Raw genomic sequence first — 56,168 nt, 5'->3', positions numbered from 1 at the left:
TCAGCCCGCTGGAGCGTCGTGTGCTGCGCGGCCGTGGTCTCCTGGTGAAGAGCTGATCCCATGCACGACACGCACCGCGCGCATCACGCGCACCACAGGTACTCCAGGTATTCCATGGCCCACCCGCACCATCCCGTCCTGCTGGTCATCGCCCACGGCAGCCGCGACCCCCGGCATGCCGCGACCGTGCACGCCCTCGCCGGGCGGCTGCGGTCGCTGCGGCCGGGGCTGCGCGTGGAGACCGGCTTCCTGGACTTCAACGCGCCGTACGTCCCCCAGCTGCTCGACCGGCTGGCGCTGGAGGACGTACGGGACGTGATCGCGCTGCCCCTGCTGCTGACGCGCGCCTTCCACGCCAAGTCCGACATCCCCGCGGTGCTGCGCGAGGCGTCGGCGCGCCACCCGCTGCTGCGGATCCGGCAGGCCGAGGTGCTCGGCCCCTCGCCGCTGCTGACGGACGCGCTGGAGCGGCGGCTGTACGAGGCGGGGCTCACCCCCGCCGACAAGGGCTCGACCGGGGTCGTCCTGGCCTCGGCGGGCTCCTCCGACCCGGAGGCGATCGCGGTGATCGCTGAAATCGCGCGGGAGTGGCGGCACACCGGTTGGTGCGCCGTGCGGCCCGCGTTCGCCTCCGCATCACTGCCCCGCACCGAGGACGCGGTGCGCGCGCTGCGCGCCGAGGGCGTACGGCGGGTCGCCGTGGCCCCGTACGTCATCGCCCCCGGCCGCCTGCCCGACCGCATCGCGGCGGGCGCCCGGGAGGGCGGCGCGGAGGTGCTGGCCGGGGTGCTGGGCGCCGCCCCCGAGCTGGCGCGGCTGCTGCTGCGCCGGTACGACGAGCGGGCCTCGGCCCCGGAACGCCTCACCGCGCCGGAACACCGCACGGCGCTGGCCCGCCCCGCGTAGCGGTACCGTTCGGCCCTATTCATTCCGCTCGTCCGTACGGAGACTCGGAGGAGCGGAAGGTGGTAACCATGGAATCCAAGGAATGGACCGTGCGGATCCACATCACGGAAGAGGGTGACGAGACCACGGCCGATGCCGTTCTGACCAGCCGCGACACCTCACGCATCGCGGGCAGGGGCCTGGCCCGGCGCAATCCGATCGACCGGACCGTACCCGAGATCGGCGACGAGCTGGCCGCCAGCCGCGCGCTGGAGGATCTGGCCATCCGCCTGCATGACGTCGCCTCCGACGACATCGTCGACCTCGCGGGCCCCGCGGAGGCCTCCCGCAGGTAACGGCGCCCGGCAGCCCTGGACCGCGCGGTGAGCGGGCCGACACCGTGGCCGTGCTGCGGCGGCCCGTCGAGCGCGGGGACGCTCATCGACACGGCGGACGCTTACGGGCCCGGTCTCGCGGAGGAACCGGTGGCCGAGGCGCCGCATCCGTATCCGGCCGTACCAGCCGCACCGGCCGGCTCCCGGCGTACCGCTCGCGGAGCAGCCGGGGGCTCTGGCCGAGTCGCGGCAGGAGGGTAAGATCCGGTACATCGGTCTGGACACCATCACCGCCGACCAGCTGGAGCGGGCGCTCTCCCTGACCGGGATCGCGTCGGTGCAGAACCGCTTCCCTCTCCTCGACCGGACCTCGGCCGCGGTGTCGCGTCTGTGCGAGGACCGCGGTCTCGCGCTCCTGCCCTGGTTCCCGCTGTCCAACGGCGCGTTGACCGGCGCGGCGGCGACGGCGCTCGGCTCCGTCGCGGCGCGCCATGGAGCGGTCCGAGGGCAGATCGACCTGGCCTGGCCGCCGCACCGCTCCCCCGTGCTGTGCCCCACCCCCGGCACCGGCTCACCCGCCCGCCTGGACGAGAATCTGGCCGCCGCGGAGGTCCGGCTGTCCGCCGAGGACATGAGCGGGCGGAGACACTCGCGGCGGCCGTCCGGCCTGACGTGCCTGCCCGGCCTGCCCGGCCTGACACACCTGCCCTGCCTGCCCTGCCTGCCCCGCCTGACCCACCTGACCCACCTGACCCACCTGCCACCGACTGACGGAACCGAGGAGCACATGCGCAGGAACACCGCGGCCACCGTGGTTCGCGCGGAGGACGTCGATGTCGTCCGCGACGGAAAGCTGCTGCTGGACTCGGTCTCACTGACCGTACGCGGCGGGGAGCACTGGGCGCTGCTCGGTGCCAACGGCGCGGGCAAGAGCACCCTGCTGGGGATGGTGGGCGCGGTCACGCACCCCACCCGAGGCACGGTCGAGATCCTCGGGGAGTCCCTCGGCCGGGTCGATCTGCGGCAGCTGCGCGCCCGGCTCGGCCATGTCAACCCCCGCCATCCGCTGCGTTCGCCCCTGCGGGTGCGTGATGTCGTACTGACCGGGCTGACGAACTCGGTCGAGCCGGTGCCCCGTTGGTCTCCCACCCCGCGCGAGCGCGAGCGCGCGGGCGAGCTGCTGGCCATGCTGGGAATGGACGGCAAGGGCGAGGCGCGCTGGCCGACGCTCTCGCAGGGCGAGCGCGGGCGAACGCTCATCGCCCGCGCGCTGATGCCCCGGCCGGGGCTGCTCCTGCTCGACGAGCCGGCCACCGGTCTCGATCTCGCCGCGCGCGAGCAGCTGCTGAGCAGTCTGGACGCGCTGCGGCGGGAGCATACCGAGCTGGCGACGGTGCTGGTCACCCACCATCTGGAGGAGCTGCCCGCCTCCACCACGCACGCGATGCTGCTGCGCGCGGGGCGGTGTGTGGGGGCGGGGCCGGCGGACGAGGTGCTCACCACGGAGCGGGTCAGCAGCTGCTTCGACCATCCGGTGCGGATCTCCCGTACGGACGGCCGGTGGACGGCGCGTGCCGAGCGGGTGGGTCCGGCCGCGGCGCGTGGACGGGAACAGGCACAGGGACAGGGACAGGCGTCCGGTCTAGTCGAACAGCGTGCCCTGGTGGAAGAAGAGCAGCCAGCGGTCGTCGGTCAGCCGCCACAGTGAACTGCGGTGCGCGCGGCGGCCGTTGGAGTCGCTGTCGTAGGTCAGCTGCACCACATCGGGAGCGAGCCGCACCCCCCGCATCTTGGAGGTGGTGATCGGCCGGCGCACCGGCGCGCCGCCCTGCTCCATGAGCATCGCGATGACCGAGGCGCGGTCCCACTCCCGGCCGGAGGCGCCGAACTCCCTGAAGTCCGGGTGGAGCAGCTCCGCGAGCAGGGCCGGCGAGGACCGTACCGTCCGGTCGAGCAGCCGCAGTTCGGCCCGGATGGCGGCGGAGATCGCGGAGGTTCGGTCAGTCACGGGTGAGCTCCACCAGTTTGAGTACGGTGTTCCAGTTGCGGGTGGTGGCGGTGACGCCCTTGAACAGAGCCGGCCTGGCCAGCGCCGCGGCGAGCTTGGAGCGGCCGAGGCCGTCCGGCACGTACAGATACAGCGCGCGGTCGCCCAGCCGGAACTCCTCGGGGAGGTACGCGGCCGGATCGAGTGAGGCGAGCCGCTCGGGGCCCACCGGCTCGGAGAAGCAGGTGAGATGGAGCTGCCTGCCCTCCAGCGACCGCGCGGGGAAGGGGCAGGCTTCGGTGACGGCCCGCAGATACGGACCGCCGCGCACCAGGCAGTCGACGGTGAATCCGAAGCGCCGTTCGATGGCGTGCTCCAGAGCGGCGCCGAGGGCGCTCTCGTCGTCCGATTCGCTGGTGAAGACGGCGTTGCCGCTCTGGAGGTGGGTACGGACATCGCCGTGGCCCAGCTCCGTGAGCAGTTCGCGGAGGTCGGCCATCGGGACCCGTCTGTGGCCGCTCACATTGATCCCGCGCAGGAGGGCGGCGTACGTCGTGGTCATGAGCACACGATAGGACGGGAGGCCGCGCGCGGGGCCCCCGGCGCGGGCGGGTCGCGGCGGGTACGAGCGACGGGCACACGCGGCGCGGCGGGCACATCCGGCGGGCCCGCGCGGCGCGGCGGCCGCCGCACTCCGTGGGGGAGAGCGCGACGGCCGCCGGATGTGCCGGGCCTGCCGGGCGTACCGGGGCTACTCGACGATCTTGAGCAGCTTGTTCGGGGTGCCCGGGGACGGGTTGGTGATGACGTCCGGGATGGCGCCGTCGGTCAGGGCCGTGGCGACCTGGTCCGGGGTGGCGTCCGGGTGACCGGCGAGGTAGATCGCGGCGGCGCCGACCACATGGGGCGTCGCCATCGAGGTGCCGGAGATGGTGTTGACGCCGGTGTCGCTGTCGTTCCAGTCCGAGGTGATGGCGGAGCCGGGTGCGTAGAGGTCCACCAGCGCGCCGTAGTTGGAGAAGCTCGACTGGCTGTCGGTCTCGGTGGACGAGGCGACCGTGATGGCCTCCTCGACCCGCGCGGGCGAGGTCGTGCTCGCGTCGCTGGAGTCGTTTCCGGCCGCGACGCCGAAGGTGACACCGGAGGCGATGGCGTTACGGACGGCCTCGTCGAGCGCGGGGTCGGCGCCGCCGCCGAGGCTCATGTTGGCGACGGAGGGGCCCTGGTGGTTGGCGGCGACCCAGTCGATCCCGGCGACGACCTGCTCGGTGGTGCCCGAGCCGTTGTCGTCGAGCACCCGGACGGAGACGATCTTCGCCTTCTTGGCGACGCCGTGCGCGGCGCCCGCGATCGTACCGGCCACGTGCGTGCCGTGGCCGTAGCCGTCGTCGGCGGAGTTGTCACCGTCGATGGCGTCGTAGCCATAGCCGGCGCGGCCCTCGAAGTCCTGGTGGCTGATCCGGACGCCGGTGTCGAGGACGTACGCGGTCACGCCCTCGCCCGCGCCGTCCGGGTAGGTGTAGGCGCTGTCACCGGCGGTCGCGGTCTGGTCGATCCGGTCGAGACCCCAGGACGGCGGGTTGGCCTGGGTGGCGCTGACGGTGAACGTCCTGTTCTGGACGACCTTGTCGACGGCCGGGTCGGCCGCGAGGCTCCTGGCCTCCTCCGCGCTGAGCCCGCCGGCGGAGAAGCCGTTGAGAGCGGTGCTGTAGTCGCGCTTCAGCTGACCGCCGTACTCCTTGGCCAGGTCCTTCTTGTCGGTCTTCCTGGCGGTCTTCCGGTCCAGCAGCACGATGTAGCTGCCGGCGACCGCGTCCTTGGCGTCGGCGCCGTACACCATGCCCTGTGCCGGAGCCGCGCCCGCTGTGGGGGAGGTGAGCGCGGTGATTCCGGCCGCGGCGGCCACGGCGGTGATGGCGGCGGTGAGCTTGATCCTTCTCGCGCGCTTCTGTATGGCCATGAAGAGGGGACTCCTCGTCACTATCTGTGGGGGGATCGCCCGCCGGACGGAAGATCTCCGACGGACTGATGCGAAACCCTGGCCGATTGACGCGCTCAGATCAAGAGCTTCACGCAGCCGTGACGCGGTAAACAACTTTTCGTCATAAGAAATCGGCCAGTCCGGAACACATCGGTCCCGACCGCCAATCCCCTTGCGGTGCGAGGGGCTTCGGTCCTCTTTCATGAGAGATGTCCGCACGGCCCCGGGAGGAGGGAATCCCCCTCCCGGACCGCGGGGGCGCGGGACGACGCGGCTTGAATCCGCCCCTGCCCCAACCCGGGCGACCGGGAGGTCCGTTCGGTCAGCTCACGCCGCTCCGTGAGCATCCGCCGCTCACGCCCCACCCGCCGTTCACACCCCGCCCGCCGTTGCGACCGTGCCCGCCGTCCGGACCGTGCCCTCGGGCAGCGCCTCCTCGATCAGGTCCGCGGCCCGTCGCGTACCGCCCTCCTTCGCCATCTCACGCGCGATCTCCCCGAGCCGCCTGGCCACTTCGGAGTCCGAGGTCAGGGCGAGGACCGCCTCGCGCAGGGCGTCGGGGGTGGCCGCTTCCGTGTCGAGACGGCGGGCCACGCCCAGCCCGACCAGCATGTCGGCGTTGCCGAACTGGTCGACGGCCTGCGGGACCGCGACCATCGGCGTGCCCGTCGCCAGCCCTTCCTGGCTGCCGCCGGCGCCCGCGTGCGTGATGAACGCGTCGGCTCGCTTGAGAACGGCGAGCTGCGGCACCCAGCGGTGGACCTCCACATTGGCCGGCACGTCGCCCAGCTCCGCCTCGTCGACATACGCGCCGATCTGCAGGACGACATGCCAGCCCGGCAGCCCCCCGAAGGCCTCGACGCACGCCCGGTAGAAGGCGGGCCGCTTGGTGAAGGCCGAACCGAGCGACACCAGCAGCACCCGCTCCGCCCCGGCGGGCCGCTCCCACTCCCCCTGGTCCGCGCGGTCCCCCTGACAGGAGCCGACGAAGGTGAACACCGACTCGTCCACGGACTCGGCCCGGTACTGGAGCGCCTTGGGGATCAGTACGAGGGAACGGGCGGGCCTGGCGATCAGCCGGTCCGGGTCGGTGTGGTCCATATGGTGCTCGTCCAGCCACTCCTGGAACCTCGCGCGGTACGCCCGGCCGCGCGCGGAGCCGTCGAGCTCCGCGGTCATCGACTCGGCGACCTCCTTCTCGTACCCCTCCCAGGCGACCATGTGCGTCGAGAACTGGACATACGGAACGCCCCAGCGGTGCGCGAGCAGAGGCGCCGGATAGGACGTGGTGTCGCCGAGGACCAGATCGGGGCGGTCGCCCTCGAACGCCTCGGCCAGTTGCGGCAGTGCCTGGACGGCGTCGTCGAGGAACGGCTCCAGATTGTCGATCAGCTCCGTGCCCCAGTCGTCGGGGTCGTCGTCGGAGCCGGGCAGTACGGAGGTGTAGATCACCGGTTCCGCGCCGGTGGCCGCGACCTTCGCGGCGAAGGAGGCGGGGATCGCGTAACTGACGCGGTGCCCGCGGGCGACCAGTTCCCGGATGACCTCCAGGCTCGGGTTCACATGCCCGTGGGCGGCGATGGAGAACATGGCGATATGGGCGCGCTTCGATGGGGTCATGGCCCGACCGTAGACGAGACGAGACGTCTCGTACAACTTAATTTGGGCCCAGGGACAGGCTCGCGAGCGCGAATGCGAGACTTTGCCGGACGGGTGCGGCCACGAAAGCAGGAGAGAGCCATCGATGGACGAGACGCGGGCGCGGGAGATCCTGGCCGCGACGGGGCTGCCGCGCGACGCGGAGCTGCTGGCCCTGGGCGAGAACGCGGTGTTCGCGACAGCCGGACTGGTCGTCAAGGTCGGCCGTGACGCGACGGACCACACCGAGCTGCTGGAGCGGGCGCGGCGCGAGGTCGCCCTCGCGTCCTGGCTCGCGGAGTGCGGGATTCCGGCCGTACGGGCGGCTGAGCCGGAGGCGCGCTCGGTGGACGGTCATCCGGTGACGCTCTGGCACCGGCTGCCGGCCGCCGTACGGCCCGCCGGGCCCGGCGATCTGGCGTCCCTGCTACGGCTCGTGCACGCGCTGCCCGCCCCGGACCCGTCGCTGTTCACGCTCCCCCGCCGGGAGTTGCTCGGTGGCGTCGAGCGCTGGCTGCGGATCGCCGGGGACGCGATCGACCCGGCCGACGCCGACTATCTGCGCGGCCGCCGCGACGGCTTCGCCGAGGCCGCCGCCACGCTCGTCCCCCGGCTGCCGAGAGGCCCGATCCACGGCGACGCGCTGCCGCGCAACGTCCATGTCGGCCCGGACGGCCCCGTCCTGGTCGATCTGGAGACCTTCTCCTCGGACCTGCGGGAACACGATCTGGTCGTCATGGCGCTGTCCCGCGACCGGTACGGTCTGCCCGCCGAGGAGTACGACACCTTCACGGCGGTCTACGGCTGGGACGTACGCGAGTGGGCGGGCTGCCCGGTCCTGCGCGGCGCCCGCGAGACGGCCAGCTGCGCCTGGGTGGCGCAGCACGCCCCGGCGAACCCCAAGGCCCTCGACGAGTTCCGCCGCCGGGTCGCCTCGCTGCGCGACGACGATCCCGAGGTCCGCTGGTACCCGTTCTGACCAGTCGTCGCCGTTCCGCCCGGCTCCGCCGGGCCCCGGACGAGCGCCTGAGGTCGCGTCAGGGCGCCACCTGTGACGAGGGCTCGACCGCCGGCTCGCGCAGCGGCCAGACCCCGTCGATCACCGCGTCCGCGTTGCCCTTCTTCCGCAGGAATTTCTGGAAGTCGGCCGCCCATTCGGCGTACCAGCCGATCTGGCGCTCATGCAGCAGAGCCGGGGTCAGCCCGGCCACCGAGGCATGCCGCTCCGCTATCGCCGTGGCCACCCGGACCGCCGCCAGCGCGTCCGCGCCCGCTTCGTGCGCGGCGTCCAGCACCACGCCGTACTCCGCGCAGACCGCCTCCAGCGTGCGCTTGCCTCGGCGGTAGCGGTCGACGGCGCGGTCGATCGTATACGGGTCGATCACCGGCCCGACCGGCTCCAGCGGCGGCAGTCCGTACCGCCGCAACTCGGCGGAGAGCAGCGTCAGATCGAACGGCGCGTTGTACGCCACGACGGGCACCCCGCGCGTCCAGTAGTCGCCGAGGACCCCGGCGATCTCCGCGGCCACCTCGGGCGCCGGACGCCCTTCCGCTGCGGCCCGTTCACTGCTGATGCCATGCACGGCGGACGCCTGGGCGGGGATCCGGACGCCCGGGTCGGCCAGCCAGGTCCGCTGCCGTATCACCTCGCCGCCCCGCACCTCGACGACCGCGGCCGTGACGATCCGCGCCTCCAGCGGCTCCGTACCGGTGGTCTCCAGATCGAAACCGACCAGTGATTCCCCATGCCAAGTCATCGTGGCCCTCCCTCATGGTGCGGTGGTGCTTCCCCCGTTGGACATTCACCCTGCCACGCGCCACTGACAGTGCCCCGGCACGGGCCCCGGCTCGCGGCTCCCGGCAGATGGCTCAGGAGACCGGCCGGGAGTCGGTCCAGACCGACTCGAACTCCTCGCGGTAGGTCTGGAAGAGACCGTGCTCGGAGTCCTGCCCCGACCGCACCACCTCACGCCCGCCGCCCCGCAGCACCAGTACCGGCGCCTCCATGCCCCGGGCCCTGCGCAGATAGGACTGGACGACGGCCAGCCCGTCGGGGCCGTCCCCGTCGACGAGATACGCGGTGAAGCGCGGGGTCTCGTCGAAGACATGGATCTCGAACGCGCCCGGATCGCGCAGTTTCGAGCGCACCCGGCGCATATGAAGGATGTTCATCTCCACCGAGCGGCTCAGCTCGCCCTTCTTGAGCCCCAGCTCGCGCTCCCTGCGCTTGACCGCGCTGCTCGCCGGGTTGAGGAAGACAAGCCGTATCCGGCAGCCCGACTCGGCGAGCCGCACCAGCCGCCGTCCGGAGAAGTTCTGTACGAGCAGGTTCAGCCCGATCCCGATGGCGTCGACACGCCGGGCGCCGCCGAAGAGGTCCTCCGCGGGGATCTGCCGTTGCAGCCGCACCCGGTCGGGGTGGACGGAGACCACGTCCGCGTACCGGTCACCGACCAGATCCTCCACCGCGTCGACCCGGAGCCGCACCGCCGAGGGCACCCCGCTGCCGCCGCCCAGGATCTCCAGGAGCCGGGCCGAGGCCCGCTCGGCCTGGGCCAGGACCGTCTCGGAGAGCGCGCGGTTGCGGGAGACGACGTTGCGCGCGACCTCCAGCTCGTCCAGCGCCAGCTCCACATCCCGGCGGTCGTCGAAGTACGGCTCGAAGCAGGGCCAGTGCTGGACCATCAGCTCCCGCAGCTGCGGGAGGGTGAGAAAGCTCAGGACGTTGTCGTCGGCCGGGTCGAGCAGATACCCCTTGCGCCGCGACACCTCCCGGACGGCGACGGCGCGCTGCACCCACTCCTGCCCGGCGGGTCCCGCGGCGGCGACCACCCACTCCTCGCCGTGCACGGGCTCGTAGATGGGCCGCAGCACCGCGGCGACCACCGCGCGCAGCCGCTGTTCCACGAGATTCAGCCAGATATAGGCGCGTCCTGCCCGCTGTGCGCGCGTACGCACTTCACTCCACGCGTCCGCGCCCCACTCCAGTTCCGCCCCGATCTCCATCGGTCGCGCGAGGGAGACCGCTCCGGGCGGGATCTCGCCGGATTCCCCCGCATGACCTGCGTCACCAGGGGGCAACTCCAGCCCTCCCGAGCTCACCCGCGCACCGCCTTCTCTCCCCTTCAACGATCAAGGAAGGGTACTCCGCATCCCGGAGGCAGTGCAGCAGGATGCACAGGCTCCTTTCCCAACTCCCTTAATCGTGAGGCTTGTTCCCGGCGCCGAGATCAGCCGGAGTGAGGTGATTCATAGCGGTTGGACCTGGTACGCGCCCGAGTCCACGGGGACACCGGGAGACGCGCGGGACGGCCGGGGCCGTCGCGGCGATCCCGGCGACGGCCCGTCACGCGAGGTTGACGCCGGGCCCCGTCCTTCGCGCCACCCCTCGCATCGCCCCTCGCGCGCCCCGGCCGAGAACCGGCAAGAAGAGGCAAGAACCCATCGGGTTCCTAGGTGGTTGCCCTTCTTTCGGGGAAGATCTGGCTCAAGAGCCCCGCAGCACCCGGATCAGAAATGGAAGAGTCTTATCTATGCAGGTCTGGCCGGGACAGACGTATCCCCTCGGCGCCACGTACGACGGCGCCGGCACCAACTTCGCGGTCTACTCAGAGGCCGCCAACCGAATCGAGTTGTGCCTGCTGCACGACGACGGTTCAGAAACGGCGGTGGAGCTGCGCGAGACGGACGCCTTCGTACGGCACGCCTATCTGCCGGGCATCATGCCAGGTCAGCGCTATGGCTTCCGGGTCCATGGCCCCTATGAGCCGGAGCGCGGACACCGCTGCAACTCCGCCAAGCTGCTTCTCGATCCGTACGCGCGTGCGATCAGCGGCAGCATCGACTGGGGTGAGTCGGTGTACGGCTACCACTTCGGCAGGCCGGACTCGCGCAATGACATGGACTCGGCCCCCCACACGATGTCCTCCGTCGTCGTCAACCCCTACTTCGACTGGGGCGACGACCGGCTGCCCCGTACGGACTATCACCGCACGGTGCTCTACGAGGCCCATGTCAAGGGCCTGACGATGCTCCATCCGGAGCTGCCCGAGGAGCTGCGCGGCACCTACGCCGGACTCGCCCATCCCGCGGTGATCGAACATCTGACGGAGCTGGGCGTGACCGCGCTGGAGCTGATGCCGGTCCACCAGTTCGTCAACGACCACCGGCTGGTCGACGCGGGCCTCGGCAATTACTGGGGCTACAACACCATCGGCTTCTTCGCCCCGCACAACGCGTACGCCTCCTGGGGCGACCGGGGCGAACAGGTCCTGGAGTTCAAACAGGCCGTACGGGCGCTGCACCGCGCCGGGATCGAGGTCATCCTCGATGTCGTCTACAACCACACGGCGGAGGGCAACCACCTTGGCCCGACGCTCTCCTTCCGGGGTCTCGACAACTCGCAGTACTACCGGCTCGCCGACAATCCCCGGTACTACACGGACACCACGGGGACCGGCAACTCCCTGCTGATGCGCAGCCCGCACGTGCTCCAGCTGATCATGGACTCGCTGCGGTACTGGGTGACCGAGATGCACGTCGACGGCTTCCGCTTCGACCTCGCGGCGACGCTCGCCCGTCAGTTCCACGAGGTGGACCGCCTCTCGTCGTTCTTCGACCTCGTCCAGCAGGACCCGGTGGTCAGTCAGGTCAAGCTGATCGCCGAGCCGTGGGACGTGGGCGAGGGCGGCTACCAGGTGGGGAACTTCCCGCCGCTGTGGACGGAGTGGAACGGCAAGTACCGCGACACCGTACGGGACCTGTGGCGGGGTGAGCCCAGGACGCTGGCGGAGTTCGCGTCCCGGCTGACCGGCTCGTCCGATCTCTACCAGGATGACGGGCGCCGGCCGCTCGCCTCCATCAACTTCACCACCTGCCACGACGGCTTCACGCTGCACGATCTCGTCTCGTACAACGAGAAGCACAACGAGGCCAACGGCGAGTCCAACCGGGACGGCGAGAGCCACAACCGCTCCTGGAACTGCGGGGCGGAGGGCGACACCGACGACCCGGAGATCCTGGAGCTGCGCAACCGCCAGATGCGGAACTTCATCGCGACGCTGATGCTCTCGCAGGGCGTCCCGATGCTCAGCCACGGCGACGAGTTCGCCCGTACGCAGGGCGGCAACAACAACGCGTACTGCCAGGACAACGAGGTCTCCTGGGTCCGCTGGCCGGAGAAGGGCGCCGAGACCGGCACCACCATGCTGGAGTTCACCCAGGCGATGGTGTGGCTGCGGCGCGACCATCCGGTCTTCCGGCGGCGGCGCTTCTTCCACGGGCGTCCGGTGGAGGGCACGCACGACGATCTGTCGGACATCTCGTGGTTCACGCCGGAGGGCGAGGAGATGACCCAGCAGGACTGGCAGGCCGCGCACGCCAAGGCCATGACGGTCTTTCTGAACGGTGGCGCGATCTCCGAGCCGGGGCCGCGCGGCGAGCGGATCTCGGACGACTCGTTCCTGCTGATGTTCAACGCGAGCGCCGAGAAGCTGGAGTTCGTGGTGCCGGTGATCCACGGCGAGCACTGGAAGATCATGGTGGACACGGCCCGGCCGGAGGGAGTGACTCCGGGGCAGGGCGAGAAGGTCGACGGCGGTGAGCGGATCACGATGATCGGCCGCAGCATGACGGTCCTGATGCGTCCGGCCTAGAAAAGCGGCCGGCGCGGAGAAGCGAGGTGGGGCGGAGAAGCGAGGTGGGGCGGAGAAGCGAGGTGGGGCGGAGAAGCGAGGTGGGGCGGGGCCCGGAAGCCCGGTCGCCGCGCCGCCCCTCCCGTGTTCCCCGTGGCGGACCCCCGGGCGGGGATCTTGTACGGATCCCGCATGACACAGATGACGCGAAGCGGGGTACGTACGATCGTATGACTCCCACCGCGACCTATCGGCTCCAGCTCCAGCCGGACTTCCCGTTCACGTCCGCCGCCAAGGCCGTCCCTTATCTTGCCGCGCTCGGGGTCTCGCATCTGCATCTGTCACCCGTCCTGGAGGCCGTACCGGGCTCGACACACGGCTATGACGTGGTCGACCACTCCGCCGTACGGGCCGAGCTGGGCGGCGAGGAAGGGCTGCGGCGGCTGGCCGACCGGGCCCGTGAGCACGGCCTCGGGATCATCCTCGACATCGTGCCCAACCACATGGCCGCCGCGCCCCTGCACAACAAGGCGCTCTGGGAAGTGCTGCGCGAGGGCCGCGACTCGCCGTACGCCCGCTGGTTCGACATCGACTGGGCGGCGGGCGACGGCAAGCTGCTGCTGCCGGTGCTGGCCGGGCCGATCGGGGAGGAGCTGGACGCGGGCGGCCTGAGCGTCGAGGACGGAGTGCTGCACCACGGTGACCAGCGCTTCCCGCTCGCGCCCGGCACCGAGCACCTGGGGCTGCCCGAGCTGCTCGACGCGCAGCACTACCGGCTCGCCTGGTGGCGGCTGGCCCGTACCGAGCTGAACTACCGCCGCTTCTTCACCATCTCCGAGCTGATCGGCCTCCGGGTGGAGGACCCGGAGGTGTTCGCCGCCACCCACGCCAAGATCATCGAGCTGGTACGGGACGGAGTCGTCCAGGGGCTGCGCGTCGACCACCCGGACGGACTCGCCGACCCGGAGGAGTATCTGCGCCGGCTGCACGAGGCGACGGCCGGGCAGTGCTGGACGGTCGTGGAGAAGATCCTCGCCGACGACGAGGTGCTTCCCGCGGGGTGGCCGGTCGCCGGCACCACCGGCTATGACGCCCTGCGCCATATCGACGGGGTGTTCACGGACCCGGTGGGCGCCGAGGTGCTGGAGACGCGCTACCGCGATATCGCCGCGCCCGTCGGGGACCGGGGCGGCTACTGGGAGGGGACCGTGCGCCGGGCCGCGTACAAGGTCGTCTTCCATGAACTGGCCGCCGAGATCTCCACTCTGGTCCGTACGGCGCAGCGCGTCTGCGCCGCCGATCCCGCGCTGCGCGACCACGCGCCCTGGGCGCTGCGCACCGCGATCCGGGAGCTGCTGGTACGCGTCCCCGTCTACCGCCCCTATACGACGGCGGGCGGCCCCTGCCCCGAGGCGGCCGAGGCGGCGGTCCCGGCGGAGGCGGCGCGGCAGGCGAAGACCGTGTTCCCGGTGGAGCGGGAAGCGGCGGCCGTGGACGTGGTGCGGGAGCTGGCGCTCGGCAGGCTCGGTACGGGCCCGGACCATACGGCCTTCTGCGCGCGCTTCGCCCAGACGGCGTCCGCGCTGCGCGCCAAGTCGGTGGAGGACACGGCGTTCTACCGCTATGTGCCGCTGATCTCCGCGAACGAGGTGGGCGGCGATCCCGGCCGTCCCGCGGTGACCCCGGAGCGGTTCCACGCGTACTGCGCCCGGCTGGCGCGCGACTGGCCGGCCACCGGCACCGTACTGACCACGCACGACACCAAACGCAGCGCGGACGTACGGGCCGGGATCGCCGTCCTGTCCGAGTGCCCCGAGCGCTGGGACGAGCTGCTGGAGCAGGTGGCGGAGGCCGTGCCCGCGCCCGCGCCGGATCCTCAGGTGGCCTGGCAGGCGTGGCAGACGGCGGTGGGCTTCACCCCGGCGGCCGACGGCATTCTCCCGGAGGGCTCGCGGATGGTGCCCGCGCTGCTGAAGTCCGTACGGGAAGCCGGGCTGCACACCAGCTGGACGGAGGCGGAGCCGCTGTACGAGCAGGCGGTGGCCGCGTTCGTGGAGGCAGGTCCCGCCGGTCCCGCGCGGCGTACGGTCGCGGCGCTCAGCCGCGCGCTGGCGCCGTACGCGCGGGCCAGCGCGCTGGGCGCGGCGCTGGTGCAGCTGACCATGCCGGGGGTGCCCGACCTCTACCAGGGCACGGAGCGCGCGTACTTCGCGCTGGTGGACCCGGACAACAGGGGGCCGTTCAGGACCGGGCCACCGGACGACAAGACGGTGATCACGACGGCGGCGCTCCGGCTGCGCGCCGAACGGCCCGAGCTGTTCGGCGAGTCGGGGACGTACGCCCCGCTGCCCGCGGCCGGTCCCGCCTCGTCGCACTGCCTGGCGTTCGTCAGGTCGGGGCGCGTGATCACCGTAACCACCCGGCTGCCGTACGGACTTGAGCGCTCGGGAGGGTGGCGCTCGACCGAGCTGGCGCTGCCGCCGGGCCGCTGGCGCGACGTACTGACGGGGCGTGAGGTGGCGGGCGCGCCGCGGCTCGCGGAACTGCTCGACCAGTTCCCGGTGGCGCTGCTGACGAGCGGCTGACGGGGGCCGGCCGACAACCGGCGGACGGAGGCCATCGGACGACCGGCGGGCGGAGGCGACCGGCGACCGGCGGACGGAGGCGGCTGGCGACCGGCGGACGGGCCGGGGCGTCCTTGTCCGAAGCCTTTCGCACACGAAGCGTTTACAGAGTGGGCGGGCCGCGCTACGTTCCGAAATGGGAGCGCTCCCATTCATTATCCACTTGTCATGATCACGACGAAGGGACTCGCGTGATGAAGCACCCCCCACGACGGCCGCGGTGGCTGTCGCATCCCCAAAGAGCCGTCCTCCTCGCCCTGCTCGCCGTACTCCCCGCGCTGCTGCTGGTCGTCGGCACCAGCGGGACCTCGTCCGCCCACGGCACCCCCATGCGGCCGGCCAGCCGTACGTTCATGTGCTGGAAGGACGGCCTGAGCAGCACCGGTGAGATCAAACCCATCAACCCCGCCTGCAAGGCGGCCGTCGCCGCCGGCGGCACGACCCCGCTCTACAACTGGTTCTCCGTGCTGCGCTCCGACGGCGCGGGCCGGACCCAGGGCTTCATCCCCGACGGGCAGTTGTGCAGCGGCGGCAACACCACGTTCTCCGGCTTCGACCTGGCCAGGAACGACTGGCCGCTGACCCATCTGACCTCGGGCGCGTCACTCGACTTCTCGTACAACGCCTGGGCGGCGCACCCCGGTTGGTTCCGTGTCTATGTCACCAAGGACGGGTTCGACCCCACCAAGACCTCCAGCTGGGCCGACCTGGAGTCACAGCCCTTCCTGACCGTCGACCACCCGCAGGTCACCGGGCCCGTCGGCACGGTGGAGGGCGCCTACAAGTGGACCGGCACCCTGCCCACCGGGAAGTCCGGCCGGCACATCATCTACATGGTGTGGGAGCGGTCGGACAGCAAGGAGACCTTCTACAGCTGCTCCGACGTGGTCTTCGACGGCGGCAAGGGCGAGGTGACCGGAGTCGGCGACCCCGGGAACCCGACCGACCCGACCGACCCGCCCACCGACCCCACGGCCACCTGCACCGCCACCCGCACGGCCACCGGCACCTGGTCGGGCGGCTACCAGGCGGAGGTCACGGTGAAGAACACCGGCGCCCACCCGATCCTCGGCTGGATGGTGGAGTTCACCCTGCCGGGCGGCCAGCGGGTCGACAGCCTCTGGAACGGCAACGCCACCTATGGCGGCCAGGAGGTGATGGTCCATAACGCCGACTGGAACGGCTCGCTGGCGGCCGGGGCCTCCACCACCTTCAGTTACGTGGCGACGGGAGGCCCGCCGGACACCACGTCGGCGTCGCCCTGTTCCGTGCACTGACCCCGCGGTCGTGTGCGCCGACCCGTGCGGTCGTATGCGCTGAGCCCGTGGTCGCGTGGACCGACCCGTGCGGTCGTATGCGCTGAGCCCCCGGGCGGGTGCGCCGGCCCGTGAACCGCCCGGCCCGCCGTTCCCTCACCCCACCCGGGACGGCGGGCCGGGTCCCGCCGTGCCCGCTTCCCCGTCAGTGCGAGGCGAGCCGGAAGCCCATCGTCCCGAAGCTCACCAGATCGCCGTCCCGCACCTCGGCCGTCGTGGTCACCCGCCGGCCGTTGACCGTCGTGCCGTTGGTCGAGCCGAGATCGCGCAGGATCCACCGCCCGCCCTGCATGCTCAGTTCGGCGTGCAGCCGCGAGACGGTGTCATGGCTGAGCCGCAGGCCGTTGACCGGATCCCGGCCTATCCGCAGCGGATACGGGCCGGGATGGGGCAGCAGCAGCTTCGGCAGCCGCTCCGCCTGCCAGGCCCTGCGCAGCCGCTGCGAGAACGCGGACACCCGGCTCACCGTGCCGAACACCCGCCGGGACCACGGGCCTTCGGATTCCAGATCCGCGGTGAGCAGCTTCAGCTCATCGGCCCTGCGCGCTGCCAGCGCCAGATCCATCCGGCGCAGGAAGGTGTCGTGCGACAGCTTGCCCTGCGCGGCGCCTTCCCTGAGTACCGCGAGGACACGGTCGCGCTCGGCGTCGGAGAGCCGCGCGGGATACGTGTGGAACTCGAAGGAGGACGTCACAGACGTGATTGTCCTTCCGACGCACCTGAGGTGTCCAGACGGTCAGGCGTTCCCGCCGCTGCGGTCACCGCACCGGACAACCCCCGCCCCTTTCGCCGCCGTCGCCGCGCCTCGCGCCGTCTCGCTTGTCACGATGGAATTTGTCACCGTGTGGCGGAGACGAGTGGACGGTACCGACGACGAGGGGGAACCGGCGTGCGGTTCGAGGTGTGGGCGCCGCAGGCGCAGGACGGGGTCGTACTCCGGCTGGCGGACGCCGGAGACGACGGGGCCGACCGGGACGTCGGGGACGACGCGAACGACGCGGACGACCGGACGGGAACGAGCGGCGCGACCAGCCGGAGCAGCGGGAACGGCACGGGCGGCGCGGGCGCCGGACCGACCGTGGAGCGCGATATGGAGCCCGATCCGGAGCGGGCGGGCTGGTGGACCGCCGAGGCGCCCGCCGCCGACGGCACGCGGTACGGCTTCGCACTCGACGGCGGGCCCGTACTGCCCGATCCGCGCTCCCGCCGCCAGCCGGACGGCCCCGACGGCCCGAGCGCCGTCGTCGACCAGTCGGCGTACGCCTGGCACACGCCGTGGCCGGGCCGCGAGCTGCCCGGCGCGGTCCTGTACGAGCTGCACATCGGCACGTTCACCCGCGAGGGCACCTTCGACGCGGCGGCCGAACGGCTCGCTCCGCTGGCCGGACTGGGCATCACCCATGTCGAGCTGATGCCGGTGTGCCCGTTCCCCGGGACCCACGGGTGGGGGTACGAGGGCGTCTCGCTGTGGGCGGTCCACGAGCCGTACGGCGGTCCCGAGGGGCTCAAGCGCTTCGTCGACACCGCGCACGGTCTCGGCCTGGGCGTGGTGCTCGATGTGGTGCACAACCATCTCGGTCCCGCCGGGAATTATCTGCCGCGCTTCGGCCCGTACTTCACCGACACCCACCACACCCCGTGGGGGGCCGCCGTCAATCTGGACGCTCCCGGCTCGGACGAGGTGCGCGCGTATCTGCTGGGCAGCGCCCTGGCCTGGCTGCGGGACTTCCGGCTCGACGGGCTGCGGCTCGACGCCGTGCACGCGCTCGCCGACCAGCGCGCGCTGACGTTCCTCGAAGAGCTGTCGACGGCCGTCGACGCGCTCTCCGCCGAGCTGGGGCGGCCGCTCTTCCTGATCGCCGAGTCCGACCTCGGCGACCCGCGCACCACCACTGCGCGCGGGGCGGGCGGCCTCGGGCTGCACGCCCAGTGGAACGACGACTTCCATCACGCGCTGCACGCGGCGCTCACCGGTGAATCCCAGGGCTACTACGCCGACTTCGCGCGCGAGCCGCTCGCCGCGCTGGCCAAGACGCTCACCCGTGTCTTCTTCCACGACGGTACGTATTCGAGCTTCCGGGGCCGGACGCACGGCCGCCCCGTCGACCGTACGCGCACGCCCGCGCACCGCTTCCTCGGCTACGCCCAGACCCATGACCAGATCGGCAACCGCGCGCTCGGCGACCGGCTCTCCGCCACCCTCTCCCCCGGACTGCTCGCCTGCGCGGCCACGCTCGTCCTGACGGGGCCGCACACCCCGATGCTCTTCATGGGCGAGGAGTGGGGCGCGACCACCCCCTGGCAGTTCTTCACCGACCACCCGGACCCGGTGCTCGCCGCGGCCGTACGCACCGGCAGGCGCCGGGAGTTCGCGGCGCACGGCTGGGCGGCGGAGGACATCCCCGATCCGCAGGACCCGGCGACGCGGGAGCGCTCCTGTCTGGACCGCTCCGAGGCCGGGAAGGAGCCGCACGCGCGCCTGCTGGCGTGGTACCGCGAGCTGATCGCCCTTCGGCACACCCACCCGGACCTCTCCGATCCGGATCTGGCGGCGGTCCGGGTCGCGTACGACGAGGAGGCACGCTGGCTGGCATACCGGAGGGGGGATCTGCGGGTCGCGGTCAATCTCTCCGGCGAACCCGCGGAGATCCCGCTGCTCGGCGACGCGGGCAGGGTGCTGGCGTCCTGGCAGCCGGCCGAACCGCCGGGCGCCGACGGCGTACTGCGACTGCCGCCGGAATCATGCGTGGTGCTGGCGGGCGGCTGACCCGGACCCGAGCGCCGCAGCCCGGAGACCGCAGCCCTGAGCCCGGAGACCGGCGCCGGGCGCCTGAGCGGGGTATCGCGGGCCTGCGCGGGGCGTCGCGGGCCTGCGCGGGCCGTCGCGGGCCTGCGCGGGCCGTCGCGGGCCTGCGCGGGCCGTCGCGGGCCTGCGCGGGCCGTCGCGGGCCTGCGCGGGCCGTCATCGGCCGGGACCGGATGACCGGTCCCGGCCTCGTCGCGGCCAGGTACACGAAAGTCGGCCGCGGCCCCGTCCGCCGCCCGGCCCGCGGCGGGCGCGTCGAGGACGGTGGCCGGGGCCGCCACACCGGGCGCGGCCCGCAGGCCGTCAGGGGCGGGTGACGTCGAGTACGGCCTTCCCCCGGACGCGGCGGCCGAGCAGCGCCTCCGCCGCCTCCGCCGCGCGCTCCCAGGGGCCGCGCCAGCCGATCTGCGGGTCCAGCAGGCCCCGGTCCAGCAGGCCCACCAGATAGGCCAGGTCGGCGCCGATCGGGGACTCCACGGTGAAGACCTCGATCCGCCGCCTTCCGCCGCGATGCCGCTCCTCCTCGAAGTCGATGACGGTCGGCTGGAGGGACGCCTTGCCGATGGACAGGACGGAACCGCCGGGCTCAACCCGCGAGAACGCCTGCGCCAGTTGGACGCCGCCCACGTTGTCCAGCGCGCCGAACACGGGCTCCTTGACGTTCTCCGGACCGATGACGACCTCTTCCGCGCCCAGTTCGAGCAGCCCCTCGCCGCGCGCCGGGCTGCCCACCGAGGCCACGACCCGCGCGCCCGCGAGCGCGGCCAGCTGCACCGCGTAGCGCCCGACGCCGCCGGACGCGCCGGTGATCAGCACCCGGCGGCCCACCACGGAGCCGAGGCGCCGCAGCGCCTGGAGCGCGGTGACGCCCGCCACGGGCAGGGCGCTCGCGGCTCCGAGGTCCACCCTGTCCGGGACGACCGCCAGCTCTCCGGTCTCCACCGCGCGGAGCGCGGCCCAGGCCCCCGTCCAGCCGAAGGTCACCACGCGCTCCCCCGCCGGCGGCCCGGAACCGTCGGCCGCGGCACGTACGACCACACCCGCCGCGTCCCAGCCCGATACCTGACCGGGGCTCAGCACCCCTTCCCGGTAGGCGATCTCGCCGAAGTTGAACGAGACCGCGTGGACCTCGACCAACGCCTGCGATTCCGTCGGCACCGGATCGGGGGCCTCCCCGAGGCGGAAACCCTGGGGTGCCTCGGGGTCGTACAGGAGCGCTCGCATGTCCGTTCCTCTCGTCTGGGCAGGGCCTGGGTCCGGGTCTGGGGCTACTCGACGATCGCCATCTCATGAGGGGTGTTGTTCAGGCGCCGGCCGCCGTCCTCCGTGACCGTGACGATGTCCTCGATCCGCACCCCGAAGCGCCCCGGCAGATAGACGCCCGGCTCGACCGAGAAGCACATGCCGGGGACCAGCGGACGCTCCTCGCCCTCGATCATGTACGGCGGCTCATGGGTCGTGACCCCGATGCCGTGGCCGGTGCGGTGGATGAAGTACTCGCCGTACCCGGCCCCGGAGATGACCGCGCGGGCCGCCCGGTCGACGTCCTGGCAGGCGGCTCCCGGCCGTACGGCTTCGAACCCGGCCTGCTGCGCCTCGCGTACGAGGTCGTGGACGCGCCGCTCCTCGGCGCCGGGCTCGCCGACATGGACGGTACGGGTGGTGTCGGAGCCGTAGCCGTACTTGAGCCCGCCGAAGTCGAGGACGACCATGTCGCCGTGGACGATGACGCGCTCATCGGCCTCATGGTGCGGATCGGCGCCGTTCGGGCCGGAGCCCACCACGGTGAAGTCGACCTGGGAATGGCCGTGTTCGAGGAGGAGCGCGGCGAGGTCGGCGGCCACGTCCGTCTCCCTGCGCCCGGCGAAGCGGACCTTCAGGATCTCGCCGTACGCGGCGTCGGCCGCCGCGCCCGCCGCCGCGAGCCGGGTCAGCTCCCGCGCGTCCTTGACGGCGCGCAGCATCGGCAGCGCTTCGGTGAGCGCGGCGTACGAGGTACCGGGCAGGGCCCGTTGCAGCCCGAGCAGATGCATCGCCCAGGCGTTGTCGCTGACGCCGAACCGCCCGGCGGGGTCGAGCAGCGGGGCCGTCACACCGTACGGATCCTTGCCGTCCGTCCAGTCGCGCAGGGTGAGCGCCGGGGCGCCGGGGGCCCGCGCCGCGTCCGGCGCCTCCAGCGTGGGCACCACCAGCACCGGGTCCTGGCCCGCCGCGACGACGAGCATCGTGAGCCGCTCGGTGTCGGCGGTCGGCCGGTACCCGGTGAGATACGTGAGATCCGGGCCCGGCGCGATCAGTACGCCCGCCAGCCCGGCATCGGCGGCGGACTCGGCCGCGCGGGCCATCCTGGCGCGGTAGTCGTCGGCGGTGAAGGGCGGGGGCGGCTCGGTGGTGGGCATCGGTGCTCCTTCTCGATCTCTCGCGGACCGGGAGGCCATCCACGACAGGAGGTCATCTCCGGCCGGAGGTGTTCCTTGACCGGATGTCTTCCTCAGATGTCGTCCGGCGACTCCTGGCGGGCCAGCCGTTCCAGCAGCTCGTGGAAGTCGTCGCCGACGACGATCCGCAGCCCCTCGCCGTCCCTGGCACTCAGCTGCGTGAGCGTGCCCGCGCGCCACCAGTAGACATACGGGCTGACCGCCCCCGGGGCGTCCTCGTACCCGGAGGCGGCGAACGCGGTCATGGCGTTGAGGGTCGGGATGATGGAGGTGTCGTGGATGACGTGGAAGGCGAGCTGGTGTCTGAAGGGCATCGCGACCAGCGCGCCGTCCGGCGGGACCGGCCGCCCGGTGACCTTCGGTACGACCGTGTCCAGGGCCAGGACCCGGCTGGCCGTGTAGAACGAGTCGCCGAGGAGCACCTCGAAGCGCATCCCGTCGGAGTCCTTGACGGTCTCGTGCCCCTCGATCGGCAGCTCCTGGAGATTGCTCAGGGCCCGGTCACGGAGGTGCTGGAGCCGGCCGAGCGGCTCCAGGGCCTCGTCGGTGAGCATCATGACGCTCTCGGGGAGGTCGAGGGCGAGCACTTCGTACAGCCCGGGGGCGACGGAGCGCGCGTAGCCGAAGGTCTGCGGGTCGAGGCCGTCCTCGCTGATCACCCGGGGGTAGAGCTGGGCCCGGATCTGCTCGGGCGGCAGGGTGTCCAGCGCGGACGGGGAGTCCATGGTGCGCAGCACCATCCCCGCGTGCCGCCGGGCCAGATCGCCCCAGACGCGGGGGCCGCGCTCGTCGTGGTGGCAGACGGCGGCGAGATTGCCCAGACCGAACTGGCGGCCCGCGCTGTCGGTCACCTGGTCCGCGTAGAGCGTGACCTCAAGGCCGTGCTCGGCGAAGGCCTCTCTGACCTGGCTGCGGAACAGCGCGGCCTCGTCGACCGAGAAGAAGGGGAACGCGAGGTCCCGGGGCGTGTCGCGGCTGTCGCGCTTCGGCCCTCGTCGGAACAACCCCACACCATCGCCTCCTGCCCGGTCGTCCGGTGATCGCCCGTGCCGGTGATCGCCCAACCTCTGATGCTAGTCGGAGGGGGTGACAACATGGCGGGCCGCATCCCGCCATCCCTGCGCCCGCCTCCTCTTGCTGGACATCGGTCATACGTATAACGTACGCCGTATGCCTTATATCGCCCTGGTCACCCTTGTCGTGGACGACTACGACAAGGCGCTCGCGTTCTATACGCGGGTACTCGGCTTCGAGCTGATCGAGGACACCGAGCGGGACGACGGCTCGCGCTGGGTCGTGGTCCGCCCGCGCGCCGTCGTCGGCGGCGGCGCGCGGGGCCGGGACGGCTCGGACGGATCAGGCCGCCCGGACGGACCCGGTGGCACGGAAGGACCCGGTGGCACGGCGAGCTGCGCGGGCCTGCTGCTGGCGCGCGCCAAGAACGACGCCGAGCGCGCGAGCATCGGCGTGCAGACCGGCGGCCGGGTGGGCTTCTTCCTCCACACCGACGACTTCGCCCGCGACCACGCGCGGATGCGGGCCGCCGGGGTCCGCTTCCTGGAGGAGCCGCGCCATGAGCCGTACGGCTCGGTCGCCGTCTTCGAGGACCTCTACGGCAACCGCTGGGACCTGCTCCAGCCCGCCTAGGGCGTGTCTGTCTCCGTCCTCAGAGGAGCGGCGTTCGCCGTCGGGGCCGTACGGCACCTTGCCGTACGGCCCCGACGCGCCCTGCCCCCTGGCGCCTCCCGCCCTGGGGCGCCCTGCCCGTTCCAGGAGTTCCAGAACTAGGACGGGGACTTCCGCAGCAGCCATAAGCCCAGTCCTGACCCCACCACTCCGAGCCCGGCCACGACGCTCAGCGCGATCTCCGTGCCGCCGTCGTCCACCAGGAAGTTCAAATACACGTTGGCCAGCAGGCAAACGATGAGCACGATCCAGAGCAGGGCTTTCATGGGGATTCCTTCACCTTCCGCGACGCTTTCCTCAGCACGTTCACTCTGCCGCACCGAGCCCGCCCGCACAGGAGGGCAGCCCCCCGAACCGGGGGTTCAGCACACCCCCCGAACGCGGGTGTGATTCCCCGGCTCCGCCCCTGCGAGAGCGGGGGTCTGTACGCGCCGCCCGTCGCCGGACGGTACCTTCGTGCTGCCGAACTCGACGCCGCCCGAGCCGGGTTGACGGCCGGGGCACGCAAGGAACGAAGGGGGCCGGCGCATGAGCCTGGCGCAGCTGCACTACACCTCGGCCCCGCAGGGCCCGGACGGACCGGGCGGACCCGATGGACCGGGCGGGCCGGACGGGCCCGGCTCCCGGTTCACCGCGGTCACCCCGGGCCTGCCGGGGGCGCTGCTCAAGGAGGCCGAGCCGCTCCTCGGGTACGAGTCGCCGCGCGACGCCCCCGAGCACCCCGGCGCCGCCGAACTCGCCGCGTTCCCACAGGCGTTCAGCCACAGCGTGCTCTCCGACGGTACGCGTCTGCTCGCCCGCGCGGTGCGTACGGGCGCGAACGGCGGCGGCCCGGCCGGCTCCCACACCCACGCCGTGCTGCTGCCCGGGGACGCGGGGCTGCCCGGCGGAGGGCTGCCCATCTCCGCCTGGAACTCGTCGCGGTGGGCCTCCGCCGCCCCGGCGGACGGGTCACCCGCGCAGTTGGAGGCGCTTCCGCCGTCGGGCCTTCTCGGCCGGGAGGCCCTGGTCGGATTCGCCGCCTCGCGCGGCCCCTGGCTCCCCGGATTCCTGGCCAGTCTGCGCGAGCTGACCGAGGAGACGTCCGGGCCGCGGGACGCGGAGCGGCCGGCGCGGATCGTCCTCGTGGAGCGGGACAGCGCCGACGTGGCCCGGTGGATCGCGCTGGCCTGCGCCGTACTGCCGCGCGACCGCGCCGACCTGCTGACGTTCACCACCTATACGCGCCGGCCGCGCGACGCCCGGCAGCGGATCGTCGGCGTACTGCCCGGGGACGCGCCGGAGCCGGGCGGACGCGACCACGGCTGCCGGGTGCACGACTGCACCGTCCCCGTGCCCCCGGAGCGGACGCCGGCGCCGGACGGCTGGGCCGGTGTCGCGGCCCGCGTCTGGCTGGGCCGGGCTCCCGAGCTGTTCACGGAGGCGGCGGCGCTGCCGGGCGGGGTGTTCTCCCCCGGCGCGCTGGCCGTCGTGGCGCTCTGCGCGGATCTCGCGCCCGGCCCCGACGGCCGTACGGCGGCGGCAGACTGGGCGCGGACACACGCGCGGGCCCTGGGCGACGCGCGGCTGCGCCGGCTCGTCGAGGCGTTCCAGACGGGCGCCGAGGACCGGACGGCGGCCGAATTCGCCGCGCTGACACGGCTGTTCACGGCGCTCCCCGACGATCTCGGGCAGCGCCTCGCCACCGGTCTCGCTCCCGAACTGCGCGCGGGCGTCGCGGACCCCGGCCCCGGGATCGCCCGGCCGGTGGAGCTGCTGCGGGTCGCCGATGTGCTCGGCGTGGACTGTACGGATCTGCTGCCCGGTCTCGCCCACCGGCTGGCCCGCTCCCTGCTCGCCGGCCCGGAGGCCGCCGACACCCCGGATCTGCTCGCCGTCCTGGAGGAGCATTTCGAGCTGCGTACCGCGCTGCTCAGCGCCCTGGACGCGCTCGCCGCCGAGGATCCGCCCGCCGCCGTCCGGCTGCTCGGCCGTACGGCTCTGGTTCTCTCCGGGGTCCAGGCGCTGCCGCATCTGCGGATGTGCGCCGGCGCGCCCTGGGCACCGGCCGGCGGGGGCGGCGACGGGCTCGCCGCGCTGCATGCCGCGCTGCGCGCCTGCGGCGTCTCCCCGTTCACCGATCCGCTGGTGCTGCGTACGGCCGTACAGCTGGTGTGGGACGGCGGCGTGCCGGCCCCGGGCGAGGCGCGGCGGCTGCTGAGCGAGACGGGTTCGGACGCGCACCGCGCCGCGGGCACCTGGCGCACGCTGGTCAGAGCCGCGCTCGACGGCCCCGCGGAGCCCGCCACCCACTCCGCCACCGACATCGAGGACGCGGACGCCGCCGCGCTCGCCCACGATCTGCTGCGCTGCTTCCCCGACGAGCTGGAGCCCCGCGTACGGGGCGCCCTGCTGCTCCTGGAGTTCGCCGGTGAGATCGGCGCGGGCCGGGCAGGGCCGCCGTGGACGGAACGGGTGCTGGCGCTGCGCGCCGAGGCCGAGCCGGTGGAACCGGCCGTCCTGGCCCGGGTGTTCGGGACCCTGACGCGCCGGCTCCTCTCCGAGGAGCGGCCGGAGGGCGAGCTGTACGCCCTGATCCACTGCGACGAGCCCCAGCTGCTCACCGCGTACGCGACCGCCGCCCAGGAGGAGCGGGTACGCGACCGGCTCCGTACCACCCCGGCCTACGCCGCCGACTGCTTCATCGCGTGGAGCTCCCTGCCCGGCGCGAACCGGGCGTGGGACTCGGCGCGTACCTCGCTGCTCGACAAGGTGCTGCGGCCGGCCGTGCGCGCGCTCTCCGACGAGGACACCGCCTCCGTCGAACGGAGCCTGGAGCGGGCGGGGCTCCACCGGGCGGAGGAGTTCAGGGCCTGGAACCGCCCGGGGGCCCTCAGCCGGCTGAGCCGCCGCCTCGGCGGCCTCGGACGAGCCCGGCCGTAGAGCCTTTCGTCTGGATCATGCCGGGGGGGGCGGTGGTGCCGCCCCCGTGGCTCGATCGGTATCAGCGGCGGGTCTCGATCCTCATGTCACCCGCCATGATCCTGCGGATGTGGTCACTGGCGAGCATGTCGTGCGGGTAGCCGAGCCCCGTCGCGCCGGCCTCGTCGAGGCGGGCCAGCTGGGCGGCGGTGAAGCCGACCTCCAGGGCGCCCAGATTGTCCTCCAGCTGCGCGGGGGTGCGGGCGCCGATGATCGGTGCCGTCACGCCCGGCCTCCGCAGGGTCCAGGCCAGCCCGACCTGGGCGGGTGTGCGGCCCAGCTCCGTGGCCACCTCCTTCACGACATCGGCGATGTCGAGGTTGCGTTCGGTGACCGTGCCCAGGGCGCGGTTGAAGCTCTTGCGGTCGCTGTCGTCGGAGGCGATGTCCGTCGCGGTCAGGTCGTCGCGGCTGTACTTGCCGGTGAGCACCCCGCCGGCCAGGGGTGAGTACGGGACCACACCCAGCCCCATCTCGCGTGCCATGGGGATCAGGTCACGTTCCCCGGCACGTTCGATCAGGCTGTACTCGATCTGCAGCGCGACCAGCGGCGACCAGCCGCGCAGGTCGGCGATCGTCTGCATGCGCGACACCTGCCAGGCCGGGGCGTTGCAGATCGCCACGTACAAGATCTTGCCCTGCCGGACCAGATCGTCCATGCCGCGCAGGATCTCCTCGACCGGTGTCGTGAAGTCCCACACGTGCAGGTAGAGCAGATCGATGTAGTCCGTATTGAGCTGTCGCAGACTCACTTCCACCGAAGCGAACAGGCTCTTGCGGTGGCTTCCGCCGGAATTCGGGTCGCCGGGCCGGCGCAGCGTCGTGTACTTCGTCGCCAGCACCAGGCTTTCGCGCTGGTCGCGGGTGAATTCGCCGAGCAGGCGCTCGGAGCTGCCATCGGTGTACGTGCTGGCGGTGTCGATGAAGTTGCCGCCTCGCTCCACGTAGAGGTCGAACAGCTTTCGTGCCTCGTCCTGCTCGGCGCCCCAGCCCCAGTCGGTGCCGAACGTCGCCGCGCCCAGCGCCAGCGGTGAGACCCGCAGCCCGGAGCGGCCCAGCAGCCGGTAGGTGTCGAGGGTGAGTGACATCGTGTCTCCTGTGCTCGTGATCCGTTGGCGAGCACAAGGCTCTGCCGGCCGCGAGCCGGGGATAAGGGAAAGAGGTTCCTGGGAACGCCAGTCCTACCCTGGTTGTTGGCACGGATATGACGACCCACACCGTGGACCCCACACAGGAACTGGCCGCGTTCCTGCGGACCCGGCGCGAACGGCTGGACCCGCGCGATCTCGGTCTGCCGTCGCGCCGGCAGGCCAGGCGGACTCCGGGGCTGCGCCGCGAGGAGGTCGCTGAACTGGCCGGGGTCAGCGTCGACTACGTCGTGCGGCTGGAGCAGGGGCGCGGGCTGCGGCCCTCGGCGGACGTGGTGGAGGCGCTGGCCCGTGCGCTGCGCCTGACCCCCGTCGAACGCGCCTACTTCTTCGACCTGGCCCGGCAGCGCCCCCGTAACACCGACAAGCCCGCCACCACCGCGGCGCCGCCGCTGGCCCAGTTGGTCACCGACCTGTCACCGCTGCCGGCCATGCTGATGAACCACCGCTACGACATCCTGGCGTGGAACCACGAAATGACGAGGCTGCTCCTGGACTTCGGCACCCTGCCTCCGGCGCGGCGCAACGCGATGTGGCTGTGCCTGGTGCATCCGGAGATTCGCGAGTTCTACGTCGACCGGGGACGCGTCGTGCGGGAGGGAATCGCCCACCTGCGCGCCGCGTGGGCCGCGCATCCGGAGGACCGGGCGCTGACCGGCCTCATCGCCGAATTCGTCACGCGTGACGAGGAGTTCGCGAGACTGTGGGCCGAGCGGGACATCAAGGCCAACGGCCGCGGAGACAAGGTGATGCGGCATCCCGACGCCGGAATGATCGGACTGCGTTTCGAAGTGCTGGTGCCGCTTCAGGATCCGGATCACCGGCTGGTGATCTTCCGCGCCGCGGACGATGAGAGCCAGTCGGCACTGGACCGGTTGTGCGCGTGATGACCAGCGCTTTCGCGCGCTTTGGCGACGGAGGCCACGCTTTCGCGACAGGCTCCGGGGACGGTCCCCGCGTCCGTACGGCGGCCTCGGACGGCCCCGGCGTGCGTACGGCGGCCTCGGACGGCCCCGGCCCGACAGGGCCTGACGGAGCCGTCCGCACCGCTCGCCCCGGACGCGTCAGCTCTCGTCCGGGGCCAGCCGCAGCGAGATGCTGTTGATGCAGTACCGCTGGTCCGTCGGGGTCGGGTACCCCTCGCCCTCGAAGACATGGCCGAGGTGCGAGCCGCAGCGCGCGCAGCGGACCTCGACCCGGACCATGCCGTGGGAGCGGTCCTCGATCAGCTCGACCGCGTCCGTGTCCTTCGGGTCGTAGAAGGACGGCCAGCCGCAGTGCGACTCGAACTTCGTGTCGGACCGGAAGAGATCGGCGCCGCAGGCGCGACAGGAGTAGACGCCGGTCGTCTTGGTGTCGGTGTATTCGCCGGTGAAGGCGGGCTCGGTGCCGGCCTTGCGGAGCACCTGGTACTCCGCGTCGGTCAGCTCCGCGCGCCACTGCTCGTCCGGCTTGTCGATGTCGTACGGCATGCGCTCTCTCCTCAGTCGGTCGGGAGGGCCGGGTCCAGCGGGCTCAGGCCCCCAGGCGGGTCAGGATGCCGGGACCGAGGTCCGTGACATCGCCCGCGCCCATGGTGAGAACGAGATCACCGGGGCGCGCCATTCCCGCGACCGCCTCGGGCACGGCTCCCTTGTCGTGGACGGCCGAGACGTCGGCGCCCGCCTTCTCGGCAGCGTCGGTGATCAGGGCGCTGGTGACACCGGGCAGCGGGTCCTCGCGGGCCGGATAGATGTCCAGCACCAGCGAGGCGTCGGCGAGGGCCAGGGCCTGGCCCATCTCCGTGGCCAGCTCCTGCGTACGGGAGAACAGATGCGGCTGGAACACCACCAGCAGCCGGGAGCCGGGAGCCGCCGCGGCCCGCATCGCCTCCAGGTCGGCGGTCATCTCGGTGGGGTGGTGCGCGTACGAGTCGATCACCTGCACACCCGCCGCCTCGCCCTTGAGCTGAAGGCGGCGCTTGACCCCGGTGTACGCGCCGAGGGCCGAGGCCAGATTGTGCGCCGGAATACCGAGGGCGATCCCGGCGGCAAGGGCGGCGACCGCGTTGTGCGCGTAGTGCCGGCCGGGGACCGAGACGGTGAAGGTCAGGAAGCGGCCGTCGAGCAGGACGGTGACCTCGCTGGTCAGACCGCGTGCGGTGACCTTGTGGACGCGTACGTCGGCGCCCTCGGCCTCCCCGTAGGTGACGACCTTGAACGTGCCGGAATCCCGGACCCGGGAGGCCAGCTCGACGGCGCCGGGCTGGTCGGCGGCGATCACCAGCGTGCCACCGGGGACGATCTTGCCGGTGAACGCCTCGAACGACTCGTAGATCTCGTCCATCGACGCGTAGTTCGCGTGGTGGTCCAGCTCGACATTGAGGACGATCGCGACCTCGGGGTCGTACTTCTGGAAGCTGCGGTCGCTCTCGTCCGCCTCGGCGACGAAGATCCCGCCCTCGCCGTGCCGGGCGTTCGTGCCGGGCCCCGCGAGGTCACCGCCGATGGCGTACGACGGGTCGAGGCCCAGTTCCGTGAGGGCGACGGCCAGCATGGAGGTCGTGGTGGTCTTGCCGTGGGTGCCCGCGACGGCGATCGCGCGCAGTCCGCCCATCAGCGAGGCCAGCGCGTCGGAGCGGTGCACGACCGGTACGGAGAGCTCGGCCGCGCGGGCCAGCTCGGGGTTGTCGGCCCGGATCGCGCTGGAGACGACCACGCACGAGGCGTCGTCCGCGAGGTGTTCCGCGGCATGGCCGATATGCACGGTGGCCCCCAGCGCCCGCAGTGCCTCGGCGGTCTCCGAGTCCTTCGCGTCACTGCCCGCGACCTTGGCGCCGCGCTGGGCGAGGATCTTGGCGATACCCGACATTCCGGCGCCGCCGATACCGATGAAGTGCGGCCGTTCCATGGCCGCGGGGATACCGGGTGCCGGTGCCATACGTGTTCTCTCCCAAGGTGCGGGCGGGCTGCGGCGTGCAGTCGCGGAAGGCCCCAGCCTATTCGCTGTGCGCGAAGAGTTTGAGCACCGGTACGCCCACCTTGTGGCGCGCCCGGGACGCCCAGTCGCGGTGGAAGAACTCCTCCACGTAGTGCGGCTCGGTGAGCACGATCACCTCATCGGCCCCGGCCTCGTCCACGACCTCCTTGAGCCGGTCGAGCGGATGCTCCTCCACGACCTGGCCGTTGGCGGCGGATCCCTGGGCGCGCAGCGCCGCCAGCGAGTGTTCGAGAGCGAGTTCGGCGGGCCGTCTGGCCTCCTTGCCCTCCGGCACCTCGTCCTCCCTGGTCGCGTCCCGCAGTTCGCCGATCGCGATGTCGTCGATCGCGCGCAGCAGCAGATCCGCCTGGTCGCCACGCGGCTGCATGAGCACCACGAACGAGATCTCCTCGTCGCCGTGGAGGGTGGTGACGAATTCCACGTCCTCCCGCGACAGGGGCTTCTCGATCATCAATACGCTTGTGAACACGACAGGCGCCCTTCTTCTTCCAGGGCCGTGCGGCCCACTGCTGAAACCATCCTTCCCCGTGCCCGCACGGGGTGTGTGCAGTAAGTCTGCCCAGCGGAAGCTAACCGGAACGATGAATTCCGCTGATTGTCGGACACGCGGATCCCGGGTGGATCAGACGCGCAGGTACCGGCTGAAGAGGAACCCGTCCTGCTCCAGCAACGACGCCAGCGCGAACCGTTCGGGCACGGCGGGAGCCGGCCCGGCCGCGATGCGCTGCGCGTACCCCGAAGTGAGCATCGGAGACATGGTCAGACAGAGTTCGTCCAGCAGCCCCGCCGCCACGAACTGTCCGAGCAGCCTCGGTCCGCCCTCGGTGAGCAGCCTGACCAGTCCGCGATCCGCCAGGGCGCGCACGACCCGCTCGGGGTCCGCTCCCGGGCCGTCCCCGGCGATCACCACCTCCACGCCGGCCTTCTCCGCGGCGAGGATCCGCTCCTGAGGCGCCTCGGCGCCGGTCAGGATGAGCGTCGGGACGAGGGGGGCGGCGAACAGCGGCAGCGTGAAGTCCAGCTCCAGACTCGCGCTGACCACGGCGATCGCCGGCGCGGGCGCCTGACCGGCCGCCGCCCGGCGCGCGGCGAAGGCCGCACGGGCGCGAGCCGGCCGGTACCCCTCAAGGCGAACCGTTTCCGCACCCACCACCACCGCGTCGGCGAGCGCCCGCAGGGTGCCGAAGACACGCATGTCGGCGGGGGAGGAGATGGACTGCGAACGGCCCCCGTGGTGGGCGGCGCCGTCGAGCGTGGACACCATGTTGGCGCGCAGCCATGGCCGCGCGCCGCCCCCCGCGCCGCTGCCGGTGCCGGTGCCGGTGCCCGCGCCGGTGCCCGTGTCCGTGCCGGTGCCCGTGTCCGCGCCTGTGCCCGCGCCTGCCGTACGGGGGTACGCGTAGGCATCCGCCAGCTGGTCGAGCGTCCAGTCACGGTCCGCGCCGGGATCCACCCCGGGACCAGCCCCGGAATCCGCTCCGGAACCAGCGGCGGAGTGTGTCTGATCGGTCACAGGGAACAGGCGTCGCATGCGAAGCAGTCTGGCATGGCGCATAGAGTTACGAACTGTGTCGTCCTCCACCACGGCGTCCGGCCGTCAGTCGATAACCGAAGCGGCCCCGCTCTCCCTCTGCGCACGTGAGCCACATGTCCCCGCCGACCGGCTGGTCGCGGAAATGGTGCCGCCGCCGCGCTTCGACTCCGTACGCTTCGACACGTACGTACCCGACCCCCAGCAGCCCAGCCAGACCGAGGCGGTCTCCGTTCTGGGCGCGTTCGCGGCGGGGCTCGGCGGAGCGCATCCGGCCGACGGCGGACACGGCAGGCGGCGCTGGTTCGCCAGAAAGCCCGTGACACCCACCGGTCCGCGCGGTGTCTATCTGGACGGCGGCTACGGCGTCGGCAAGACCCATCTGCTGGCCTCCCTCTGGCACGCCACTCCGGCCGCTCCCGAGCAGAAAGCTTTCGGCACCTTTGTGGAGCTGACGAACCTGGTCGGCGCGCTGGGCTTCCAGGAGACCGTACGGACGCTCAGCGGCCATCGGCTGCTCTGCATCGACGAATTCGAACTGGACGACCCGGGCGACACCGTCCTCGTCTCCACCCTGCTCGGCAAGCTGGTCGACGCGGGCGTGGCACTGGCCGCGACCTCGAACACCCTGCCGGGCAAGCTCGGCGAGGGCCGGTTCGCCGCGGCCGACTTCCTCCGCGAGATCCAGGGCCTGTCCGCGCGCTTCCGCCCGCTGCGCATCGACGGTGAGGACTACCGGCACCGCGGACTGCCCGCGGCGCCCGTCCCGTACTCCGACGAACAGGTGACCCGGGCCGCGTACGCGACCGAGTGCGCCAGCCTGGACGACTTCCCCGGGCTGCTCGAACATCTCGCCCGGGTCCATCCGAGCCGGTACGGAGCGCTCACGGACGGGGTGCGGGCCGTCTGTCTCACGGATGTCGCACCGGTGCCCGACCAGTCGACCGCGCTGCGGCTGGTCGTCCTCGCGGACCGGCTGTACGACCGGGAGGTGCCCGTGCTCGCCTCCGGGCTCCCCTTCGACCGGCTGTTCAGTGAAGAGATGCTGAACGGCGGCTACCGGAAGAAATACTTCCGGGCGATCTCACGGCTGACGGCCCTGGCGCGCGACGCGAAGGGGCTGGTCGCCGAGTAGGTTCGGTGGCGTCGGACGCGTCGGTGGCGTAACTCCGCGCCGTCGCAAGGCCGTACGCACCGTGGCGGCGCGACGACTCGGCGCCGCGACATCCCGACGCCGTGACACCGCGCGTCATCGCGTCTGCTGTACTCACACCCGTATCACCACGACCAAGCAGAAGGGTTCCACCATGGCCACCACGCGCCAGGCGCACACGGTCTGGGAGGGCAACCTCCTCCAGGGCACGGGCACCGTCACCTTCGACTCCTCCGGCATCGCCGACCAGGAGGTCTCCTGGCCCTCCCGCGCGGAGGCGGCGAACGGCAAGACCAGCCCGGAGGAGCTGATCGCGGCGGCCCACTCCAGCTGCTTCTCGATGGCGCTCTCCAACGGTCTGACGAAGGGCGGCACCCCGCCGACCAGGCTGACCACCCAGGCCGATGTCACCTTCCAGCCCGGCACCGGCATCACGGGTATCCACCTCACCGTCCAGGGCGACGTCCCGGGCATCGACGCCGCGGACTTCGAGAAGGCCGCCGAGGACGCCAAGGCGAACTGCCCGGTCAGCCAGGCGCTCACCGGCACGACCATCACGCTGAGCGCGTCGCTGGCCTGACGCGACACCTGAGGCACGCGGTGACCCGCATGGTTCACGTGTGACACCACACGTGCTACACACATGCGGGTCACGTCTCCTGTCCGCCAACAGGGAGTTGCCTCATGTCCGCAACACGGCGTCAGATCCTCGCCCGCACCGGCGCCACCGCCGCGGGTATCACCTTCAGCGGAGCGCTCTCCGAGCTGTTCTCCGGCACCCCCGCCGCCGCCCAGGGACTCGGCCACCGCGGCTACGGTCCGCTGGTCACCGACCCGGACGGCCTGCTCGATCTTCCCCGGGGGTTCAGTTACAAGGTCCTCTCCCGGGAGGGCGACCCGCTGCGCTCCGGCGAGGGCCGGGTGCCCGGCAACCACGACGGCATGGCCGCCCTGCCGGGCCGCCGGGGCCGCGTGCATCTGGTCCGCAACCACGAGAACCGCGCCACCGCCCCGATCCCCGTTCCCGCCGTGCCCGGCCTCACCTACGACCCGATGGGCAAGGGCGGTTGTACGGCGCTGGAGCTGGACGGCCGCGACAACGTCCTCGGCGAACGTGTCGCCATCGCCGGAACCGCCGTCAACTGCGCGGGCGGCCCCACTCCTTGGGGTACCTGGCTCACCTGCGAGGAGACCGAGGACAGAGCCGGCACCAACGGCTACACCAAGGACCACGGCTTCATCTTCGAGGTCGACGGCGCCGATCCGCGCCGCACGGGCGCCGTACCGCTGACCGCCATGGGCCGCTTCCAGCACGAGGCGATCGCGATCGATCCCGGCACGGGCATCGTGTACGAGACGGAGGACGCGTTCGAGCGGCCGTTCGGGCTCTTCTACCGCTTCCTGCCCCGGAAGCCGCACGGCGGGACGGGATCGCTGCGCGCGGGCGGCGACCTGGAGGCCATGCGGGTGCCCGGGGTGCCCGATCTGTCGGCCGTCCAGGAGCCGGGCACCTCCTTCGACCGGGTGGAGTGGGTCCCCGTACCCGACCCGCTGGCGCGCGAGACCCCGATCCGGCTCCAGGACTTCGGCCCCGAGGGCATCACCCACGCGCAGAAGCTGGAGGGCTGCTACTGGGGCGAGCGCGCGGTCCACTTCGTGTCGAGCTTCGCGCGCAGCGCGGAGGGCTCGGCGGCGGACCACTACGGACAGGTGTGGAAGTACGAGCCGAAGCGGCGCCGGCTCACGCTGGTGATCGTCTTCGGACCCGGCACGGACATCCAGCTGCCCGGCGAGTCCCCCGACAACATCTGCCTCGCGCCGAGCGGGGGCCTGATGGTGTGCGAGGACGGCGGAGGCGCCCAGCATGTGTTCGGCGTGACCCGCCGGGGCGAGGTGTACGCGCTGGCCAGAGGCGCCCAGAACATCGGCACCGCGGAGGAGCCCGAGTGGGGCGAGTTCGCGGGCGTCACCTTCTCGCCGGACGGCGCGACGATGTACGTGAACTGCTATACGCCGGGCACGACCTTCGCGGTGACCGGCCCCTGGCACGAGTAGTACTCCCCGGCGGCGTCAGCGGTCGCAGAACGCCCCGATCCGACGCACCCTCTAAGCAGCCTGAGGAGCCGACCTGAGGGGTGCGCAGTGGCCAAGAAGGACAAGAAGGACGGGAAAGCCGGGAAGCGGCGACAGCCACCACCGGCGCTCCGTGAGCTGCTGCGCATCCCCGAGGGCGAGCCCGTCGACCTCTCCTCGTACGACTCCCGTGCCACCCCGGGCGGCCCCCCGGACAAGGCGGCGGCGCTCGCCGCCGTCCCCCCGCTGGCGGAGCGCCTGGCAGGTCTCCAGGAACGGCTGTACGCGGCCAGCACGGCGACCGACCGACGCCGGGTGCTGCTGATCCTCCAGGGCATGGACACCAGCGGCAAGGGCGGCACGATCAAACATGTGATCGGCCATTTCAACCCGGCGGGCTGCCGGATCAGGGCCTTCAAGACCCCGACCCCGGAGGAGCGGAGCCACCCCTTCCTGTGGCGTGTCAGACGGGCGCTCCCCGAGCCGGGCGAGATCGGGATCTTCGACCGTTCACAGTACGAGGACGTCCTGATCGCCCGCGTACGGGAACTGGTCCCCCGCCGCGATCTGGGCCGCCGCTACGGCCAGATCAACCGCTTCGAACAGGGCCTCGCCGACAACGGCGTGATCATCGTGAAGGTCTTCCTCCACCTCGGCCGCGAGGAGCAGCACGACCGCCTGCTGGCCCGGCTCGACAACCCGGACAAGCACTGGAAGTTCAGCCCGTCCGACATCGAGGACCGCGCGCTGTGGCCCGCCTACCAGGAGGCCTACGAGCTGGCGCTGCACCGCTGCTCGACGGCGGCGGCCCCCTGGTACCTCGTCCCGGCGGACCGCAAGTGGTACCGCAACTGGGCGATCAGCACGCTGTTGCTCGAACACCTGGAGGCGCTGAATCCGGCGTATCCGGAGGCCGACTTCGACGTCGAGGAGAGCCGTCGGCAGTTGCTGGCGACGGGCTGATCCCGGACACACGGTGCCGCCGGGCGTGACCGTGATCGCCGTGCCGCCGGGCGTCTCCGCCACGTGGGGCCTGACCGTACGGGGCGACTTCGGCGGGGGCGAGTGCCGTACGACCATTCCGGGTGGATCATCATATATTTTCCGTGAGTGACCACATATGTACGCATTCTCGCCACCGTCGCCGTTCTGGGCGCCGCGCTCGCCGGCTGCGCCGACGGCGCCGGCAAAACCGTGACCTCCGGCTCCGCCGGCACGCGCGCCGCCGCGACCTCCGCTCCCGGGGCGGTGAAGGCGCCACCGACCCTGCCGCCCGGCCCCGGCGGGCTGACCCCGGTCTTCAAGCGGGGGGACCCGGCCGCGGGCAAGACCGTGGCACTCACCTTCGACGCCGATATGACGGCCGATCAGGGAACCCGGGCGGCGCGCGGCGAGCGGTTCGACAACCCTTCGCTGATCGCCCTGCTGCGCAGGCTGGAGGTGCCCTCGACGGTCTTCATGACGGGCCGCTGGGCCGAGGAGTACCCGACACAGGCGAAGGAGATCGGCGAGGACCCGATCTTCGAGATCGCCAACCACTCCTACAGCCACCACGCCTTCACGGCCGACTGCTACGGGCTGCCGAGGGTCGCCGAGACGAAGATGAACGACGACGTGCAGCGGGCGTTCACCGCGTTCCAGGAGGCGGGGGCGCGCAATGTGGTGCCGTACTTCCGCTTCCCCGGCGGCTGCTACGACGACGCGGCACTGCGTGCGCTGGCGCCCTCCAAGGTGACCGCCGTCCAGTGGGACGTCGTCAGCGGTGACGCCTTCGCCACGGACGCGGAGGCGGTCGCGCAGCAGGTGCTTGAGGGGGTGAAGCCGGGGTCGCTGGTGGTGATGCACTGCACGCGCAGCGCGGCGCCGGCCACGGAGGAGGCCGTGGAGCAGATCGTCCCCGAGCTACGGAAGCAGGGCTACCGGTTCGTCAAGGTCTCCGAGCTGATGAGCCACTGACCGACCGGGCGTGGCCGGGGGGTGCGTACAGCCCGGGGACGGCGCGGCCCGGGGACGGCTCGACCCGAGGACGGCTCGACCGGGGGACGGCTGACGGCTGACGAGACGGGCGGCGGACGAGACGGAGGGCGGAGGGCGGGAAGGCGGTCAGCCCGAACACGCCGTCCGCTGTGCCTCCTGCCACTCGCATACGGGACAGAGCGTCGCGCCCTTGACCGTTTCCGGATACTCGGTCGGCTTCGCGCACAGGACGCAGTCCGCGTACGCGACCTCCTCCGCCCTCCCGCGGGCTTCCGCGATGTCGTCCGTCACGTCGTCCGCCGCGTCTTCGGTCACGTCTGTCACGGCGTCCTCCGTCATGTCTGTCACCGCGTCCTCCGTCATGCCGGCGAGCGTACTCAGCTCCGCCGCTTCGCGACCACACAGGCCACCGCGCCCGCCGCCGCGGCCAGCAGCACAGCGGCGGTGAAGGGCAGCCCCGGCACCCGCACGACCGCGTACACGTCGTCCGCGACCCCTGTGAGCCGCCGCGGGTCGTGGTCGACGAACACGACGGTGCCGCCCGCCGCGACGCGTCCGGCGACCGCCCGGTCCAGTTCCGTACGGGCCGACGCGTCGAGCCCGGTCCATGCCTCGTCGAGCACCAGCAGCTCGGGGTGCGCCAGCAGCGCCTGCGCGACCGCGACCTTCTGGCTGGTCCCCTTGGACAGCTGGGACATGGGGGTACGGGAGTGTCCCGCCGCTCCGAACCGCTCCAGCCACTCGGCGGCGCGGGCCTCGGCGACCGTGCCCCGCAGTCCGTGGATCCGGCCCAGACGCACCAGATAGGCACCGGCCGTGAACGGCGGCGAGACGGGGAAGCGCTCGGGTACGCAGGCGGTACGCGGGCGGCCGGTGAGCCGGCCCTCGGTCGGTGTGCCGATACCGGCGAGCAGTCGCAGCAGGGTGGACTTCCCGCTGCCGTTGGCGCCTTCGACACGTACCAGAGTGCCCGCGGCCAGATCGCGATCGATCCCACGCACCACCCAGGGGCCGCGGAGGCCGTAACGACGGCCCACGCCTCGCGGATTCATCACCATGGAGCGGCCGGGCCCGGTCAGTGCGCGGCGGCCTTCTGCGGGGTGCCCTCGCTGGGCCGGACGATGACGAAGCCGTCGCCCTGGAGCATCAGCTGGACGGCCTCGCCCGAGCCGCCGCGGATCATCGAGCCGACGGACTGCGAGCGGTGCAGCGAGGTGGAGAGCTGCGCGCTCCACCCGACGACCGCGTCGGTGTCGACGTACACCGGGGCCTGGCCCGTGACGGGGATCACGATGGGGTTGCCCTCGCATATGACGCCGAGCTTCCCGTGGCCGGTGAAGAGGCTGTTGAAGAGCCCGCCGCCGGTCATCCCGGCGCCCTTCACCGTCTTGATCTCGTACGAGAGGGTCGGATCGAAACAGAGCACGTTGCGGCCGTTGATGGTGAGCGCGTCGCCCTGCTCGATATCGACGATGAAGCAGTTGGCCGCTTCCTGCGCGAACCACGCCTCCCCCTGGCCGCTGACGGTCATCAGCGGCAGGCCCTCGCCCGTGACGGCACGCTTGAGCAGGCCGCCGATGCCCTGGCCCTTGCGCTCGAACTGGAGGCTGCCGCGGAAGGCGATCATGGATCCCTGCCGTGCGTACATCTCGCCGTGGACGGCGTACTTGATCGACTTGGTGTTCTGCAGCGTCATCCCGGGGGCGGTGGCCGGCTGCGCCAGGTACTCGTCGGAAAAGAGATCGCTCTTCATGCCGTGCATAGTCACCCGGACGCGCCTGTTCCGCCAAGAAGGGTGTGCCCAGGAGCCCAGGAAGGCGGGACCCGCGCTGCTGGCAGACTGGACCCGTGAGCAGTGACATCAGCGACCGCGGCGACCACGTACCCGACCGGACCTCGCGCGACGAGGCTCCCCAGTTCGTACTGCCGCTGGTGGTCCGGATCGAGAAGGCCGCGCCGCCCGCCCGTACCGACGCCCTGGAGACGGCCGCCCGCGCGGTGCTCCTCATGCTCTCCGACGAGCGGTCGGAGGGCGAGGGCGAGTGGGCGAGGGCCGTACGGGAGTGGCAGGACGCCCGGATCCGCAAGGTGGTACGGAGGGCGCGCGGCGCGGAATGGCGCCGCGCCTCCGCGCTCCCCGGGATCACGGTCCTGGGCACGGGGCCCACGACGGAGACGTCCTCCACCGCCGAGGTACGGGTCTTCCCGCCCGTCCCGCTCGACGGCTGGCCCAAGGAACTGGCCAAGCTCCAGGTCTCCGGCACCGAGCTGGACGACCCCGAGGCACCGCCCGCACCGGACCCGGAGCTGCCCGTGCTCTGGTTCAGCCCCGAGCTGGCCATGTCGGCGGGCAAGTCCATGGCCCAGGCCGGGCACGGCGCCCAACTCGCCTGGTGGGAGCTGTCGGACACGGAACGCAAGGCGTGGCGCGAGGCCGGCTTCCCGCTCTCCGTGCGTACCTCGGGCGCCGCGCGCTGGCGTGAACTCACCGCCAGTGGACTGCCGGTGGTCCATGACGCCGGATTCACCGAGATCGCGCCCGGGAAGACGGTTGTGGCCGAAGGGGGCAGCCGCTTCTGCCCTCTCCCGCGCGAGCGGGAGAGGTGAGCGGACTCCAGGCCGTTACGCCGTACCCGCGTGCCATGCCCGTACGCCGTGCCGGTATGCCGTGCCCTCGGCCGACCGGCAGGTCCGCTCCGGCGTCGGGCGCCCGTGCTGTCAGCCGGACACGAGGTGGAGGACCGCCGTACCGTCCTCGCCTGTCGCCGCCTGGATCACCACCGCACGCGGCTGGGGACTCGGCCGGGCGGCGTCCCCCAGACCGCCGCAGGAGTTGCCGCTCCCGTTGTCGCGCAGGACCGTGACGCAGCCTTGTCCCGGGCCGGTCGCCCCGCCCTTGGACTCGCCGTTGGCCGACTTCACCGTGTATGCGACCTTGTCCGGGCCGACCTCGGTCACGGACAGGGTCGCCTGGCCGGCCGGGCCCTTGAACCGGAACGTCACGGGCTCGGTCACCGCGATCTCGCAGTCGCCGTCCGCACAGGCGCCGACGTCACGCCCGTCCGCCGCCGAAACCGACGGTTCCGCCGACGGCCGCGCGGGGGACGGCTGCGCCGAAGAGGGCTGCGCGGAAGGGGACTTCGAGGTCTGCCGATCGGGTGAGGCCGCCTCGTCGGCCTCGTCCGGGCTGCCGCAGCCGGCCACCGTCAGGGTGGCCAGCGCGGCGAGTACGAGGCCCGTCCCCCACCGATACGAACGCCCTGTCCGCGGCCCGCGTGCCGATGTCGTCGTGCCCATCACGTTCCCCCGTTGTCCCGGCCTTGCCCGCATGGGCTCGGTGTCCGGCAGCCAGTCTTCCCCCCTGGCACCGCCGCCACGCGCCACGCCGGAGGGAAGGGAACGGAGCGCCCGGGAAGGGATGGGAGCGCTGACGAGGGCGAGTCGCTGATCATCCGGCGCCGCGGAGCTGAACGCTCCGGCCGGACCGTACGTAACTCCCAGTACCGCGAGGCGGGCCGGCCGGCCGGTCGGCGGTCGGTCAGGGCGGTCGGTTCTGGCGGTCGGTTCTGGCGGTGTCGGAATTCGGTTCGGGAGGCAGCACATTGTTGCGACGCATCAACGGTACGGCGCTCATCATCGCGGCACTGGTCGTCACGATCGGGGCCCTGGCCTTCCCCGTCTGGTCGTACGCCGACCGTTCCGGTACCGGTCAGGCGAACCTCAACGCGTCCAGTGTGGCCACCCAGTGGGGCCCGCTCTCCGCGACGGACCGCGACCTCCTGGTGAAGGTGCGGCTGGCGGGACTGTGGGAGCTGCCGGCCGGGCAGCAGGCCATCGAACGCGCCCCCAGCCAGGCGATCAAGGACTGCGGTGACCATCTGGTCGTCGGCCACACCGATCTCGACAAACGGGCCCGCGATGTCGCGGCGAAGCTCGGGGTCGAGCTGCCGAACCAGCCGAACGAGCAACAGCAGGGCTGGCTCAGGGAGTTGTCGGCGGCCACCGGCCAGGAGTACGAGCGGAAGTTCGCCAATCTGCTGCGCAACGCCCACGGCAAGGTCTTCGCGGTGATCGCGCAGGTCCGGCACACCACAAGAAACACGCTGATACGGCAGCTGGCGAGTGACGCCAACCAGACGGTCCTGGACCACATCACCATGCTGGAGGCCACCGGCAGGGTCGACTTCGACGCTCTCGCCAACGAGGCGGCCGGCACCTTGACGGCCAGTCCGACCGGACCGCCGCCCCCGAACGGCAATCTGCCGCCCGCGCCGGACGCCGTGGCGCCCACCGGCAACGACACCTTCACCTCCCGGCCCTCCACCCAGCCGGGCGCTCCGACGGCGATCAACACGAACCGGCCGGCGCCGGGGACCGATCCGTAGAAACCCGTCCGCGTGTGAGACCCCGGCCGCCGCCGTGGAACCTCAAATCATCCTCTGAACGTCCCCCTCTGCGGATTCACCGGCGCGCCGCGGGGTCATCACCTCTGCACCGCGCCCGTCGCGGACGGCGGACGGGGGACGACCTCGGACACCGAGGAGGGGGAGCCATGAACGACACACCACAGCTGGGGATCGGCATCGGCTGGCGCCCGGAGATCGCGGACACGGTCGAGGCGCTGTCCGGTGTCGACTGGGTCGAGGCCGTCGCGGAGAACGTCTGCCCCGGCCATCTGCCCGATTCGCTGGTACGGCTGCGGGAACGCGGCGTCACCGTCGTACCGCACGGGGTCTCGCTCGGCCTCGGCGGCGCGGACCGCCCGGACGCGCGGCGGCTCGCGGATCTCGCGGAGCGCGCCGAGGCCCTGGGCTCGCCGCTGGTCACCGAGCACATCGCGTTCGTACGGGCCGGCGGGGCGCTCACCGCGTCGCCTGTCCTGGAAGCCGGTCATCTGCTGCCGGTCCCGCGCACCCGGGACGCCCTGCGCGTGCTCTGCGAGAACATACGCGTCGCCCAGGACTCACTGCCCGTGCCGCTCGCCGTGGAGAACATCGCCGCGCTGATCAGCTGGCCCGACGAGGAGATGAGCGAGGGACAGTTCCTCGCGGAGCTGGTCGAGCGCACGGGCGTACGGCTGCTGATCGACGTCGCCAATCTGCACACCAACCACGTGAACCGGGGCGAGGACCCGGCGAAGGCCCTGGACGAACTGCCGGTCGAGGCCATCGCGTACGTCCATGTCGCGGGCGGTGTCGAACGCGACGGCGTCTGGCACGACACCCACGCGCACCCGGTCACCGCGCCCGTACTGGACGTACTGGCCGGGCTGCGCGCGCGGGTCGCCCCGCCGGGCGTCCTGCTGGAACGGGACGACGACTTCCCGCCCGCGGCGGAGCTGGCCGGTGAACTCACCACGATCCGGGAGACGATCACGGCCGCGGCGGCCGTCGCCCCTCCGCGCCCGGCGACGGCGGAAGCAGGAACGGGAACGGGAACGGGAACGGGAACGGGAACAGAAGCGGAAGCGGCAACGAAAGCAGAAGCGGAAGCGGAAGCGGTGCGTACGGAGGAGCGGGGGGCGAGCGGCACCGACGCCGCCCGGGGGCGACTGGCGCTCAGCGAGGCCGCCCTGCTCTCCTCGCTGGTCGCCGGTACACCCGCACCCGAGGGGTTCGATCCGCGCCGGCTGCGCGTCCAGAGCCGCGCCCTCGCCGCCAAACGCGCCGGGGTCGTCGCCAAGGTCGCGCCCGAGCTTCCGGAGATCCTCGGCAAGGGCTTCCGCCCGGCGTTCCTCGCGTACGCCGCGCACACGCCCATGCGCGGCGGATACCGCCGCGACGCGCTCGACTTCGCCGAGAGCCTGCTGATCGAGAGACGCCCCGAGGACTCCGCCGCCCGCCGGCGGCTGACTCTCTGGTGGCGTGAGCGGGCCGCCTCGCGGCCACCGCGCCGGGCGACCCGTCTCCTCCGCGTGGCCCGCGCCGCGCTGGCCGGGAGGTGAGGGGCGATGACGACGTTCCTCCTCACCGCGGTCCCTCTCGCGGTCGCCGTCTCGTCCGTCCTGCTGATCGCCGGGGTGATCCGCTCGCGCGGCGGGGTGACGGGCACTCCCGCCGTCCATGACGTGTGGGAGGCCGCGTTCCTCGGCGGCGGTCCCGGCAGGGTCGTGGACGCCGCGCTGGCCGGGATGCGGGCGGACGGGCGGCTGGCCATCGGCGGTCCCGGCATCGTCGCCGTCCTCCGGCCCGTCGCCCATCACCCGGTGGAGCAGGCCGTGCTCCAGGAACACGCCATGGCGCCCACCGGCGCCCTGCACGCGCTGCGCCTCGCGGTGATGCGCGCCCCGGCCGTACAGCAGGCCGGCGACGCGCTCGCGGCACGCGGGCTGGTGGCACCCCGCGCGCGGACGCGCCCGTGGCGTACCTGGGGCGCCGTTCAGGGGGTGCTGTGCTTCATCGCCCTGCCCGCGTCGTTCATCGCGGGCGCGCTGGCGACCTTCGGCTCCTCCGGCTCCGGTCCCGGCGGGATGTGGGCGTTCGCCCTGCTGCCGGTCCTGTTCGCGGGGACGATCACGGGATTCGTCTGCGCGGCCTTCGCCGGGCGGCGGATCACCGGAGCGGGGCGGCGGGCGCTGCGCGGCTTCGTCGCGGGGCTCGCGCACACCGACGCCTCGGCGGCGCACCAGGTCGCGGCGCACGGGGTGGCGGGGGTGCCGGACCCGGAACTGCGGGAGCGGTTGCGCACCGCCGCGCGCCTGCGCCCCGGGCGTGACTTCGCGCCCGCGGCGCATATGTCCGCCGGGGCGGTGGCCTGGTGCTCGGGCGCCGATCCCGGGTCGGGTACGGGATGCGGGGGTTCGGGGTCGGGCTGTGGCGCGAGCTCCTGCGGAGGCGGAGGCTCCGGCGGTTCCGGCGGGGACGGGGGCGGAGGCGGCAGCGGTTGCGGCGGCGGAGGCGGAGGCTGCGGGGGTGGCGGCGGAGGCACGTGAGGACCGGGATTTCCGAGGTCCGCGCGGCACATCCCGTCCCGTACGGCCACTCCTCAGACCCTTCGGAGTGGCCGTACGACGCATCGGGGTCATTGCGGCCGACACCGCGCACGGATGCTTGTCCGCCTCCGTCGCGCTGCTGACCCTCTGTCTGCGGATCACCCTCCGATCCGTACGCACGGAAGGGAACGCGATGAGAGCAGTAGCGAAATACGGGGCGCTGACCACCCTCGGCTCCGTGGTCCTGTCGGCCCTCGTCGCCGCCCCCGCGGACGGCGCCGACGCCACCGGCGCTCACACCACCCGCGGTGCCACCGCGGTCGCCCCCGGCGGGCACGCCATGACCGGCGCCACCGCCGACGCGGGCCGTGGTGTCGTCCGCGCCGCCCGGCGCGCCGCCACCACCGGCATCACCTTCGGCGCCTGCCCCAAGGCGGAGCGGCTGCCCGCCCCCATCGTCTGCGGCACGGTCGAGGTCCCGCTCGACTACGCCGAGCCCGACGGCCGGACGATCAGCCTCACCGTGAGCCGTGTGCCCGCGACCGGGGGTGCGGAGCGGCGGCAGGGCGCGCTCGTCTTCAACCCGGGCGGCCCCGGCGCCTCCGGCATGTACTTCCCGATGGCCGCCGAGGTGCCGCACTGGAAGCGGGTCGCCGAGGCATACGACCTCATCGGCTACGCACCGCGCGGAGTGGGCCGTTCCGCCCCGCTCTCCTGCGAGAATCCGGCGGACTTCGGCAAGGCCCCGACGCAGGCCCCCGTCCATCCCTCCGCGTCGTACAAACGGGAGCGGATCGCCGAGGCCAAGGCGTACGCGCGGGGCTGCGCCCGCGGCGCCGGCTCCGCGCTCCCCCACTACACCTCGCTGAACAACGCCCGCGATCTGGATGTGCTGCGCGCGGCGCTCGGGGAGCAGAAGCTGACCTTCATGGGCGCCTCGTACGGCACCTACTTCGGCGCGCTCTACGCGACGCTCTTCCCCTCGCACGTGGCCCGGATGGTCTTCGACTCCGCCGTGAACCCGGACCCCGAACAGATCTGGTACCGCAACAACCTCGACCAGTCGGCAGCCTTCGAGCGGCGCTGGTCGGACTTCCGTACCTGGGTGGCCAAGCACGACGCGACGTACCACCTGGGCACCGACGCCGAAGCGGTGCGGCGGAGTTACGAGAAGGTACGCGCCGGGGTCGCGCACAAGCCGGCCGGCGGGAAGGTCGGACCCGGGCAGCTCCAGGCGGCGATGCTCGGGGCGGGCTACTACGACGACTACTGGCCGTCGCGCGCCTCGGCCCTCTCCGAGTATCTGAAGGGCAATCAGCAGCCGCTGATCGCACAGGCCGCGCCCCGTCCGGCCGCCGCGGCGGAGAGCGAGAACGCCACCGCGGTCTATACCGCGGTCGAGTGCGGTGACGCGCCCTGGCCCACGGACTTCGCGGTGTGGGACCGCGACAACACCGCGCTGGCGCGGCACGCGCCGTTCGAGACCTGGGACAACGTCTGGATGAATCTGCCGTGCGCCTACTGGACCGCTCCCCGGCAGCGACCGGCCGAAGTCCGCACCCTGCCGGGCCAGTTGCCCCCGACGCTGATCCTGGCCGCGGAGCGGGACGCGGCGACGCCGTACGAGGGCGCGGTGGAACTGCACAAGCGGCTGGCCGGTTCGGCCCTGGTGACCGAACGGGACGCCGGCACGCACGGGGTGTCGGGCGGCGGCAACGCCTGCGTCACCGCGATCATCGAGGACTACCTGCTGCACGGAAGAACCCCGGCCCGGCGCACCGAGTGCGCACCGCACGCGGAACCGGACCCGGTACAGGGCAAGGAGAGCCTCTCCCCGCGTGTGCTGCCGCCGGTCCTGGCGCGCGTCGACCACTGGCTCGCGACGTAGGAGGCACGGCCCCGGGCTGCCGCGGCTCCTTCTCCCCCGGGCCGCCCCGGGCCGCCCCGGGCCGCTTCCGCTACCGGGTGAGTGTCCGGTCTCGTCCACTCGCCGGGACGCGGTAGCCGTCGCTCCGCCGCGGCCGCTCAGTGGCCCCCCCCTTGACGCATGCCCATATCGGCATACGATTGCCCCATGGCACGAGCAGCGACGACGTCGGACGTCTTCAACGCGATCGCCGAGCCGCAGCGCCGGGAAATCCTGGTACTGCTGCGGGCGGGTGAGCGGTCGGTGACCGAGTTGGCCCAGGAGCTGGGGATGACCCAGCCGGGGGCGTCCAAACACCTGCGGGTGCTCCGGGAGGTCGGGCTGGTGTCCGATCGCAAGGCGGGCAAGCGGCGCCTGTACGGCCTCGACGCCGGCGGGCTGCGGCCCGTCCACGAGTGGACCGGCGGTTTCGAGCAGTTCTGGAACGAGAGCTTCGACCGACTGGACGCCTACGTGCAGGACCTGAAGCAGACAAGGAAAGCGGAGTAACTGATGAGCACGACAGGAAGAGGAACGCCGGCGCGGTCGGCGACAGCCGACCGAGAGATCGTCACCTCCCGGATCATCGACGCCCCGCGGGAGCTCGTGTTCGAGGCGTTCACCGACGTCCGGCACCTGTCGCGGTGGTGGGGACCGGAAGGGTTCACCACCACCACGCGGGCGTTCGCGTTCCGCGTCGGCGGAGAGTGGGACTTCGTGATGCACGGACCGGACGGGACGGACTACCAGGAGTGGATCACCTGGACCGCGCTCACCCCGCCGGAACGGATCGCGATGCTCCACGGTGAGACCCGCGACGACCTGAACGCCTTCGAGTCGGTCATCACGTTCGAGCCCGACGGCGCGGCGACCCGGATCGAGATGCGCACGGTGTTCCCCACCAAGGAGGTGCGCGACGAGGCGGTCGAGAGGTACCACGCGATCGAGGGCGGCCGGCAGACCCTGGGCAACCTGGCCGCGTACGTCACCGAGATCGTCCGGAAGGGAGCGGAGGGCTGATGGCCGGGAAGGTGTTCTTCAGCGTGTCGATGTCGCTGGACGGTTTCATCGCGCCCGAGTCCTCCGAGGAATTGATGGGGCAGCAGTGGATGGAGCTGCAGCGGTGGATATTCCCGCAGCGGTTCTTCCGGGAGAACCTGAAGCTGGGCGAGGGCGGCGAGGAAGGGCGCGACAACGACATCGTGCGGGAGACGTTCGAGCGCACCGGCGCGAGCGTGATGGGTAAGCGCATGTTCGACGCCGGGGAGCGGATGTGGCCGCGGGAGGCGCCGTTCCACACGCCGGTCTTCGTCGTGACGCACACCGAGCGTGACCCCTGGGAGCGGCCGGGCGGGACCACGTTCCACTTCGTCGACGACGGCATCGAGTCCGCCCTCGACCAGGCCCGCGAGGCCGCCGGCGGCCGGGACGTCCGTATCGCGGGCGGCGGCGCGACGATCCTGGAGTACCTGAACGCCGGCCTGATCGACGAGTTCTCGATCGCGCTCTCACCCGTGCTGTTCGGCTCCGGTATCCGCCTGTTCGAGGGCGTGGACGCCGGCCGCGTGGCCCTGGAGCAGATCCGCGCGGAGCCCTCCCCGAAGGTGACGCATGTGACCTACGCCGTCCGGGAGCGGTAGCTGTCCCGAACTCGGCGCTCTCCCACCGGGGTCAGCCGCCCGCGGACGGCCCGGCCCGCCCTGGCGTCGAGGGAACGGGTGCGGGCCTGGCCGCTGCGGCAGATACGGGTGGACCCGCAGGAACCCGCACCCGCTCAGCCGTCTGCCCCGGGGCGGGTTCGCGGTGATCCCGGTGGGGTCACATCAGGGGAGTCAGCCAGCTTTCGAGCACGGCTTCCCGGTCGCGTGAACGCAGGACTTCTGTCGGTCTGTTCTCCTCCCACCACTGGGTCAGCAGGGAGGGCGCGGCGCTGCCGCGCACGAAGTGGGAGAGCAGACCGAGCGAGAGATCGACCTCCCGCTGTGTGTACGCGGTGGCCGCGGCGGAGAAGACGGGTGTCTCGACACGCCGGTCCTGGGTGTACACCACCGCGGTCATCATCGACGGACCGTCTGGCCCCCAGGCGTTCAGCGCCGCGGCGACGACGCTCACCACCCGCGTCGCCCACCGTGCGGCGGTCGAACGGACCGGCACGTCGAGAATCTGTAGATCCGTCACGTCATCCCAGAGCCAAGCCTGTTGGCCGGTACCTTCGCCGACCGAAACTCTGGTCGGCGAGAGGAACACGCCGGGGTCCTCATCGCCTGGAGGCGCGCCCAGGCACACCCTGTCCTGCTCTATCCAGAACAGGCCGATCACGCTGCCCAGACGCTCGGGACCGCCGTCCTGGGGAGAGGGGGCTATCAATTCCGGCTCCGTTTCTCGATCACAGACATGGAAGCCTCCGTCCGCCGGGCGGCGGACCTTCCACATCCGCTCTACCACGTCAGGCCGACCGGACGTACGCGGATCGCCGACGGACGGAGCACATCTGAGTCACGCGGGATCCGGAGCGCCGGTCCGGTCTCATATCGAGACCGGTGCGCGTGTGGCCGGCGAAGGTCGTTATGGCGCACGACATACGGGAAAGAGCGCGGTCTTCGCGTAGCGGCGCGGCACGGCCGCGGGGCGGCGGGCGACCGCGTCGAGTACCGCCTCGCGGCGCTCGGACTCAGCAATCGAGAATGGCCCGGCAGGTCGCGAGGACCCGCGGTCCTGGCTCGCCGAGGGCGAGAGCCGTCGCCTGCTCTCGAACCGTGGGGTGGGCGAAGACGAGCCTGGCGCTCACGTCCACGTCGAGGAGCGCTCCGAGGCGCGTCGTCATCCGGGCCGCCTGCAGCGACGTACCGCCCAGGGAGAAGAAGCTCGTCTCCGGGTCGACCGCCCCGGCAAGGCCGAGGGTCTCCGTCCAGAGCATGGCGAGCACCGACTCCACGGGCCCGGAGACTTCCCGCGCACGGGACGATCCGATGGGCAGGACACGCGAGGCCAGTGCCAGTCGGTCCACTTTCCCGTTGGCGTTCAGAGGGAACGCCTCCAGGATTTCGATCGCGGCCGGCACCGCCACCCGTGGCACGCGGGCGGCGACATGGTTCAGCAGTTCCGGTACCGAGACGCGGCCCTCCGGCTCGGCGACAACATGACCGACCAGCCGCTTCCCTCCTCCGACCTGTCGCGGGACGACGACCGCGTCCTTGACCGCGGCGTGCCGGCGCAACGCGGCCTCGACCTCCGCGATCTCCACCCGAACCCCGTTGATCTTGACTTGGAGATCGGATCTCCCCATGAACTCGATGGTGCCCTCGGGCCGTCGGCGCCCGAGGTCGCCGGTCCAGTACGCCCGCCGGCCGGAGCCGGCGCGTGGCCTGAAGGCCGTGCTCGACTCCTCCCCGATGTATCCGCGGGCCAGCCCGACCTCGCTCTCCACGCACATCTCGCCGGTGACCCAGTCCGGGACCTCATGTCCCTCGGCGTCGACGATGTAGTACCGCTGGTTGCGCATCGGGACGCCGTAGGGGATCGACGGGCCGTCGCAGACGTACCCCGCGGGGAGCGGGTTGATGATCGACCACACACACGTCTCGGCGGGGCCGCCGGACGCCACGACCGAGATGCCCGGGAACACCTTCTCGGCGCGCGCCGGAAGGTCGACGGGAATCCAGTCACCGGCGAGCACCACGGCGCGCAGCCCTTCCAGCGTCCGCCGACGCTGCTCGGCATGGTCGACCAGCAGTTCGAACAGCGCCGGCGCGGAGTTCCAGACCGTGACACCCCGCGACTCGACGAGCTCCAGCCAGTGGCCGGGATCCACACCGCGGTCCGCGTCCGGCATCACCACCGAGCCACCCGCCATGAACATGCCGAAAACGTCGTACACCGAGAGATCGAAGTGGAAACCGGAGACCGCGAGCACCCTGTCCCGGGAGGAGACCCGCAGCTGTTCGTTCATGTGGGCGAACGCGTTCGCCGCCCCTTTGTGCGGTACGACGAGGCCCTTGGGCTTCCCGGTGGAGCCGGAGGTGTAGATGACATACGCGTCGTCGTCGACCGTCGACCTGCCTCGTTCGACCGGCTCGTGGGTGAGGAGTTCGTCCAGCCGTACGACCGTCTTCGTACCGAGGTCCCGCGCACGCCGTTCGAGTGACCGGTCGGTGATGATCAGCGCGACCTCGGCGTCGTGCAGCACCGCCCGCAGTCGCGCGTCGGGCTGCTCGGCGTCGAGCGGGAGATAGGCAGGCCCGGCGACGGCGACGGCGTGCGCGGCGAGTATCTGCTGCCGGCTCTTGGGCAGAAGCACGGCCACCGGGGCGCCGGGTGGGGCGAGTTCGACGATCCCCGCGGCCGCCCGGAGTACCTGCTCGGCCAGCTCACCCCGGGTCACGACGGAGCCGTCCGCGGCGATGAGAGCGGCGTGGCCGGGGTGCTCGCGCGCGCCGTCCAGCAGGGCCCGGGTGAGCGGCAGTCGGGGAACCGGGCCGTCGGTGTCGTTCATGGTCCGGCGTCGTTCGAGCTGCTCCGCGGGGATCAGGTCGAACCGCTCGCACTCCCATGCCCCGGGGTCGTCGACCAGTCGCCGCATCAGCCGGCCGAAGGCACCGAACATGGCGGAGATCATGCCGGGGGGAAAGGCGGAGAGCCGGTGGTCCCAGCTCCAGTGGAGCTCCCCGCCGACCTCCGCGACCTGGAAGTCCAGGCTCACCTGCGGGGTCTGCGTACTCGTGTGGACGGCCTCGCCCAGCGCGGTGTGGAACTCCTGCGGAGGCTGCCCCAGCAGACTGGTCAGCACGACCGGAAAGCCGACTTCGGTCCGCCCGCGGAGGAGGGCCAGCTTACGGGCGACATGGATCCCGCTGAAGTCGCTGTGCGGCAGGTCCTCCCACAGTTGGCGCTGGGCCCGCCGCGCGCGTGCGGCGAACGTCGCGCCGTCGCCGCGCATCTCCAGCAGCACGGTGCTGGTGAAGTCGCCCACCACGCCGCTGTACGCGTCCCCGGCACGGACAGCCGGGAACACAGGGACGTTGACGACGAAGTCACGGCCGCTTCCCCAGGCGCGCAGCACCTCGGCGAACACCGCGGCGAGCAGGGCGGTCGGGGTGACCGACCGGTGTGCCGCCTGCCGCGTGAGGCGGCCCGCCGTCCGCGCGTCCAGCGCGTCCTCCAGGCGCACGAAGGTGGTCTCGCCACCCGCCGCGGAACCGGACGCGGGCAGTGCCGGAGCGGGAGGCAGCGTCTCCAGCCGGTTCGTCCAGTACTCCTCGGCACGCCGCCACGCGGGACTGGTGGCCTCGTCGCGCTCGCGCTCCAGGACGAAGTCCCGGAACGTCACGCCGGGTGCGGGGGCCGGCGGCGCGCCCCGGTACAGGGCCGCCAACTCCGGCACCAGCACGTGGAAATAGCTCCACGCGTCGGCGACCAGCAGATCGAGGCTGAAGTGGACGCGCTGCCGCCCGTCCGGCAGGAGCGACACCTGGACATCCCACAGCGGGAACGTCATGGGGTCGAACAGCCTGTGCGACTGGGCGCCGCGCAGGCGCCCGAGGCGCCGCTCCGCCTCCTCGGGAGACAGCCCGGTCAAGTCGTTGACGGTGACCTCCCACGGAGGGGGGTCGGCCAGCACCCGCTGACCTCCCTCGGGGCACATCACCGTGCGCAGCGCCGGGTGGCGGTCCACCAGCGTGCGCCAGGCGGCGGCGAGTGCCCGGGGGTTCGCGGTCGCCGACTCCCACTCCCAGTAGCCGTGGCAGCCGACCGAGCCGTAGTCCATCCCGGCGTCGCGCCCCACCAGATAGGCCTCCTGGGTGGCCGTCAGCGGGAAGACGTCCTGGGCGTCGTCCGTGCCGTGCCGCTCCCCGGCCGTACGCTCCCTGGTCACGGCAGCATCGCCTCCTTCAGACCGGCCGTGGCGGGACCGCCCCCGGCCGGAAGGTCGTCCAGTTCCCCGCAGATCCCGGTCATCCGGCGGCGCGCCTCCGTACGGGCCGCGTCCGACAACGTGTACGACGTGTCCCCCGTGACCTCCACGGCCCCCAGGACGTCCGCGACCAGCTCGGCCGCCCTGCGCGCGAGGCCGGCGTCTCCGCCGCGGGCCGCGAGCGCGTTCGTGCCGATCCGCAGGCCGCCGGACACGGCCGCGGGCAGTACGTCGCCGGGCACGGCGTTGCGGTTGACGAGGATGCCGCAGCTCTCCAGCGCCTTCTCGGCGACCCAGCCGGTCATTCCCGTGCCACGCAGGTCGACCAGAACCATGTGGTTGTCCGTTCCCGAGCTGACGAGAGAGAGCCCGCGCGCGGTGAACACCGCGGCGATGACCCGGGCCGTCTCAAGGATCCGCCGGCAGACGTCGTGGAACTCCGCCGTGGCCACATAACCGAACGCCCACGCCTTCGCCGCGATCGCGTTGGGCGCGGGGGTGCCCTGGACGCCGGGGAAGACCGCGGCGCGCACCCGCCGCTCCAGCGCCACCGGGTCGGACACGTCGGTACCGCCGAGCACCAGGCCTCCCCGCGGGCCCGCCAGTTGCTTGTAGGTGCTGCTGGTCACGAGGTGTGCGTACGGCACCGGCGACGGGTGCAGGCCGGCGGCGACGAGTCCCGCGATATGGGACACATCGGCCAGCAACGCGGCATCCGTCTCGTCCGCGATCTTACGGAACGCGGCGAAGTCGATCTCGCGTGGATACGCGCTGCCCCCGCAGATGATCACGGCGGGCCGGTATCTCCGCGCCAGCGCCCGCACCTCGTCCGGGTCGATGAGGCCGTCCGGCGTCACACCGTAGTGACGCGCCCCGTACAGAGTGGAGGTGATCGACGAGCGCGCGCCGTGGGAAAGATGCCCACCCGCCTTGAGGGACATCGACAGCACCGTCCCGCCCCCGGGCATGAGGGCCCGGAGCGCCGCGAGATTGGCGTTGGTGCCGGAGTGCGGCTGCACGTTGGCGAACGGGGATCCGAATACCTCGCGGGCCCGTCGGCAGGCCAGTTCCTCGACGCGGTCGAAGACCTCGCACCCCGAGTGGTACCGCCGGCCCGGATAGCCCTCCCCCGTCACGTTGGTCAGGACCGAGCCATTGCACCACCGCACCTGCCAGGGTGCCGTCGACGCCGCCGCCACCAGCTGCAACGTCTCGCGCTGACGCCGCTCCTCGGCTGCCAGCAGTGTGAACACCTCGTCGTCGACGGCCGTTCCGTTCCGTTCGGCGTCGGTTGCCGAGTCCATGTCGTCCCCTCCCCTGCGGGTGGCGCCGACCCTAGGGGCGGACGGTCAGAGCGGAGAAAGATGAGGACGGTGAACTCTGAACCGATTCGTAACCGGCGTTCCTAGACTTGTGCGCGCTCCTTGTCGGTATTCCTTATCCGGAGGCGAAAGAGAACCGTGACTGGGCCTGAACAAGACATCGGGGCGGCAGCGGAGAACGCCGAACAGGGCCGGTCCGAACCAGACCCGCGCCGCTGGAAGTTATTGGCGGTACTCGCGACCGTGCAGTTCATCATCTTCCTCGACGCCACCATCGTGAATGTCGCGCTGCCGTCCATCCGGGACAGCCTCCGGCTCAGTGAACAGCAGCTGACATGGGTCGTGAACGGATATCTGCTGGCGGCCAGCGGGCTGCTGCTCGTCGGCGGCCGGCTGGGGGATGTGTTCGGGCGGCGGAAGCTGTTCGCCATCGGGGCCGGCCTGTTCGCGGCCGCGTCGGTCCTGGCAGCGGTGTCGGTCAACGCGGAGACGCTGCTGACGGCCCGGTTCGTGCAGGGCGTGGCCGAGGCCTGCGCGGCTCCGGCCGCCCTCGGCATGATCGCCCTGACCTTCACCGACCCCAGGGAGGCACAGAAGGCCTTCGCCATCTGGGGTGGCCTCTCCGGGCTCGGAGCGACACTCGGCGTCGTGCTGTCCGGCGTCCTCACCGATCTGATCAGCTGGCGCTGGATCTTCTGGATCAACCTGCCGCTGGCCCTCGTGCCTCTGGTGCTGGTGTTCGTCTACGGCCGGGAGAGCACGATGGACGGCAGGCGCGCCGTCGGCCCGGTGGGCGCGATTCTGGTGACCGGCGGAATGGTGGCGACGGTCCACGGCATTCTGCAGATCACCACCCATCCGGTGGCGAGTGCCGATGTCGCCCTGCCGCTGATCGGAGGACTCGCCGCCCTGGCCGCCTTCGTGGTCCTCCAGGAGAAGTCCGCCAATCCGCTGATGCCGCTGTCGTTCCTGCGCAACCGGGTACGGGCCGCCGGTTATCTGGGACTCTCCTTGCTGAACGCCGCGACGGCCGCGATGTTCTTCCTGCTGGTGCTGTACATGCAGAACGTGCTGGGGTACAGCCCTCTCGCCAACGGGCTCGCGTGGGTGCCGTACTGCCTGATGTTCCTGCTCGGCCTGCGCGCGGGGCTGACCGCCATGCCCAAGCTGGGCGCCCGTGCCGTCATCACGTCGGGGCTCGGCATCGCCGCCGTGGGGATGGGGTGGCTGGCCCTGGTCCCGGTCGACGGCGACTTCTGGACGTCGCTGCTGCCCGGCATGGTGGTCCTCGGCTTCGGCGGCGGAGTCACCTTCCCCGCCGTCCAGACGGCCGCGCTCTCCAGTCTCTCCATGCAGGACGCCGGCCTCGGCTCCGGCATCATCACCACTCTGGGCCAGCTCGGCCAGGCCGTGGGCCTGACCGCCCTGGTCACCGTCTCGCTGGCGGTGACAGCCGGCTCCGACGCGGGTGGCGACCAGGCCGTGGTGGACGGGTACGGCATCGGCCTGGCCATCGGCGCGTGCGTCCTCCTGGTGGGCGCGATCGCCACCCGGGCCACCTTCGGCACGGCGAACCGGGACGTCGCCAAACTGGCCTGAGAGAGCGGCCCTCGCGGTGCGGGCCGGCCCCGGGACCGGCCCCCACCGCTCTCGCCAACACACCTACGAATCATGCGAGTTGAGCTAAATTCAGAACAACGTCCTTGTAGAGTCACCTGGCATGACTTCACCCCATGTGGTCTTCTACCGGAGCATGAATCTCGGCCACGCCGGCAGCCCGGACCGAGCGACGCTGGAGGCGGCGCTGTCCGCCGCGGGAGCCGGCTCGGTCACATCGTTTCAGACGAACGGCACCGTACTGTTCGAGGCGGACGACCCCATGGGCGTCGTCAAGAAGGCGTCCCGGACCCTGAAGTCGGCGGCGGGCTACTCCGAGGCCGCGGTCGTCCGCACCGTGGGTCTGCTGGTCGACGTCCTCGACAGCAACCCGTTCGACGGGCATGAGGACAGCCGCACGTACCGCAAGACCTTCACGTTCTTCGACGGCGGAAGACCCATCGAGCTGACGCTGCCCTGGACGAACACCAGGGACGACGTCGACATCGTCGGACTCCGCGAGGGCCTCGCGCTGAGCGTCATCCGCAAGGCCAAGTCCAACGCGGGAAGCCCGACCGCCGAGATCGAGCGGCTGACCGGAGTACCGGCCACCACCAGGACGTTGGGCACCATCGAACGACTGGTGAAGGCGGCGGGCCGCGGCTGAGCGGGAGGATCCGCGCCCGGCGCCCGCGGGACGCGCGTGCCGGCCCCGCTCCGGCGGGGTGATCAGCCCGGCCAGGCGGCCACCACCTGATGTGCCTGGTCCGGGTTCAGGCGCGGATCGCACAGGGGCTCCGGAGCACCGGGCGGCCAGGCCCAGCCGGCCTCGTCCGGGACGCACTCGACGACGGGATCCGGGGACACCTCCAGATGGAGCCCGCCGGCCACCCCCCGCTCGGCCGTGACCGCGGCGTGGAAGGCCCGTACCTCCCGCACCAGGGAGCCGACCACCCGGATCTTGCGGCCCTGCGGACCGCGGAAGGTGTTGCCGTGCATCGGGTCGCAGAGCCAGACGACCGGGTGTCCGGCCCGCCGCACCGCCGCGACCAGCGGGGGCAGCAGGGCCCCGGCCCGCCGCTCGCCCAGCCGGGCGATCAGGGAGAGCCGGCCCGGCTCCCGTCCCGGGTCGAGCCGGTCGCAGACCGCCACCAGTCCGGCCGCCGTCATGCCCGGCCCGACCTTGCAGGCGACCGCGTTGGACACCCGGGACAGCAGCTCCACATGCGCTCCGTCGAGCTGCCGGGTACGGTCGCCGATCCACGGCCAGTGCGTCGAGGTCAGGACGGGCCGCCCGTCATGGCGCCGCACCAGAGGCAGCTCGTAGTCCAGGACGAGCGCCTCATGGCTGC

At 72.0% G+C, this 56,168-nt stretch carries 50 protein-coding genes and 2 pseudogenes (2 of these 52 running past the window's edge); 28 read left to right on the top strand and 24 right to left on the bottom strand.

What is annotated here, in order from left to right:
• From ACZ7LS_RS10280 to ACZ7LS_RS10260, 5 genes and pseudogenes are all read left to right on the top strand, one after another.
• Window positions 1-56, top strand: partial view of an ABC transporter permease gene (locus ACZ7LS_RS10280; protein ID WP_382524727.1) — the 3' end only. The gene continues 916 nt to the left of window position 1, outside the view; the window shows 56 of its 972 coding nt (coding positions 917-972); its start codon lies beyond the left edge, outside the window; it ends in the stop codon at window positions 54-56.
• A 58-nt stretch (window positions 57-114) separates the two neighbouring features.
• Window positions 115-906: a sirohydrochlorin chelatase gene (locus ACZ7LS_RS10275; protein WP_385129164.1), complete on the top strand. Its 792-nt coding sequence runs from the start codon at window positions 115-117 to the stop codon at window positions 904-906.
• Between the two features lie 68 nt (window positions 907-974).
• Window positions 975-1,241, top strand: coding sequence for a DUF1876 domain-containing protein (locus ACZ7LS_RS10270; protein ID WP_382524730.1), 267 nt, complete (start codon window positions 975-977; stop codon window positions 1,239-1,241).
• A gap of 145 nt (window positions 1,242-1,386) precedes the next feature.
• Window positions 1,387-1,797 (top strand): annotated as a pseudogene (locus ACZ7LS_RS10265) (aldo/keto reductase); the annotation flags it as partial.
• 210 nt (window positions 1,798-2,007) lie between these two features.
• Window positions 2,008-2,928: an ABC transporter ATP-binding protein gene (locus ACZ7LS_RS10260; RefSeq protein WP_385129429.1), complete on the top strand. Its 921-nt coding sequence runs from the start codon at window positions 2,008-2,010 to the stop codon at window positions 2,926-2,928.
• On the opposite strand, the gene ACZ7LS_RS10255 is transcribed toward ACZ7LS_RS10260, so the two are convergent.
• From ACZ7LS_RS10255 to mgt, 4 genes are all read right to left on the bottom strand, one after another.
• Complete coding sequence (locus ACZ7LS_RS10255) at window positions 2,863-3,228, bottom strand: nuclear transport factor 2 family protein (RefSeq protein ID WP_382524732.1); 366 nt, start codon at window positions 3,226-3,228, stop codon at window positions 2,863-2,865. The two genes, ACZ7LS_RS10260 and ACZ7LS_RS10255, sit on opposite strands and share 66 nt — an antisense overlap.
• Complete coding sequence (locus ACZ7LS_RS10250; RefSeq protein ID WP_382524734.1) at window positions 3,221-3,769, bottom strand: DUF1697 domain-containing protein; 549 nt, start codon at window positions 3,767-3,769, stop codon at window positions 3,221-3,223. The genes ACZ7LS_RS10255 and ACZ7LS_RS10250 overlap by 8 nt, the downstream gene beginning before the upstream one ends.
• Window positions 3,770-3,958: 189 nt before the next feature.
• Window positions 3,959-5,167: a S8 family peptidase gene (locus ACZ7LS_RS10245; RefSeq protein ID WP_382524736.1), complete on the bottom strand. Its 1,209-nt coding sequence runs from the start codon at window positions 5,165-5,167 to the stop codon at window positions 3,959-3,961.
• A gap of 393 nt (window positions 5,168-5,560) precedes the next feature.
• Complete coding sequence (gene mgt / locus ACZ7LS_RS10240; protein ID WP_382524738.1) at window positions 5,561-6,808, bottom strand: macrolide-inactivating glycosyltransferase; 1,248 nt, start codon at window positions 6,806-6,808, stop codon at window positions 5,561-5,563.
• A 124-nt stretch (window positions 6,809-6,932) separates the two neighbouring features.
• Between mgt and ACZ7LS_RS10235 the strand changes: the two genes are divergently transcribed.
• Window positions 6,933-7,805 carry a phosphotransferase enzyme family protein gene (locus ACZ7LS_RS10235; RefSeq protein ID WP_382524740.1) on the top strand — a complete coding sequence of 291 codons (873 nt, stop codon included), beginning with the start codon at window positions 6,933-6,935 and terminating at the stop codon, window positions 7,803-7,805.
• Between the two features lie 58 nt (window positions 7,806-7,863).
• On the opposite strand, the gene ACZ7LS_RS10230 is transcribed toward ACZ7LS_RS10235, so the two are convergent.
• Window positions 7,864-8,583, bottom strand: coding sequence for a 3'-5' exonuclease (locus ACZ7LS_RS10230; protein WP_382524742.1), 720 nt, complete (start codon window positions 8,581-8,583; stop codon window positions 7,864-7,866).
• A gap of 112 nt (window positions 8,584-8,695) precedes the next feature.
• The gene (locus ACZ7LS_RS10225; RefSeq protein ID WP_382524743.1) at window positions 8,696-9,928 is read right to left on the bottom strand and encodes an SAV2148 family HEPN domain-containing protein; all 1,233 of its coding nucleotides are present in this window, start codon (window positions 9,926-9,928) and stop codon (window positions 8,696-8,698) included.
• Window positions 9,929-10,359: 431 nt separating this feature from the next.
• On the opposite strand from ACZ7LS_RS10225, the gene glgX reads away from it, so the two are divergent.
• From glgX to ACZ7LS_RS10210, 3 genes are all read left to right on the top strand, one after another.
• On the top strand, window positions 10,360-12,480 hold the full coding sequence (gene glgX, locus ACZ7LS_RS10220; RefSeq protein ID WP_385129156.1) for a glycogen debranching protein GlgX: 2,121 nt from the start codon (window positions 10,360-10,362) through the stop codon (window positions 12,478-12,480).
• A 209-nt stretch (window positions 12,481-12,689) separates the two neighbouring features.
• Window positions 12,690-15,044, top strand: coding sequence for a malto-oligosyltrehalose synthase (gene treY / locus ACZ7LS_RS10215; protein WP_382524747.1), 2,355 nt, complete (start codon window positions 12,690-12,692; stop codon window positions 15,042-15,044).
• A 233-nt stretch (window positions 15,045-15,277) separates the two neighbouring features.
• Window positions 15,278-16,360: a lytic polysaccharide monooxygenase auxiliary activity family 9 protein gene (locus ACZ7LS_RS10210; protein ID WP_385129427.1), complete on the top strand. Its 1,083-nt coding sequence runs from the start codon at window positions 15,278-15,280 to the stop codon at window positions 16,358-16,360.
• A gap of 184 nt (window positions 16,361-16,544) precedes the next feature.
• Here ACZ7LS_RS10210 and ACZ7LS_RS10205 read toward each other — a convergent pair whose 3' ends face one another.
• On the bottom strand, window positions 16,545-17,093 hold the full coding sequence (locus ACZ7LS_RS10205; protein WP_382524749.1) for an FHA domain-containing protein: 549 nt from the start codon (window positions 17,091-17,093) through the stop codon (window positions 16,545-16,547).
• A gap of 396 nt (window positions 17,094-17,489) precedes the next feature.
• Between ACZ7LS_RS10205 and treZ the strand changes: the two genes are divergently transcribed.
• Window positions 17,490-19,166, top strand: coding sequence for a malto-oligosyltrehalose trehalohydrolase (treZ, locus tag ACZ7LS_RS10200; protein WP_385129425.1), 1,677 nt, complete (start codon window positions 17,490-17,492; stop codon window positions 19,164-19,166).
• Window positions 19,167-19,508: 342 nt separating this feature from the next.
• Here treZ and ACZ7LS_RS10195 read toward each other — a convergent pair whose 3' ends face one another.
• The 3 genes from ACZ7LS_RS10195 to ACZ7LS_RS10185 all read right to left on the bottom strand — a co-directional run bounded on the left by ACZ7LS_RS10195 (window position 19,509) and on the right by ACZ7LS_RS10185 (window position 22,653).
• Window positions 19,509-20,429 carry a zinc-binding dehydrogenase gene (locus ACZ7LS_RS10195; protein ID WP_385129152.1) on the bottom strand — a complete coding sequence of 307 codons (921 nt, stop codon included), beginning with the start codon at window positions 20,427-20,429 and terminating at the stop codon, window positions 19,509-19,511.
• A 44-nt stretch (window positions 20,430-20,473) separates the two neighbouring features.
• Window positions 20,474-21,604: an aminopeptidase P family protein gene (locus ACZ7LS_RS10190; RefSeq protein WP_382524752.1), complete on the bottom strand. Its 1,131-nt coding sequence runs from the start codon at window positions 21,602-21,604 to the stop codon at window positions 20,474-20,476.
• Window positions 21,605-21,696: 92 nt separating this feature from the next.
• Entirely contained in the window at window positions 21,697-22,653 is a 957-nt protein-coding gene (locus ACZ7LS_RS10185; RefSeq protein ID WP_382524754.1) for a hypothetical protein, read from the bottom strand.
• Window positions 22,654-22,813: 160 nt separating this feature from the next.
• Here ACZ7LS_RS10185 and ACZ7LS_RS10180 point away from each other — a divergent pair, with 160 nt between their 5' ends.
• Entirely contained in the window at window positions 22,814-23,290 is a 477-nt protein-coding gene (locus ACZ7LS_RS10180; RefSeq protein ID WP_382524756.1) for a VOC family protein, read from the top strand.
• A gap of 137 nt (window positions 23,291-23,427) precedes the next feature.
• Here ACZ7LS_RS10180 and ACZ7LS_RS10175 read toward each other — a convergent pair whose 3' ends face one another.
• Window positions 23,428-23,595, bottom strand: a complete 168-nt coding sequence (locus tag ACZ7LS_RS10175; protein ID WP_165371888.1) for a hypothetical protein — start codon at window positions 23,593-23,595, stop codon at window positions 23,428-23,430.
• A gap of 262 nt (window positions 23,596-23,857) precedes the next feature.
• Here ACZ7LS_RS10175 and ACZ7LS_RS10170 point away from each other — a divergent pair, with 262 nt between their 5' ends.
• Window positions 23,858-26,251 (top strand): GTPase-associated protein 1-related protein, encoded by a 2,394-nt coding sequence (locus ACZ7LS_RS10170; RefSeq protein WP_385129148.1) that lies wholly within the window; start codon window positions 23,858-23,860, stop codon window positions 26,249-26,251.
• A gap of 61 nt (window positions 26,252-26,312) precedes the next feature.
• On the opposite strand, the gene ACZ7LS_RS10165 is transcribed toward ACZ7LS_RS10170, so the two are convergent.
• Window positions 26,313-27,377 carry an aldo/keto reductase gene (locus ACZ7LS_RS10165; protein WP_385129146.1) on the bottom strand — a complete coding sequence of 355 codons (1,065 nt, stop codon included), beginning with the start codon at window positions 27,375-27,377 and terminating at the stop codon, window positions 26,313-26,315.
• A 131-nt stretch (window positions 27,378-27,508) separates the two neighbouring features.
• On the opposite strand from ACZ7LS_RS10165, the gene ACZ7LS_RS10160 reads away from it, so the two are divergent.
• The gene (locus ACZ7LS_RS10160; protein WP_469448740.1) at window positions 27,509-28,324 is read left to right on the top strand and encodes a helix-turn-helix domain-containing protein; all 816 of its coding nucleotides are present in this window, start codon (window positions 27,509-27,511) and stop codon (window positions 28,322-28,324) included.
• A gap of 177 nt (window positions 28,325-28,501) precedes the next feature.
• Here the strand turns inward: ACZ7LS_RS10160 and msrB are convergent, their stop codons facing one another.
• From msrB to ACZ7LS_RS10140, 4 genes are all read right to left on the bottom strand, one after another.
• A complete protein-coding gene (gene msrB / locus ACZ7LS_RS10155) occupies window positions 28,502-28,909 on the bottom strand; it encodes a peptide-methionine (R)-S-oxide reductase MsrB (protein ID WP_030350719.1) in 408 nt (135 codons plus the stop codon).
• A 43-nt stretch (window positions 28,910-28,952) separates the two neighbouring features.
• Complete coding sequence (murC, locus tag ACZ7LS_RS10150) at window positions 28,953-30,356, bottom strand: UDP-N-acetylmuramate--L-alanine ligase (RefSeq protein WP_382524765.1); 1,404 nt, start codon at window positions 30,354-30,356, stop codon at window positions 28,953-28,955.
• A 58-nt stretch (window positions 30,357-30,414) separates the two neighbouring features.
• Window positions 30,415-30,885: an indole-3-glycerol phosphate synthase gene (locus ACZ7LS_RS10145; RefSeq protein WP_382524767.1), complete on the bottom strand. Its 471-nt coding sequence runs from the start codon at window positions 30,883-30,885 to the stop codon at window positions 30,415-30,417.
• A gap of 153 nt (window positions 30,886-31,038) precedes the next feature.
• Window positions 31,039-31,947: a pyrimidine reductase family protein gene (locus tag ACZ7LS_RS10140; RefSeq protein WP_385129140.1), complete on the bottom strand. Its 909-nt coding sequence runs from the start codon at window positions 31,945-31,947 to the stop codon at window positions 31,039-31,041.
• A gap of 37 nt (window positions 31,948-31,984) precedes the next feature.
• Between ACZ7LS_RS10140 and zapE the strand changes: the two genes are divergently transcribed.
• The 5 genes from zapE (at window position 31,985) to ACZ7LS_RS10115 (ending at window position 37,129) form a co-directional block, all read left to right on the top strand.
• Window positions 31,985-33,082 carry a cell division protein ZapE gene (gene zapE, locus ACZ7LS_RS10135; protein ID WP_382665864.1) on the top strand — a complete coding sequence of 366 codons (1,098 nt, stop codon included), beginning with the start codon at window positions 31,985-31,987 and terminating at the stop codon, window positions 33,080-33,082.
• A 172-nt stretch (window positions 33,083-33,254) separates the two neighbouring features.
• A complete protein-coding gene (locus ACZ7LS_RS10130) occupies window positions 33,255-33,680 on the top strand; it encodes an OsmC family protein (RefSeq protein WP_382524773.1) in 426 nt (141 codons plus the stop codon).
• A 104-nt stretch (window positions 33,681-33,784) separates the two neighbouring features.
• The gene (locus ACZ7LS_RS10125; protein ID WP_382524775.1) at window positions 33,785-35,155 is read left to right on the top strand and encodes an alkaline phosphatase PhoX; all 1,371 of its coding nucleotides are present in this window, start codon (window positions 33,785-33,787) and stop codon (window positions 35,153-35,155) included.
• 87 nt (window positions 35,156-35,242) lie between these two features.
• Complete coding sequence (locus ACZ7LS_RS10120) at window positions 35,243-36,136, top strand: PPK2 family polyphosphate kinase (protein ID WP_385129135.1); 894 nt, start codon at window positions 35,243-35,245, stop codon at window positions 36,134-36,136.
• 147 nt (window positions 36,137-36,283) lie between these two features.
• Complete coding sequence (locus ACZ7LS_RS10115; protein ID WP_385129132.1) at window positions 36,284-37,129, top strand: polysaccharide deacetylase family protein; 846 nt, start codon at window positions 36,284-36,286, stop codon at window positions 37,127-37,129.
• A gap of 147 nt (window positions 37,130-37,276) precedes the next feature.
• Here ACZ7LS_RS10115 and ACZ7LS_RS10110 read toward each other — a convergent pair whose 3' ends face one another.
• The 3 genes and pseudogenes from ACZ7LS_RS10110 to ACZ7LS_RS10100 all read right to left on the bottom strand — a co-directional run bounded on the left by ACZ7LS_RS10110 (window position 37,277) and on the right by ACZ7LS_RS10100 (window position 38,903).
• On the bottom strand, window positions 37,277-37,489 hold the full coding sequence (locus tag ACZ7LS_RS10110; RefSeq protein WP_382665873.1) for a hypothetical protein: 213 nt from the start codon (window positions 37,487-37,489) through the stop codon (window positions 37,277-37,279).
• Between the two features lie 56 nt (window positions 37,490-37,545).
• Window positions 37,546-38,202 (bottom strand): annotated as a pseudogene (locus tag ACZ7LS_RS10105) (ABC transporter ATP-binding protein); the annotation flags it as partial.
• A gap of 23 nt (window positions 38,203-38,225) precedes the next feature.
• A complete protein-coding gene (locus ACZ7LS_RS10100; RefSeq protein ID WP_385129129.1) occupies window positions 38,226-38,903 on the bottom strand; it encodes an AIM24 family protein in 678 nt (225 codons plus the stop codon).
• 95 nt (window positions 38,904-38,998) lie between these two features.
• On the opposite strand from ACZ7LS_RS10100, the gene ACZ7LS_RS10095 reads away from it, so the two are divergent.
• Window positions 38,999-39,757, top strand: a complete 759-nt coding sequence (locus tag ACZ7LS_RS10095) for an aminoacyl-tRNA hydrolase (RefSeq protein ID WP_382524782.1) — start codon at window positions 38,999-39,001, stop codon at window positions 39,755-39,757.
• Window positions 39,758-39,868: 111 nt separating this feature from the next.
• On the opposite strand, the gene ACZ7LS_RS10090 is transcribed toward ACZ7LS_RS10095, so the two are convergent.
• Window positions 39,869-40,447 carry a hypothetical protein gene (locus tag ACZ7LS_RS10090; protein ID WP_385129126.1) on the bottom strand — a complete coding sequence of 193 codons (579 nt, stop codon included), beginning with the start codon at window positions 40,445-40,447 and terminating at the stop codon, window positions 39,869-39,871.
• A 308-nt stretch (window positions 40,448-40,755) separates the two neighbouring features.
• Between ACZ7LS_RS10090 and ACZ7LS_RS10085 the strand changes: the two genes are divergently transcribed.
• From ACZ7LS_RS10085 to ACZ7LS_RS10055, 7 genes are all read left to right on the top strand, one after another.
• A complete protein-coding gene (locus tag ACZ7LS_RS10085) occupies window positions 40,756-41,535 on the top strand; it encodes a DUF4142 domain-containing protein (protein WP_382524785.1) in 780 nt (259 codons plus the stop codon).
• Window positions 41,536-41,702: 167 nt separating this feature from the next.
• Window positions 41,703-43,094, top strand: a complete 1,392-nt coding sequence (locus ACZ7LS_RS10080) for an MbnB/TglH/ChrH family RiPP precursor modification enzyme (RefSeq protein WP_385129122.1) — start codon at window positions 41,703-41,705, stop codon at window positions 43,092-43,094.
• A 6-nt stretch (window positions 43,095-43,100) separates the two neighbouring features.
• A complete protein-coding gene (locus ACZ7LS_RS10075) occupies window positions 43,101-44,081 on the top strand; it encodes a TIGR04222 domain-containing membrane protein (RefSeq protein WP_385129120.1) in 981 nt (326 codons plus the stop codon).
• Window positions 44,082-44,274: 193 nt separating this feature from the next.
• The gene (locus ACZ7LS_RS10070) at window positions 44,275-45,969 is read left to right on the top strand and encodes an alpha/beta hydrolase (protein WP_382524790.1); all 1,695 of its coding nucleotides are present in this window, start codon (window positions 44,275-44,277) and stop codon (window positions 45,967-45,969) included.
• A gap of 186 nt (window positions 45,970-46,155) precedes the next feature.
• Window positions 46,156-46,497, top strand: coding sequence for an ArsR/SmtB family transcription factor (locus ACZ7LS_RS10065; protein ID WP_382524792.1), 342 nt, complete (start codon window positions 46,156-46,158; stop codon window positions 46,495-46,497).
• Between the two features lie 3 nt (window positions 46,498-46,500).
• Window positions 46,501-47,007: an SRPBCC family protein gene (locus ACZ7LS_RS10060; protein WP_385129116.1), complete on the top strand. Its 507-nt coding sequence runs from the start codon at window positions 46,501-46,503 to the stop codon at window positions 47,005-47,007.
• The gene (locus tag ACZ7LS_RS10055; protein WP_382876724.1) at window positions 47,007-47,627 is read left to right on the top strand and encodes a dihydrofolate reductase family protein; all 621 of its coding nucleotides are present in this window, start codon (window positions 47,007-47,009) and stop codon (window positions 47,625-47,627) included. The genes ACZ7LS_RS10060 and ACZ7LS_RS10055 overlap by 1 nt, the downstream gene beginning before the upstream one ends.
• A gap of 178 nt (window positions 47,628-47,805) precedes the next feature.
• Here ACZ7LS_RS10055 and ACZ7LS_RS10050 read toward each other — a convergent pair whose 3' ends face one another.
• The 3 genes from ACZ7LS_RS10050 to ACZ7LS_RS10040 all read right to left on the bottom strand — a co-directional run bounded on the left by ACZ7LS_RS10050 (window position 47,806) and on the right by ACZ7LS_RS10040 (window position 53,202).
• Window positions 47,806-48,306, bottom strand: coding sequence for a hypothetical protein (locus tag ACZ7LS_RS10050; protein ID WP_385129114.1), 501 nt, complete (start codon window positions 48,304-48,306; stop codon window positions 47,806-47,808).
• Window positions 48,307-48,658: 352 nt separating this feature from the next.
• A complete protein-coding gene (locus tag ACZ7LS_RS10045) occupies window positions 48,659-51,859 on the bottom strand; it encodes a non-ribosomal peptide synthetase (protein ID WP_382970639.1) in 3,201 nt (1,066 codons plus the stop codon).
• Complete coding sequence (locus ACZ7LS_RS10040) at window positions 51,856-53,202, bottom strand: serine hydroxymethyltransferase (protein ID WP_382665893.1); 1,347 nt, start codon at window positions 53,200-53,202, stop codon at window positions 51,856-51,858. The genes ACZ7LS_RS10045 and ACZ7LS_RS10040 overlap by 4 nt, the downstream gene beginning before the upstream one ends.
• A 156-nt stretch (window positions 53,203-53,358) precedes the next feature.
• Between ACZ7LS_RS10040 and ACZ7LS_RS10035 the strand changes: the two genes are divergently transcribed.
• Window positions 53,359-54,819, top strand: a complete 1,461-nt coding sequence (locus ACZ7LS_RS10035) for an MFS transporter (protein WP_469448733.1) — start codon at window positions 53,359-53,361, stop codon at window positions 54,817-54,819.
• A 121-nt stretch (window positions 54,820-54,940) separates the two neighbouring features.
• Window positions 54,941-55,483 (top strand): DUF1697 domain-containing protein, encoded by a 543-nt coding sequence (locus tag ACZ7LS_RS10030; RefSeq protein WP_385129109.1) that lies wholly within the window; start codon window positions 54,941-54,943, stop codon window positions 55,481-55,483.
• 62 nt (window positions 55,484-55,545) lie between these two features.
• On the opposite strand, the gene ACZ7LS_RS10025 is transcribed toward ACZ7LS_RS10030, so the two are convergent.
• On the bottom strand, window positions 55,546-56,168 hold the 3' portion of the coding sequence (locus ACZ7LS_RS10025; RefSeq protein WP_385129106.1) for a 3-deoxy-7-phosphoheptulonate synthase. The gene runs 598 nt beyond the window's last position; the window shows 623 of its 1,221 coding nt (coding positions 599-1,221); the start codon falls outside the window, past its right edge — the gene reads right to left on this strand; its stop codon occupies window positions 55,546-55,548.

This window comes from Streptomyces sp. NPDC039430 (assembly GCF_055639435.1).
This window is presented reverse-complemented; position numbering and strand designations above follow the sequence as displayed.

What these genes read in the sequence shown, in the direction of transcription:
- ACZ7LS_RS10275 (WP_385129164.1), top strand. Translation starts at nt 115, where the DNA reads ATGGCCCACCCGCACCATCCCGTCCTGCTGGTCATCGCCCACGGCAGC.
- ACZ7LS_RS10270 (WP_382524730.1), top strand. Translation starts at nt 975, where the DNA reads ATGGAATCCAAGGAATGGACCGTGCGGATCCACATCACGGAAGAGGGT.
- ACZ7LS_RS10260 (WP_385129429.1), top strand. Translation starts at nt 2,008, where the DNA reads ATGCGCAGGAACACCGCGGCCACCGTGGTTCGCGCGGAGGACGTCGAT.
- ACZ7LS_RS10250 (WP_382524734.1), bottom strand. Translation starts at nt 3,769, where the DNA reads ATGACCACGACGTACGCCGCCCTCCTGCGCGGGATCAATGTGAGCGGC.
- ACZ7LS_RS10245 (WP_382524736.1), bottom strand. Translation starts at nt 5,167, where the DNA reads ATGGCCATACAGAAGCGCGCGAGAAGGATCAAGCTCACCGCCGCCATC.
- mgt (WP_382524738.1), bottom strand. Translation starts at nt 6,808, where the DNA reads ATGACCCCATCGAAGCGCGCCCATATCGCCATGTTCTCCATCGCCGCC.
- ACZ7LS_RS10235 (WP_382524740.1), top strand. Translation starts at nt 6,933, where the DNA reads ATGGACGAGACGCGGGCGCGGGAGATCCTGGCCGCGACGGGGCTGCCG.
- ACZ7LS_RS10230 (WP_382524742.1), bottom strand. Translation starts at nt 8,583, where the DNA reads ATGACTTGGCATGGGGAATCACTGGTCGGTTTCGATCTGGAGACCACC.
- glgX (WP_385129156.1), top strand. Translation starts at nt 10,360, where the DNA reads ATGCAGGTCTGGCCGGGACAGACGTATCCCCTCGGCGCCACGTACGAC.
- treY (WP_382524747.1), top strand. Translation starts at nt 12,690, where the DNA reads ATGACTCCCACCGCGACCTATCGGCTCCAGCTCCAGCCGGACTTCCCG.
- ACZ7LS_RS10210 (WP_385129427.1), top strand. Translation starts at nt 15,278, where the DNA reads ATGAAGCACCCCCCACGACGGCCGCGGTGGCTGTCGCATCCCCAAAGA.
- treZ (WP_385129425.1), top strand. Translation starts at nt 17,490, where the DNA reads ATGGAGCCCGATCCGGAGCGGGCGGGCTGGTGGACCGCCGAGGCGCCC.
- ACZ7LS_RS10195 (WP_385129152.1), bottom strand. Translation starts at nt 20,429, where the DNA reads ATGCGAGCGCTCCTGTACGACCCCGAGGCACCCCAGGGTTTCCGCCTC.
- ACZ7LS_RS10190 (WP_382524752.1), bottom strand. Translation starts at nt 21,604, where the DNA reads ATGCCCACCACCGAGCCGCCCCCGCCCTTCACCGCCGACGACTACCGC.
- ACZ7LS_RS10180 (WP_382524756.1), top strand. Translation starts at nt 22,814, where the DNA reads ATGCCTTATATCGCCCTGGTCACCCTTGTCGTGGACGACTACGACAAG.
- ACZ7LS_RS10175 (WP_165371888.1), bottom strand. Translation starts at nt 23,595, where the DNA reads ATGAAAGCCCTGCTCTGGATCGTGCTCATCGTTTGCCTGCTGGCCAAC.
- ACZ7LS_RS10170 (WP_385129148.1), top strand. Translation starts at nt 23,858, where the DNA reads ATGAGCCTGGCGCAGCTGCACTACACCTCGGCCCCGCAGGGCCCGGAC.
- ACZ7LS_RS10165 (WP_385129146.1), bottom strand. Translation starts at nt 27,377, where the DNA reads ATGTCACTCACCCTCGACACCTACCGGCTGCTGGGCCGCTCCGGGCTG.
- msrB (WP_030350719.1), bottom strand. Translation starts at nt 28,909, where the DNA reads ATGCCGTACGACATCGACAAGCCGGACGAGCAGTGGCGCGCGGAGCTG.
- murC (WP_382524765.1), bottom strand. Translation starts at nt 30,356, where the DNA reads ATGGCACCGGCACCCGGTATCCCCGCGGCCATGGAACGGCCGCACTTC.
- ACZ7LS_RS10140 (WP_385129140.1), bottom strand. Translation starts at nt 31,947, where the DNA reads ATGCGACGCCTGTTCCCTGTGACCGATCAGACACACTCCGCCGCTGGT.
- ACZ7LS_RS10130 (WP_382524773.1), top strand. Translation starts at nt 33,255, where the DNA reads ATGGCCACCACGCGCCAGGCGCACACGGTCTGGGAGGGCAACCTCCTC.
- ACZ7LS_RS10125 (WP_382524775.1), top strand. Translation starts at nt 33,785, where the DNA reads ATGTCCGCAACACGGCGTCAGATCCTCGCCCGCACCGGCGCCACCGCC.
- ACZ7LS_RS10110 (WP_382665873.1), bottom strand. Translation starts at nt 37,489, where the DNA reads ATGACGGAGGACGCCGTGACAGACGTGACCGAAGACGCGGCGGACGAC.
- ACZ7LS_RS10100 (WP_385129129.1), bottom strand. Translation starts at nt 38,903, where the DNA reads ATGAAGAGCGATCTCTTTTCCGACGAGTACCTGGCGCAGCCGGCCACC.
- ACZ7LS_RS10090 (WP_385129126.1), bottom strand. Translation starts at nt 40,447, where the DNA reads ATGGGCACGACGACATCGGCACGCGGGCCGCGGACAGGGCGTTCGTAT.
- ACZ7LS_RS10080 (WP_385129122.1), top strand. Translation starts at nt 41,703, where the DNA reads ATGAACGACACACCACAGCTGGGGATCGGCATCGGCTGGCGCCCGGAG.
- ACZ7LS_RS10075 (WP_385129120.1), top strand. Translation starts at nt 43,101, where the DNA reads ATGACGACGTTCCTCCTCACCGCGGTCCCTCTCGCGGTCGCCGTCTCG.
- ACZ7LS_RS10070 (WP_382524790.1), top strand. Translation starts at nt 44,275, where the DNA reads ATGAGAGCAGTAGCGAAATACGGGGCGCTGACCACCCTCGGCTCCGTG.
- ACZ7LS_RS10065 (WP_382524792.1), top strand. Translation starts at nt 46,156, where the DNA reads ATGGCACGAGCAGCGACGACGTCGGACGTCTTCAACGCGATCGCCGAG.
- ACZ7LS_RS10060 (WP_385129116.1), top strand. Translation starts at nt 46,501, where the DNA reads ATGAGCACGACAGGAAGAGGAACGCCGGCGCGGTCGGCGACAGCCGAC.
- ACZ7LS_RS10055 (WP_382876724.1), top strand. Translation starts at nt 47,007, where the DNA reads ATGGCCGGGAAGGTGTTCTTCAGCGTGTCGATGTCGCTGGACGGTTTC.
- ACZ7LS_RS10040 (WP_382665893.1), bottom strand. Translation starts at nt 53,202, where the DNA reads ATGGACTCGGCAACCGACGCCGAACGGAACGGAACGGCCGTCGACGAC.
- ACZ7LS_RS10030 (WP_385129109.1), top strand. Translation starts at nt 54,941, where the DNA reads ATGACTTCACCCCATGTGGTCTTCTACCGGAGCATGAATCTCGGCCAC.